This window comes from Undibacterium sp. Di27W, assembly GCF_049340345.1.
Classification (GTDB): domain Bacteria; phylum Pseudomonadota; class Gammaproteobacteria; order Burkholderiales; family Burkholderiaceae_D; genus Undibacterium.
Genome location: NZ_JBMPOS010000008.1, coordinates 114,490 through 171,277, shown reverse-complemented (window position 1 = coordinate 171,277; position 56,788 = coordinate 114,490). Strand labels below are relative to the sequence as shown.

Genomic DNA, 56,788 nt, shown 5'->3' with positions numbered 1-56,788 from the left:
GACAAGTGCCGCTGGCGGCAAACGCACCTTCATTGGCTAAGGCAGTCAAACCTGCATGGCGGTGTTCTTGCCAGCTCTGGCCGCCATCCTTAGTCGATAAGATCTGGAACTGGCCATCGACAGGGTCGCCAAACAGCATGCCCTGTTTGCTATTGGAAAAGGAAATCGCATCCCAGAAACCAGTTTTGGCTTCATTGGTTTTCAGTAACTGCCAACTGGTACCGCCATCGCTGGTTTGGTACAGGCGTGACAAAGCGCCAGGACCGGCACTCATGATGATGGCATGCTGTGCATCAAAAGCATGGATGTCACGAAAATCCAGGCCTTCGGCACCTGCCACCTGCATGCTTTGCCAATGTTCGCCATCCACGGTGCGCAAGACTGTGGCCCTGGCGCCGCTGGCCCAGGCAACCTGGCTATTGACGACTGACAAGCCACGCAACTCAACTTCAGTGCCACTGGTTTGTGCTATCCAGGCATCTGCGGCAGATACTGAGTGCATGGTGCTGAACAAGATTGCGAAAGCGATGGCGGCGAGTTTCATGGGCTGATGAACTGGAAATAATCGTGGCGCTATTAAACCTCTTTATTTGTGTGCCAGCAAGCGCAAAAAATTCGCATTCATGGTGTTCAGCGTGTCTTGCAATAAAGACCGTAAGCCTGAAGACATATGGCCAGAACCAGGCTCAGCCTGTTCTTCTAAATGCCGCATGCGGCGCAAGGTGGCCAGTGCCGCGGCGCTGATGCCATCGTCTGCTTGCAGGGCAGCACGCTCACCCTTGAGTCTTGTCATCTCGCGCAATTGTGCAACTTCAATTTGTTCCTGGCGCAGTTTGACTCGGCTGCTGATAGCCCGTTTCAATAAATGCTCATCGGCATTCAACCTGGCATCGACATCGGTATGGCTGGTGAACTTGACGATGATGGCGACCAGTTCTATCGTCAAAAACCATAGCAGCCACCAGATGAATTGCAAACGCCTGTGCATATCGTTTTGCAGCATGTCCCAGGTGGCGGCAAAGTCGGCAGCAAAACCGGCATGCGATGCCGCCTGTATATGTTCAGCCTGGGCTTTTTCCAGCACCTGTGCATCTATCCTGGCCTTGCTGGCGATGGCATTTGCCTGGTGACGTTCTTCTGCCAGCTGCGCTTTCTCGGCCTGTTTTTCTTTGCGCCAGGCGATCAGGGTAGTATTGATTTCCTGCTCTTGACGCTGGCATCTGGCTTTGGCTGCATTGATGCGGTTTTGTGCTGCGTTGATTTTTTGTTCCAGCAAGACAGCTTCGGCAGGCAAGGCTACCGCCATGGCTTTGTGCCAGTTAGCGATTTGAATATTGCTGTGGCGCTCTTCGGTTTTTGCCTGTTCACGCAGGAGCTGTAATTGCTGGCGCATTTCTGCCATTTGTGGTGGTTCGCTCAGCAACTTGTCTTCTGCCTTTTGCAGCTTATCGTCGAATGCCGCTACCTCCTGCTGCAAGCTGGGCAAGCCAGTTGCCTGTTGCGCGCTTTGCAGGTTTTGTATCAGGCGGCTGCGTTCCAGCTCGCCGGTCTTGACGGTGATCTCGGCGCGGTTGCTGTCGACATAAAATGGGTAGACCATGGTGATCGCCGACAATAGCGCCAGCAGGCTGCGCCAGAACAAGCCCATGCACTTTGCCCGCCAGCTGGCATCGGATTGTATGGACATGATCATCTGCCTTTCCAGACACCACTGGAACAGCGCCCACAGGCTGCCCGCAATCATGGCACCGGTGCTGCTGACATTCACCATGGTAGCCAGCATATGGGCCATGCCATAGCCTGCAAACAGGGCAAAGAAAATCACCAGTGCACCTATGCCAAAATACTTGTGGCGGCCACGTGCATACAGGTAATTGCCCTCACTATCCTGGGCATCCAGCACCTTCAGGCTGACCGCCGCTGACAGGGCCAGCAATGACTTACTGGCATGCACTATGGCGCACAACATGGTGTATGCCAGGGCATGCATCCATGTCTGACTATTCTGACTATTGAGAGAGCGCATGCTTACATATTCCTGAACAAGACCATGAAGGGCTGACTGACGCTCAGCGTCTCTGGCCTGGTCTTGAGTTTGACCAGACCTCTGCCACTGTCATCACGACTGATGGCAGCAATCGCCCGCATATTGACGATGGTCGATCTGTGTATTTGCTTGAACATGCTGTTATCCAATACTTGCAATAAATCGCGTATGGGTTTGCGCAACAGTGATTCACCTTCCGCTGTCATGACCACGGTGTATTTGCTGTCCGCCTGGAAGTAGGCAATATCATCGACCATGATGAGCCGGGTTTCATTCCCTACACTGGCCGTGATCCAGACCAGCGGTGCTGGTTTGGGCACATCGGCCGGACCACCGCTGAGCTGGCGTACCAGGGCGCTGACGGCCTGTATATCCACCGCACCAGTCAGTGCCCGCATTTGCAGGCGTTTGACAGTAGCCCGCAACCTGTCCTGGGTGATAGGTTTCAACAGGTAGTCGACCGCGCCTTTTTCAAAGGCATCAATGGCATACTGGTTATAGGCAGTCACAAACACGATCTGGCTATGCGGGCTGACTTCAGTCATGGCAGCGGCCACTTCCAGGCCGCTTAAACCTGGCATGCGGATATCAAGAAACACTACATCCGGCTGGTGCGCGGCGATGGCTTCCAGTGCGCTGCCACCATCATCGCAGGCAGCGGCAATGTCCAGCTCTGGCCAGGCCAGGCTCAGTTGCTGCAGCAAGGCTTCGCGCAACAGGCTTTCGTCTTCAGCAATGACACATTTAGGCATGTTGTTCTCCCCTGGCTTTGATGACAGGGACAGTGATAGTGGCGGCAACGCCGCTGGGAAAATTACCCACCAGGACAAAACTCGCGGCATTACCATGCGCCAGGCGCAAGCGTTCACGGACATTTTTCAAACCTATGCCGGTGCCACCAATTCCTGTCCCCAGGCCATTGCCGTCATCGGCCACAGTGACGGCGACATTGTTTTCATGCTGTCTGGCGATGATCCATATGGTGCCGCCGCCGGTCTTGGGTTCCAGTCCATGCTTGATGGCGTTTTCCACCAGGGTTTGCAACATCATCATGGGAAAGGGCAGGGCTTTCAATTCTGCCGGCACTTGTATTTGTATATTCAGGCGCGCACCCATACGTATCTTCATGATGTCCAGATAGGCGATCGATCTTTCTAGTTCTTCCCCTATGCTGGAGGCGGTATCTTCCGTACGCGGCAGGGAATGGCGTAAATAAGTAATCAGATTGCCCAGCATTTGATCCGCCGCTGCCGGGTCAGCCCGCGTCAATAATTGCGCGCTGGCCAGAGTGTTGTACAAAAAATGGGGCTCTACCTGGGCATGGAGCAAATTCAGTTTGGCCACCGTCAATTCTTTTTCCGTGACTGACTGCGCAGTGCTGGCTTTTTCACTGCGCCTGCGCTCCGCGATGCGGCGAGTGATGGCGCGGCTGATGGCTTCGGCGTTTTCCAGGTTGGTGCCATTATCGACGAGGAATAAATCCGTCCAGGCCGGGCGCTCAGGTTCACAAATCAGGGTCAGGCTGCCGACGCCGTCACCAGGTGTGATGGTGGCCAGGATTTGATTACGCTTGGTCGTCAAAAAATCCAGCAGTTTTAATTCATCGATAAAATTCGCCTGGTAAGGGTCTATGCGCTTGATCTTGGCGCGTATTTGCAGGCTGTCTCTGGCACTCTCGGTATCTTCTGCACCTGGCAATTCGCGGATGGCGGCATCCACCAGTTCAAAGGCTTCATTGGCTTCCAGCGGGATTTCTATCTGACGGCGCTGGCGGTTGGCCAGGGTCGTGGCGTTGACCTTGCTGGCAATCAGGCGCACCCGGCGCACATGGGAAAAGCTGATACCCATGACCAGGGCGACCATACTGAGAGGGGCGAGGACAAAGACATCCGGTATATGGCCTCTAAAAATCCCGTTGACCAAAAATATCGTGGTGAACAGGATCACCAGGCCCCAGCCAAAACTGGCACGGATGATAAACCACAGCGTCGTGAACATGATTGTTTCCTTCTTATTTGCGATTGCTGCCAAGAATAATTGTCTGCGCGACTTTCGTCTCGCCTTTTCCGACGAAAACAAAGAAAAACGGATGAATTCTTGAAATCGGGGAGTAAAAGCCAGTTAATAGCCCGCGCAATTTAATATCGGCAAAAGCGGCACTTGGTGCGACAATACTGTTTTGATGCAATTTTGAACATAGGAGTAAATATGGACATAGATCCCATGGAAACCGTAGAGCAATTGACAGAACAGCAGGAAGAGAACAAGCAAAACAAGGCCAATAATCAACTCAATATCTGGGTTGCCATCACGGTGGCTTTGCTGGCGACCTTCATGGGTATCTGCAAGGTCAAGGATGACAATATCGTCCAGGCCATGCAGCAATCGCAAGCTAACAAGATAGATCACTGGGCGTTTTACCAGGCCAGGAATATGCGCGAAGAACTGGCCAAATCAACAGAATTGCAATTGCGCCTGGCCTCTAAAAATGTGCCAGCCGACCAGAAGGCCGAGTACCAGACCGCCATAGACAGTTATGTCAAGCTGGGTAAGGAGCAGCACGAGAAAAAAGAAGAGCTGAAAAAACAGGCTGAGCAAGATCAGGTCGATTATGACAATGCCAATTACAAGGACGACCAGTTTGACTTATCAGATGCCTTGCTGGCGATTGCGATTTCCCTGCTGGCAGTCACGGCACTGACCAGGCAGCGCTGGCTGTATTTCGTGACGCTGATACCTACCGGCTTTGGCGTGCTCATGGGTCTGGCGGGATTAATGGGCTGGCATATTCATCCTACGGCACTGGTGATGTTGTTGTCGTGAAATAGCAGGCAAGAGACGAGTGCTGAGAAAGTGACGTAGAGATAAGTCATTTGAAAAGTTGAAAATATGTTATCTTCTTCTCTATTCATGGATGGGTGTTTCCCGCATTCTGTTTGTCATACTAATGCTGCGATTCACATCGAAACGTCACCAAAGTACAGGACTTGATATGCCTATTGCACTCAATTTCATCAATCGATCAGATGATGCAAATAATTCTGAAATCGTCATCTTCCAGAAAAATGTGGCAACAAATTTTGATGAGTTGCCCGTTGCCTGGATGGTCATCAAGTACTGCGGGAAAGGTGATAATCATCCTTTCAGTTTTCCCAGGGGCATGATGGTTGGCGCAAGTGATGCCTATGGCAACTACATGCCGCAGTTAGAGATAAGTAATGGCCAGCTCGTTGAGATGCGCTTGACAACTTCCGGTGATAGATTGGTTCATGCTGGCTATAGCACCAGCAACAAGCAGGCGCAAGTCCTGAATAGCATGCCGAAAGGCGCTATCAATGCCTACATTTATAAAAGTGGAAAATTGCTGGCGATGAAAACCCACCTCGCACCACAGCAAAAAGCCGAGTTCGAATTCACACCAACTATCTGGATAGGTGTTGTTTCACAGGTTGTGCAAGGTGAGGTCATGAATTCGGCGATTATTTCCAACATCAATACAGAATTGTCACTGCTAGGGGTAGCCAGTGCGGATATCGTCATGACAGGCGGTGGCCCGGGTGTGCAGTCCACGCCTTTTCAATTTACCTTGGAAAATGTCGTCATGGACTGAGCTTATGCTCAGGTTTTCCCAGCGTCTGACTTTGCTGCCATTCTCAATTCCAGTGCTTTTTGAAATTCTTGCAGGCTGCCACTGCGGCCGTGCACACCTACCAGTTGTTGTACTTGTAGCTGCTGTTGTCTGATCAGGCTGTCCAGTTCCAGGCCTACATCAAATAGCGGAGGGATAGGTCCAATTTCTGGCAGATAAAACAAGTCGCCCTGGAACAGGGTCTGGCTATTTTTATCATAAGCCACCAGCATGTCTGAGGCATGGCTGCTGACCATAGGGTAGATGCGTATGCTACGCCCGCCCAGATCAAGCTCGCGCTGTTCCGTGACCTCAACAACCTTGCTGGCTACAGGCTGCCCCAATTGACGCTCTACTGCCAGTTTGCCATCTTTACCTGTCAGTATCTGTACGCCTTCCTGTGCGTAGGAAGGGGTGCCGCCTATATGGTCGCGATGGGTGTGTGACAAGACGATATAGGCCAGCTTGCGACCGGGTGCAGTCTGTTCTATGAGCGCCTTGACCTTGGCAGCTTCTGTAGTGTTGATCGGTGCGTCATAGATTGCCACACTGTGGCTGCCTACGGAAAAGCCGGTGTGATAACCGGATTCACTGCCATCGACTCTATACGTGCCGGGGGCAATCTGGGTGGCGCGCAATGTGCCTTTGTCTTGCTTTTCTATATAACCTGCTGGCAAGTCAAAACTATGGGCATCAACATGCTCGGTAACTTGTGCATTGATGGTCCATTGCAATACCACTTTATCGCCATTTTTCATGGTGATTTTTTGCGGCTGCCTGAGATCATGGATGCTGCTGTAGTCAGCGTATTCATAAGTCGATGTTGCCGTTTTTGCGCTCTGCACCTGGCCACTGCTGCGTTCTATGATCATGCTGGCTGGCCGGCCAGCGACATCGTTGAAACTGACTTGCTCGTATTTGCCACTGCTGTCACCAGGCAGGGCGGCAGATTGAGAATTGCTGGCTTGTTGCTGCAAGAAAGCCGGGACCAGGAAGAGGAAATCAGCATAGGCTTTCCTTGCTTCTGCGGCATTGTTTCTTTCAATTTCCACACCTTGCCGCCATTGCAGCAAATCAACCACAGCCATGCCATCCTTGTTACCCGTAGACAGGAAATGAAAGCGGATATTGCCTGGCCAGAGAGAGTCACTGATGGCACGGAATTGTCCATCTTTTTGCAAGATCAATTGCTGCTTGAGCTTGATTTCCTGCGTAGCAGATTGTGGCGTGGCAGCTTGATGCGACGCCAGACGCGTACCCTGCATATCCAGTATGGCGGCAGTGAGTGGGTTGACAGTTTGTGCCTGTGTATTCTGGCAGGCGAGTAAACAGCTGATACCCGCTGCTGGTAACAACAAGCGCAAAGTAGCTAAGGCAGGCATCATGGGTTCTCTTTCACATCGCATAAGGTGATATGCATGCCATTTGGCCGCATGCCACTTTCGGCAGGAAGAAAGTGAAAAAGTTCCCAAAAAAAAGCTAAGTTTCTTGTCTGGCCTATGGCGATTTATGAGTCAGTGGAAAAAGAAAAATACGCACTGTTTAATGCCATATTGAAGCGGCTGGCAAGCAACTGATAAGCAACTGATACGCAACTGATTCACCAGGATTGAATGGCCACACCAACTCTTCTTTCCTAAGGATGAGTTGATGTAGTCAGTCCAGTATTTAGTGTTCAGCGTTCATTGTTGCCATTCTTTTTGGGATTGCGTGGATCCTCTTTGTCCCTGGCTTTTTCTGCCGGGGCCGGAGCAGGAGCTGGCCTGGGCGCGGGGGCTGCTGATGGCATAGGCATTGGCGCTGGCATGGCGCGTGGTGCCGGGGCAGGTGTTGGTGCAGCAACTGGCATGGGCATAGGGGCCGGTCTGCTTTCCATACGGGCTGGCTGTGGCGCTGGTTGATAAACCGGTTGCGGCATGGGTTGCGCCTGTGGTGCAGGCTGGATCAGCGGTACCTGGGGCACTGGTCTTTCTGCCGCATTCACGGTCGGTCTGCGCTCTATTGCTCTGTCATTGCCGCGTTCGATATTACGCTCAGGCTGTCTCTCGCGCATTTCTGGCTGGCCATTATTATTCCAGTTATTCACAGGCCGGGCTGATCTGTCGAAATTCTCGACGGGCCGGTTCTGGTTCGTGTTTGCGGGCGCCATGATGGCATTATTGACTGGCGTATTGCCCGTCGGTGTATGCAATTGCTGGTTGACAGGTGGATTGGCAACCGGCGCGACATTGATGGTGTTGGCAGGCTGATTCTGTATGGGACGCTGGGTATTGACATTCACCGGTGCATTCCCGTTATTTGGCATGCCATTGCCATAAGAGCGTGGCTGGTTATTGCCCGCCTCATTGTTCCAGGTATTGCCTGGCCTGGCTGATCTGTCGTTATTTTCTATCCTCTCCGCTGGGCGAATCTGGTTTGGTGCAGGAGTGATGCCATTGACGGGGTTATGCACAGGCGCATTGACTGCAGGCGCAATATTGATCCCTGCAGAATTGCCATTCTGTGGCGTAAGGTTGGCCGGTGTCCGGGGTGTGTACACATTACTACCCTGGTTACTGCCATTGGGAGTAATGGGAGTATTCGGTGTATTGGTGAACGAATTGGAATTTTGCAAACCCGCGCCTATATTATTCTGGCGCATGCCGGGCGCTGTATTCGCATTCACTTCTGCCGGACGTGATATTGGCCTGCCTTCGTTGACATTGCTGATCACAGCGGGTCGCTGGTCGCCACGGGCAGCTGGCATGTCCAGGTTTCTTTGGCGGTATTGATCAGCTTCGCCCCCGTTGCGTGGGCGGGTTTCGCCGAAGCGATTATTGTTGCCCGGCGTGAGATTCGGCGCTTCCGTGGCAACCAGGGAGTTTTGCTTGATAGGCGTAAACAACCTGCTGCTTGATACAGGCATGACATGCTCGCCACGCACAAAGGTGGTGGTTGGCACAACGGTGACTGCATGCTGTATGCCCTGATTCACATAACGCCCGCTGACCAGGGTGTTATTCACGACCAGGCTTTGATTCAAACGCTGTATATACTGGGTATTGTGGGTATAACCAGGCCTGTAGACTTCGCCAGGCCCGAGCGGGAACCAGGCTACCGAGGCCTGGTTTTGATGGCCACCCGGCTTGGCAAGATAGCTGCCGCCGACAAAGGCTACCAGGGCAGGTGCATATACTGGCCTGATATGATGCTGGCGCGGACCGGGCACCCAGGCCCAGCGTGTGCCCACATAGGCCCAGCGGCCATAATGGTAAGGGGCAAAGCCCCAGGGCGCACGATCTACCCAGGTCCAGCCCCAGGGGGCGACCCAGACCCAGTTGCCATCGCGGTAAGGTGCCCAACTGGCGCTGACCTGGCGCGGATACCATACTGCACCATAGTCGGTGGTGGTTTCCCATGCGCCATATTGATCCAGTTGTTCATAGCCTATGACTTCACGCGAAACATAGCGTACGGTTTCCACATTTTCTTCCGCACGGTCACGGTCTGCCGCCCACAAATCAAAAGTATCAAGAGGCGAGACATTGCCTATGGACATGTGTTGCAGGTTACTACCTGAGAAGCGGGTTTGCTCACCTTGCCTGATGGTGATGGTATCGCGCTCGCCATGGGCTATCGCAGTACCGCGCCGTACTTGCACGGTCGTGGTATTGTCGTCATTGACATTGATCCTGTATTCGCCAGGTTCTTGCAGCGAGAACACCAGGTTGGGTGTGCGTATGTCAAAATTTTCTCTATTGCTGAGAGCGCGCACGCGTATCACGATACTGCCCTGGTTCAAGTCTATCTGGGTATTGTCATCGTCAAGCAGGCTAAAGCTCAAGAGTGTGTTTTCCTGCATGCGCAAGGCATTCGGGCCTACATGCAATTCTGCCTTGCCGGCAAAGGGGACTTGCAGGCTGTCGCCTGTAGAGATGGGGCGGTTCGCTGTCAGCGTGCCCCAGTTGTTCGTGCCTGCATCAGCAAAACCAATATTGCCATAGGCATAACTGACCCTGGCGACGCGGCCTGGTGGCTCATCCTGGGCATGTACAGGTGCCAGCACAAACAGGCTGGCCACTGCCAATGCGGCAATTTTTAACAGGGGAGCACGGCGGGCTCTGGCGAGCAGGTGTAGCGTATCTGAGGCAGGCATGGATTTTTTCCCCGGCATGGGTCAATAAAAGTGACTAGTTCTAGCCTTAACGCGCGAGCCACCCATTTGGATGGCAGGAAATGTCACAATTTTTGTATTTTTTTGTAGCAAGCTTACTGCTTGTGTTGTCCTGGTCCTTCATATTCATCGCATTCTGCCGGATGAACTATCCTGTTCAAGTTCACCCAACCATCGTATAGATGCCAGCTCTGCCGCGCTTTGCACGGAAAATTCCCGAGCTTGCTCCATGAGCCAGTCATGTACACACAGTACCGCAGGGATATTCATACCCTGTTTGGTGGAAAGTAAATAGTAGTGATTGTGGCTGCGCACACCGCTATCAAACAGCCTTTGCAAATCGCCGGATTTAATGCGGGCGCTGACATGGCTATGGCGCTCAAAGGCAATGCCATGTCCATGCTCGACTGCTTGCAAGACCAGGTTACTGTCATCAAAGCTTGTACTACGCAGTGTCTGTTGTGCATGCAGACCCAGGGCCTTGAAGTACACCGACCAGGATGAACCTGCACCTATGGTATTGGCATGTACCAGCAAGGGCAGATTCAATAAATCGGCCGTAGCGCCTAGCTGCAGTCTGGCGATGCAATCCGGTGAAGCGACCGGGTAATAATATTCATCCAGGAATTTGTTGCTTTGCACGTTCGGCCAGCTACCCTTGCCAAAACGCAGTGCCAGGTCGACGCCGTTTTCTCCCAGTTCAGCCAGTTCTATACCGGCCTGTATCTGCAGCGAAATCTCAGGGTGTAGCAAATAAAAATCATGCAATCTGGGTAGTAGCCAGTAAGCGGCAAACGCTGGCAGGCTGGCTATCCTCACCACCTGGCGTGGGCTGCGGTGATGCTGGCCGATGCGGTCTATGGCTGTGCCCAGTTGATCCAGCGAGAGTGTCACTGCTGCATGCAATTCCCGCCCGGCATCGGTCAGCCTGACGCCATTCTGGCGCTCGAATAGCTCCAGCCCCAGTTGCTCTTCCAGTGAGCGTATGCGATGGCTGACCGCACTGTGCGTGAGGCTGAGCTCTTGCCCGGCCAGCCGAAAATTCTGCAGGCGGCCTGCTGCTTCAAAAACACGTAAATCATTCAAACCTGGAATTTTTCGCATGGCAATATTTATCTGACTAAATTTTCTCTATACCCTGGCGCATATTTGTCGCTAGTCAGTATGATGCGGCTAAAAGATACTGCGGACTTCTTAACAAGGAGTTCGCATGACAAATCAACATATCAGCAAGGCCAGTTTTTCAGCGCAACAAATACGGGTGAGTTTTTTTGCCAGTATCATGTTATTGAGTCTGTTCTTGAAACCAGCATTTGCTGCTGAAGCGCCAGCTTATCCGCTGGCAGCCGATGTCAGCAGCATCGATGGCATTATGCACGCCTATTATGATGTTGTCTCAGGCCCGGCCAATACGCCACGCAATGTAGCCAGGGATCTTTCACTGCATCATCCCAGGGCACAAATCTTCCCCTTATTACATGATAAGAATGATAAACCCAGCCTGCTGGCTTTTTCCATACAAGAATTCCATGCCTGGAGCAAGCCTGTCTACGATGCTGGTTTTTATGAGCGTGAAATAAAGCGCGAAGTAAAAAGCTTTGGCAACTCCATCCATATCTGGAGCACGTATGAAACACGGCAAACCCCAGATGGGGCAGTGACGAGTCGCGGCATCAATAATATCCAGCTGTATTTCGATGGCCAGCGTTACTGGATATTGTCAGAAACCTGGGATAGTGAAAGCCCGCACAATCCCTTGCCCTTGCCAGCAACAGCAGCAGGAGCCAGCAAATGAAGATAGACCATATTTCCCTGCTGGTAAGTTCACTGGAAATCTGCATGCCCTACTATGAATGCCTGTTGCCGCAACTGGGCTTTGTCGAGAGCAAACCCCAGGTCTGGACCGATGGTAAGGGTTTCTTTTTCCAGTTCATGCAGGCCCATCCTGATACCCGCCCTTATGAACGTTATGGTGCAGGCATGAACCACCTGGGTTTTGGTGCGACATCGGCAGAGCAGGTCATGCAGATACGCCAGACCATGAAAGAGGCAGGATTTGAAGTGCCGGATATGAAAAACCTGGGTGGCTCACTGGCCTTGTTCATGAAGGATGTTGACGGTATACGTTTTGAAATCACTTACTATGCGCCAGGGGCAGAGGTGGTCGGCTAGCGCTGATGCATGGTGCTGATACTTGGCGCTGATACTGGTAGGAGCGACTTCAGTCGCGAACAGCAAATGCCGCAAGCTCACATAACGTATGGCCTGCGTAAAAAATGTTCGCGGCTAAAGCCGCTCCTGCAAGTCAGCATGGGCAAGGCTGGCCAGCCAACGCCTACCAAGCTGGACTAGTTCGGCATTGAATGCTGGCAAAAGAGAGAAATGTCCCCAGTCGATTTCTGCATAAGTTTTTTTACCCGCCAGGCGCTGGTAGCAATCCAGCGTCAGTTGCGGCTTGACCATCTTGTCACGTTGCTGGTTGATGACCAGCACCGGCAGCTCGCTATTTTCTTCCAGTGCTATGGCAAAAGGGGTATTGAGCATGCTGGCAAAATAGCGGGCCGTGACTGTGCGTAAAGTCAAAGGATCAGCTTGCCATTTGGCATAGAAACCCAGGGCCAAATCACGTTCATCCATCATGTTGTCAAAGCGCGCCAGCGGGCGATAGGGCAGGCGCAGGCGCGGTGCGATTTTTGCCAGCAAGCCACTCATGGCTCTGCATGCCCTGGCCAGACCGGGGATGTTTGCTAAACCTGCAAAGCGGGTAAACGCCAGCCCGGTGGCCGGGTCACCGAAGTCATACAGGTTCAGGCAGACGGCAGCAACCGGCGGTTGGCCCAATTTAACCAGCGCAGCGGCGGCGGCATAAGTCAGGCCACCACCTATGCTGCCGCCGCACAGATACAAGGGGCCGCTGAATTCCTGCCTGGCCCAGGTGGCCACATCGACGATGTTTTGCACTGCCTCTGCTACCGTAAAATCGCCCATGGCACCGCCAGAGCGGCCCTGGCCTTTTTGGTCGGGTACGATGACGGTATAGCCTTGCTCATAAAATGCCAGTGCCAGTCCAACGAATAAACCACCATAACCGCCACCGCCATGATTGAGTACCAGCACCGGGGCTGCCGGGTTTGCCTGCTGGTACAAGTCTATATGCAATTCCACCCCTGTGGAGAGCAGATGGCGGGTTTGCACGACGGCCAGCACCCGTGCCAGCAGGGCTGGTTCGTGGTAGCAATGCCAGTAAGTTTGCTCAGAGCGTGCTTGCTTCATCTTCATATTGGAGTCCGGTAATCGTGCTGGACTATAATATGAATAATCATTCATATTGTCTATTCGCATTCTGGAGCCTGCTTTTACCATGAGCAAATCGCGTAGTCAGCCTATAACCCAGCCTTTAAAACAGCCCTTGCAGCAAAGATCCAGGATGACCGTGCAAGCCATCATGGAAGCTGCTATTCATATTTTCGATGAGTATGGTTATGCCGCTGGCACCACTTCCCGCATTGCCAGCCGGGCCGGGGTCTCGATAGGGTCACTCTACCAATACTTCCTCAGCAAAGATGCGATCCTGACGGCCCTGGCAGAGCAGCATCTGGCCGAGGGCCTGGCCCTTGCCATACGCATGCTGGAAACCCTGCGCAGCAGTCAGCAGTCACTTCCTGCCACCCTGAATGACATCGTCGACCATATGCTGGCGCTGCATGAACACAATCCCGGCCTGCATAGATTGCTGTATGAAGAAGGCTTGCTACCGGCAGATTTGCGACAAACCGCCAGGCAGGCAGAACAATTCCTGATCGCTGAAGTAGCACGCTGCCTGAGCCTGCGCAGCGATGTGGCAGCCCATGCAGACCGCCAGATGCAGGCTTATTTCGTGGTGCACACGATAGAACACTTCACCCACAGGCTGGTGATAGACCAGGCTACGGCGGAGTTTCAGTTAAGAGGGAAAGAAGAACTGGTTGGTATGCTGCAGAGGTATTTGCAGGTATAGATTTGGAAATAACTTCGTAGGTTGAGGGGACTTCGTAGGTTGGGCTACGTTTCATCAGCCCAACACTGGGCCTTTGCAAACGTATACGTTATTTAAAGCCGAGTGTTGGGCTAGTAAACCGCAGCCCAACCTACAAAACTGCAAACGTATACGTTATTTAAACGCCGAGTGTTGGGTGACACCCTGTAGCCTAGCGAGGCCCGGCCCAACCTACAAATGTGCAACTACATCATCACATTAATAATAGCATTACCGATACCCAGGATAGCCGCACCAGAGATCAAACCGGCGCTGATGGCTTCGCAGCCCTCTACCCAGAAAGTATGTCCCTTCGTGCCTTTTTCAGCATTTCTCTTACCCATGTACCAGAATATCAAGGCACCTATCCACATGGCGAAGCAGGACTCAGGTGGCAAGACCACACCCAGGCCTATGGAAACCGCAGACAGCGGCAGGCGGCCACGGGTGATGATATTGCCGATTTCAATAAAGGCTGCGCACAGGCCAGCTACCGCCATGGCAATGATGGCTGAAGTCGGCAAACCGCTGACACCTTTGGCGATGATCTCAGCTACACCCTTCCATTGCAAGGCGCTAGGGAAGGCAAACTGGTCGCTGACTATCGTTGCTGGGCTGCGCAGACCTTCAGCATCGGGCGGCAGGAACAGCAGGAAGAACAGCGGAACGCAAGCCAGTGTGCCAGAGAAAATGCCGATAATATGGCCGATCACCTGATGCCTTGGTTTGCCGCCGAGCATATAGCCAGGCTTGATATCCGACAGCAGTGAAGAGGCATTAAAGGCGATGTCTGCAGTCATACCGGCAGGCAGCAAATTGGTGGCCGGATTGCTGCGGTCGATTGCTCCCATGCTGAATTGCGTGATCTTGGCCAGCGCACCTATCGGTGCCCAGGAAGTCAGGGCCATGGCATTGATACAAATCACGGTCAGGACGAAAATCAGCGGGAAGGAAATCAAGGCCATGATGTAAGACACACCAAACAAGACATTGATCAACCAGGCTGCGATACCGCAGAGGATAGGTACACCAACAAACGATATCCACAAAGGTACTTCTACCTCTTTCAACGGATCAGGGCCGGTATCTTTTTCCTTGTTGCCTTTGCCGCTCAGGGATTTGAAGGCTGCCTTGAACAATTCAGGCTTGGCCAGCAAGCCGACCATGGCACCGACCACCATCATGGTCACCGCCCACCACAGACCCCATTGATTGACGATCTCGGTGCGCGAGATTGGTACTACCGTGCCATTTGGCAAGGTGCGCGAGACGATTTCGCCTCTTTGTATGATCCAAGGAGCAAGCAGAACAAAATTGATGAAGGCACCCAGCATGACGCTGCTGGCAACCCGTATGCCCATCAGTCCGCCTACCCCCATCATGGCAACGTCGAGATTCAGACGCAAGCCGAGCTGGCGTATATCGGTGCCCAGGATATTCGGTATTGCCCAATGCAGCTTGGTAGCCGCCGTATAGTAATAAGTATCCAGACGTTCAGGCAGGCTCCAGGCTTCTGTCATGCCGGTCCATTTATCCATGCGCAAAATCTTGAACTGTATCAGGCGCATCCAGCCATCGCTGACGATGAGCTGGTAAAAACCGGAAAACAGGCTGGTATAGCCAAGCAGCTTGGCCTTGTAGAGGCCGGCACCGGCACCATCGGTATACAGCGAATCAAGCACCACGCCGCAGGCACGGCCTTCAGGGAAAGGAAGCTGGTCTTCATTGACAAAGCGGCGCTTGAGGGGAAAGGCCACCAGCACGCCGATTAAAGCCACGACGCAGATCCAGATGATCATTTGCCACCAGGGGATGATTTTCCCTGTAATCAGCATATAGGCTGCCAGGCTGGAAATCAGCGGGTTGACCATGTAGCCAGCCGCTGTAGCGATGGACTGGGTACAATTGTTTTCCAGTATGCTGTAATCGGCAGTCAAACCCAGGCTATGCAGGATGCGGAAAATCGCAAACGACAAAATCACCGACGTCAGACCCACACCGATACCGATACCGGTCTTGGCACCGATATACAGGGCAGTGGCGGCCAGTATGCCACCCAGCAAGAAACCAGTCAGGGCAGAGCGCAGGGTCAACTGTGCCATATCCTTGCGGTAGACATTGTCAAACCACCATTGATCCTTTTGTCTTCGTGTCCAGGTGCGTATCTGTTCATCATCCAACTGCTGCAGAGCCATGTATCCTCCATTTTTTATGTGAGGACTTGCGCAAAACCACCCCGACTGCGCAGCAAAGACTGGCAGTAACAATTTTGCGTAAGTCCTGATTGTGATTGGCTGCCTTGTGGGCTGCGTATCTATCCTCAGTGTTACGCCATGGCTCATTTTTTATATGCATGAGCTCAGGCGGTAGCGCAATATAGTGTTAGCTGGAGGTCATGTCAATTTTTGTGCACTGCGCTGTGAAAATAGACGTGAATTTGAACAGTTACCCTCTGTCCAATAGCAGTAAAATGCTGGCAACAAAATGTCTTATTAAATATATGCGGAGAACGCTGATGGCATCGATCATGACACTCAATCAAGTAGCAGAAGCTTATGTAAAACTGGTCCTGGCAACAGGCCAGCATGATCCCGGCTATGTCGATGCCTATTATGGCCCGCCAAAATGGCAGGCGGCGTCGCAGAAACTGCCTCTGCCCGACTTGTTGCAGCAAGCGGAAGAGTTGACGAAACAGGCACAGTCCCTGCCACCAGCGGAGGCTGGGCAAGAGCTGCGCCAGGATTTTTTGCGCCTGCATGTCGCTGCCGTGCGCACTTACGTCGCCTATCTGGCAGGCCATAAACTGTCTTTCGATGAAGAGTCTGTGGCTTTATACGATGCCCGTTCACCTGACCTGAGTCCTGCAGACTTTGACCCCATCCTGCTTGAACTGAGCCAGCTCTTACCCGGTGAAGGCGACTTGAATACCCGTTTGAGTGCCTACGCCAAGCAATTTGAAATCCCGCAAGACAAGCTTGATGTCGTCTTCAAAGCCGCCATCCATGAATCGCGCGCCCGCACCAGGAAATACATCAACCTGCCGGAAGAAGAAAATTTCGAGATTGAATATGTCAAAGACCAGGTCTGGAGCGCTTACAACTGGTACAAGGGTAATAGCTATAGCCTGATACAGGTGAATACCGATTTCCCCATGTTCATCAGCCGCGCCATCGACCTGGCCAGCCATGAGGGCTATCCTGGTCACCATGTCTTCAATCTGCTCATAGAAAAACACCTGGTCAATGAAAATGCCTGGGTAGAATACAGCGTCTACCCCCTGTACTCACCCATGTCCTTCCTGGCCGAGGGCAGTGCCAACTACGGCATAGAAGTCGCGTTTCCGCATGCCGAGCGCCTGGCTTTTGAAAAAGAAGTATTGTTCCCGCTGGCAGGCATAGACCCGGCCAAGGTAGAACATTATTACCAGTTGCAGGCAATCCTGCAAAAGCTGACTTATGCCGGCAATATGGTCGCCAAGCTGTATCTCGATGGTGATATCGACACCGAAGCCGCCGTCGCCATGCTGATGAAATACGCCTTGTCTGACGAAGCCAGATCGCGGCAACGCCTGCGCTTCATGGAAAAACATCGCTCCTACGTCATCAACTACAACCTTGGCCAGGATATGACCAAGGCCTATGTAGAAAAACTGGCCAAGCCGGGCGATGAACAAAGCCGCTGGCAAGTCTTTGCCGAGTTGTTGTCCAAGCCCAGGACTGCTTCGATGATGAGGGTCTAAGACTCTGCGAGGTTAGCTATTTGACGGGCCTTGTCGACATCCGGGCTGCGGTAAGCCTTCTCCGGTATGCTAGCCAGGGTCGATGTATGCACTTGCTGATTATCGAGCCCATAGAATTTTTGGAAGCTCATGATCAGCGGTTTCCATTTGTCCGGGTCTATGCGGTCAGGATTCCCATCCAGCAGTAGTGATGCATCGACATGCAGGCGTTGTATGCGCAACTCGAAGGTCAGTATGCCACCCTTGAGCATGGCTTCATCTTCGGCTATGCCATGCATGGCAGCGACTGTGCATTCCTGCTGCACCAGGCATTCCTGTACCCGTGCTGCCTGCACGGTTTCTGAGGCTTGCGGCGTCAAGCCTGCCAGTTCAAATTTATTTCTCTCCAGCCGGTAGCCACGCGCTGCCTTCCAGGGCGACATCGCATCCGAGCCTGTCGTCAACGCCAGTTTGTTGACCGCGGCTACTTCATTTACAGATGCGAGGTTGAGTACGCACTGGCCATTTCTTTTCAGGTTACGCGCAGTTTGTGAGCTGGACCCTACACCGATGACGGCGCGCCAGCCCAGCCAGAAAATGGACGAGATAGGGGCCAGGTTAAAACTGCCATCTTCATTGACAGTGCTGACCAGGATGACGGGAGTGCCGAAATACAGTATGGCGGATTCGCTGCTGATGTGCATGGTGTCCTCGCATGTTGTTTGTTGTTTGATGGAGGGAGTATGCGGGGTGTTTTTTGTTTGGGCTGGCTGGAAACGGACGGAGGATTTCGACTTGAATGGCAAGCCTATCCTGCATGGATAGCTTATGAATCATCGACAATATAATTAACGTCATTCCACCGGGCTGGCGCTCCAGCGGCGTTCGTGGTGTGTCGTGCAGTTTATTAATGTCAGAATCGTGTGATTTTGTGAGTCGATTTAAAATAGCTGCATTCGTTAATTTGCGATTGCAGGTTTTGGGGACGTAGGTTGGGCTATGCTTTATCAGCCCAACACTCGGCCTACGATCAACGTATTCTTAAAAAACGAAGCGATATTTCTGAGTTCGTTTTTAACTACCTGCGCACGTGATTTTAGATTGCCGGCCGGTGGTAGACCGGCAGCTACCCACCTTTTTGTCTCGCCAAAAAAGGTGGGCCAAAAAGGCGACCCAGGCATCGATTCCACTGCGCCGCTTGCAAGCGGCTTAGATGTTGTCAGCGCAAAGCATGCTTTGCGAAACCCTGCCAACATCCCCCTGAAGGGGGTTCCCGTTTATGCAGTACAAAAAATGGGAAGGCCCGAAACTCGCTTCGGCCTTGCCCTTAGGAACATGCGCTTGCAAGCGCATGCCGTTACGCAGGCGCGCAGCAGTGCTGCACGAACCCCCTGCTACACCTCAAACAGCGGTCCTTCTCTCTCCATTTTCTGTACTGCACAAACGGCGTCGACACATGGGAACTGCGGAAAATCAAAAGCAACTTCAAACCCAACAACAACGTCAATACGACAAGTAGCACTCTTGCTATCGGATAAAGTAAATCAAGTAGCCCCTGCCACCGGCATCAAAGCCCTTAAAGGTATAGGCGCAGACATAATGATGGAAGTACGCGTCTCGCCATAATGATTAATATTCCCCACAAAGCTTTCCAGATGCCGCAAGTCCCTGGTCGCAACGCGTAGCAAAAAAGAATCCTGTCCCGTCACATGCAGGCATTCCAGCACTTCTGGCAAGGATTTGAGATGGTCGATGAGGCTGGCTTTTTGTGGTTGAGGCACGGTGATGCCGATAACAGCCTGGACTTGCAGGCCTATGGATTCGGCATGTACCTCAGCGCGGTAGCCTTTGATGACACCGGCTTCTTCCAGGCGCTTGACTCTCTCGGACGTGGCAGGCAGGGACAGGCCGGTTTCGTCGGCCAGTGCCTTCAATGAGATGCGGGCGTCGCGTTGCAGGGCGGCCAGGATTTTCCAGGCTTTGGTGTCGATATCCATGATATTTAAGTTCCAGTGCGGATACGCAAGAATAGTGAAGGCAATGTAGCAGTTTTACCTGAATTATTCCATGTTAATGGGCTTTGCAAATCTTCATAATGGATGTTCCTTATGTGATAACCAGAGGCAAAGATGGAAGCAAGTTTATTTTTTAAAGCCATGCTGATAGGGCTGTCGATTGCTGCGCCAGTTGGTCCCATAGGTTTGCTATGCATACAGCGCACTTTGGCGCAGGGCATGCGCACCGGCTTTGTCAGTGGCATGGGGGCAGCTTGCGCGGATGCAGTGTACGGTGCGCTAGGGGCATTTGGCATGGTGGCGGTGACTGATTATTTTGTCTCGCTGAGTACGCCACTGGCCATAGGTGGCGCCTTGTTCCTGGGCTGGATGGGTGTGAAACTGCTGCTGGCAAGCAGTGATGCAGGAAAGGCAGCGAGTGTCACTGGACAAAGTACAGGCAAGGCTTTCTTCTCGGTATTTGCCCTGACCCTGGCCAACCCCATGACCATCATCTCTTTTATTGCCGTCTTTGCCAGCATAGCCGGGCCTAAAGTGCTGGGTCATGCGGCGGCAGGGTTGATGGTGCTGGGGGTGTTCCTGGGATCCGCGATCTGGTGGCTGATGCTCAGTGCGGGTGTGGCCTTGCTGAGCAGGCAAGTGGGGACGGGTTTGTTGACTGTCATCAATCGCGTCGGTGGTCTTCTGCTGCTGGGTTTCGCGCTCTGGCAGCTATGGCAACTTATGTGGTCATTCACTTAAGCCAGGCACAAGAAATTGTTGCTGAATGGCACTTTCGGTTAGAATTCTGCCTTCACTACATTAATATATTAAGCATCATGCGCACATTTCCTCGTCTCTTGCTAGCCCTGCTGACTGCCAGCGCGCTGGGCTTGAACAGCCCAGTTTTTGCCGATACAGCAGCGCCTGTGCCTGCCAGTTTCGCCCAGGATTTTGAAATCTTCTGGCAATATGTCGATGAAAATTATGCCTATTTTGATGCCAGGAAAACCGACTGGAAAACCGTGCATGAAAAATATGGTCAGCAAGTCAAATCCATCACCAGCAAACGTGATTTTGTCGCCATGATGGAAGCGGTAGTCGCGGAGCTATACGACTCCCACGCCCACCTGGCCACCAGCCTGCCGCATTCGCCGCGCCTGGTGCCGACAGGCACCGACCTGTGGGCAGAATGGCAGGGGCAGGATGCCATTATCACCGATGTCAGGGCAAATTCAGCGGCAGAGCGTGCGGGTTTGCGGGTGGGCATGAAGGTACTAGAAGTGCACGGTCAGCTGGTGGCACAGGCTGTTACCCAGTTTGGCCCGCCCAGTTTGAAAACTGCAGACCCGGTAGCGCGTGACTGGGCTTTGCGCGTGGCACTCGCAGGCCCTCGCAACCAGGCTGTGAAAATCAAGGTCACCAGTACGCAAGGTCAGGGTCAGGCGCAGGGGCAGGTACAGGAAATGACTTTCACCCCTGGCGTAGAACGCCCGGCCACGCCATTATCGAGTCGCAACCTGGATGAGATAGGCTATATCCGCATCAATAACAGCCTCGGCGATAGCGCACTGATTGCCGCCTTTGATGAAGCCCTGGGCAAGCTGGAAAACAGCAAGGCACTGATACTCGATTTGCGTGACACACCCAGCGGCGGCAATACCTTCGTGGCACGCGGCATGATGGGCCGTCTGATCAGCCAGGACCAGGCTTATCAAAAGCATGAGCTGGTGTCAGAGATGCGCGAATCCGGCATCAAGCGCAGCTGGGTAGAATACGTCAGCCCGCGTGGTAAATTCATCTACAAACAACCCATCGTTGTGCTGGCCGGTCACTGGACTGGCAGCATGGGCGAGGGCATGACGATTGCTCTCGATGGCATGCAAAGAGCCACCATCGTCGGTACCCGCATGGCCGGCTTGCTGGGTGCCCTGGGTGAAGTCAGCTTGCCGCATGCAGGCTTCATCGTTCGCATACCGAATGAAAAATTATTCCACCTCAATGGCACACCGCGTGAAAGCTTCGTTCCCGGAATTGCTATCGATACAGCCAAGCAAGAGCCAGGCAAGGACGCGGCTTTGGATGTCGCTGTGGATTTGTTGCGCAGGCAATTGGCAAAGGACAGTAAGTGATTTAAATAAATAAGGCAAGCCCGCGCCTGCCTTATTTATGATTACGCCGCTACTGGCCAGCTTGTATGCGCCAGCATATCGCCAAAAGTAATTTTTGGTGGCTGCGCCAATAGTGTTTCCATGCACTGCAAAGCGGCCTTGAGTGGTGCTGATTGCAGGTGTGTATCGCAGGCTGCCTGATCTCGGTACAACTCATACACCATAAAAATATCTGGCTGTGCCTGCTGCTGATGCAATGCATAGAAAATATTGCCAGGCTCTTCCTGAGTGGATATCACTAATTTTTCCAGTACGCTTTTTACTTCATCGCGCGCCGTGCTATGGGCTTGCAGTTCGGCCAATAATAACAGCATGTTTTGCTCCATTTAATAAGGGAGCTTCAGTGTGCTTTAGTGGCCTTGGCTGGTATTGTAAAAATGCGTCTTGTTGCGCGCCAGCTTCAAATATGGGGCCGGGCTGCTACCAGTAAATTTCTTGAACTCATGAATGAAATGCGCCTGATCATAATAGCCATGGTCCAGCGCAACCGAGGCAAGATGCATCTGCTCATTCAGCATCAGGCTGCGTACCGTATGCTGGAAGCGGCTGCTGCATTTCACACTGTTTGCGGTTTGCCCGCTGGCCGCCAAAAAACGGCGTTCAAACTGTCGCCTGCCTATGCAAAAATGCGCAGCCAGGCTGGCTATGCTGAGGTGTGCGTATTGCCGATACAGTAGTGGCATGGCTAGTTCTATCAAGGCATCGGGCGCTTCTGGCTGCAACTGCCTGAGCAAGAAGGCTTGAATCAACTCCAGCCTCTCCGGCAGTGAGCTGGCATACGATAATTGCTGGCATAAGCTGCGTGCTGGCTGGCCCCAGATATCTTCGACCGAGACGATCTGATCCGCCACTTCTTTCATAGGGATGGGGCTAAAACGCGGCAGCATGCCTATCTTGAAACGCACGGCGATAAAACCCAGATCAGCAGAGGCAGACAGGCTCACAGACTGTTGACGCAAGCATAGTAAATGCGCCTGGGCGAATGCCTGTTCTAGGGTATGGTCTTGCTGGCGAAAGTGGAAGGGACTGCGATAGTGGAAATACAGTTCTGCCCCTGTCCCTGGCAATAGTTGTGGCAGGGCGATGTGCTCGCCTGCTTCGCTTTCCCATCCCCAGTATCTGTCTATATAAGGGCGCAATTGCGGGCAGGCCAGATGCTGGAATTTTTTCATGGCTGAGGCTATACCAACTTGGCTATACGTTTAATACGGAGGTTCTGACATAGACCCCGATGACGTATCAAAAAGTAATGATAGCAGAGTGGAGCCGCCCGCGTGGGAGAGCAAGCGTCAGGGCAGCATGTTTTGCGCCTCATGCGCGTCTACATATTTGCGGTAGATTTTGAGTAAAGTGCCATCTTGTTGTATTGCCTTAATCAGCATGCCCCATTCATGTGCTTCGGCCTGGCTAAAGCGGGCTTTACTGAGGGCCAGATTGCCTACGGCCTGCAAATTACCGCTATCCCAATCCACGACGCGTACGGTGTTCGGGCTGATTTTACTATCGATGTAAAACTGGAAGGCACCCTGATAAGAGGTGACTGCGGCCACTTCGCCCTTGATCAGGGCATTGATCAAATGCGCTTCATCGACATAGAATTTGATTCTGTCTGCCTGGGTCCAGGCAGTGATCAGCGGGTCATAAAATGCACTATGCATAAAGCCTCTGATAGCACCAAATTTAAGCGTGCTGGCTGCCTGGAATTGTGCCAGGGTCTGCATGGTAGCAGGTGCTGCCGGGCCTAGCAGGATGATGTGATGGCTGCGCACATAAGGGAAAAGCCAGAGATATTCTTCGCGCTCAGGCGTGCTCAGGGTTGCCGTCATCATGTCGATGCGGCCGGCCTTTATCTCTACCAGACTGCGCGCGCGCGCCTGCATTTTTGCATCGAAAGTGCAACCGCTGCGTTTGCTGAGTTCATCAACCAGATCACGGTCTATACCGTTGCCTGCGGCTATGCCACGTTCAGATTTAAAATAAATCCCGAGTTCTATGAAGTCCAGCTTGACAGGATTGGGCGGACATTTTGGGGCGGCTGTCGCTACATTGCAGGCAAGGCAAAATGGCAGCAGGCAGGCAGGGAAGTAGCGATTCAACATTGGTCACCATCGAGAATACCTGCCAAGGCTGACAATGTGGGAGCTTGCAGGTGTGCATCAGTGAATTTCCAGCATACCACTTGCATGGGAAAAAGAGCATTTTGAAATGTCAAGATTTGAAAAAAATGGATTGAAAAATACAGTTCCTGGCGCTTGTGCAAGGACACTGCTCAACAATCCATGGGGGAATACAAATGCTGGTGTGAACATGTTTATTATTGTCTAAAAAATATCTTGATAACAAGTTAAGAGAACAGTCATATGCTGCTATGCTCATGGCTAATCATTGATACATGAAAGAAGTTGAATGAGTAAATTGTTTTCAGCTGCCTGCGAAAGAAACAGCGCACCCATATTGGAAGTCATCCAGCCCCTGTTAAACGATGCCCAAACCCTGCTGGAGATAGGTAGTGGCACTGGCCAGCATGCCGTGACTTTTGCACGGCCATTGGCCCATCTGCAATGGCAAACCAGCGACAGGCAGGAATATCATCCCAGCATCATCGCCTGGATGGCAGAGGCCGCTTTGCCCAATCTGCTAGCGCCTGTGGAGTTAAACATAGGCATCAGCCCCTGGCCGCAAACACAGTTTGATGCTGTGTACACTGCCAACACCTGTCACATCATGGCATGGGAAGAAGTGGTGCTCATGTTTGCTGGCGTCGCCACCTTGCTCAAGGCCGGCGGCTTGTTTCTCATCTATGGTCCCTTCAATTATGCCGGTAAATTTACCAGTGCCAGCAACCAGCATTTTGATGCATCGCTCAAGCAGCAAGCCGCTCATATGGGCATACGCGATATAGAAAACATGTTGATCCTGGCAGACCAGCATGGCATGCGCCTGCAAGATGATATCGCCATGCCTGCCAATAATCGCTTGCTGGTTCTGACTAAAACCACCTAGATCAGACTAACTTATTGGCACTTCATATTTTCTCCATAATCCTGCGCCAAGATTACTCATTGCTTTTAATAAGCGCGTGACGCGCTGTTGGCGTAAAGAGGAAAAATATGAAGAAGCCCATCTTGATCGCCACGCTGGTGGCTGGCCTGAGCACGATTTTGCTTGCCTGTGGTGGCGGTTCGTCTGGTACGGCCAGCACTACTGCCACTACTGTCACTGCCGGCACTACGGGAACAAGCACAACGACGAGTACAGGAAGTACCACCAGCAATACAGGTACCACCAGCAATACAGGTACAGCCAGCACTGCCAGTACAGCCATTGATGCCACCAGGCTGCCCTTAGGTGATGGCAAATTCAGCCGTACTACACCTGCCGTGGGTTATGTCTATGCCTGCTATACCGCTGGTTCAGGCGGCGCCAGCAGCAAGGGGCCATGGTTCAATGCCGACGGCATGACCTGGAATGCCCTGGGCAAGATCAGCGTGCAAGGCGCAGTCAGTTGGACCTCCAGCTTTCTGGTGAGCCTGGGCGCTAGCCTGGGCATCACAGGCAATGGCTTGCCGCCAAATCCCACAGGCACTTTCCCTATCGCCAGCACCGATCCGGCTTATGCCTTTGACCGCAATCCAAACAGCATCAACCAGGCCAATATCGCCTGGGGCTTGCCCGCCAATCCCGTAGTCGCCGCCCAGCCTGGCTGCACCAGCCTGGGTGCCATCGGCGTCTTGCTCGATGGCGTGCGCCTCTACAATGCCGACGACGGCGGCTACCGCGACGCCGTCGCCTGGGAAATCCAGGACGCCTGCCAGGGCCACCCAGAACGCTCAGGCCAATACCATCACCACAACATCAGCTCCTGCCTGACACAAAAAGACACCCCGGGCCAGCACTCACCCCTGGTAGGCTACATCGCCGACGGTTTCGGCATCTATGGCAACCAGGGCGAAAACGGCAAAGCCCTGACTAATGCCGACCTCGACGAATGCCACGGCCACACCCATGCAGTAGAACGTAACGGTACGACAGTGACGCAATACCATTATCACCAGACCAAGGAATTTCCTTACACCATAGGCTGCTATAAGGGGACGCCGGTGACTGTGCATTAGGGTTTTTGCGTTATTAAAATCAAGACCAAAAGGCTCACCACCGAGGCACAGAGGAAGGAAAGACTGCTTGCAAGCAGTCTTCGTTACGCAGGCGAACGGCATGCCGTTCGAATTTCCCGCTACACCACAGAGGGAAATGAAGAAGTCTTGAGAGTTTTCTCTTATGAAAATATGGAGAGTGCTTGTATTGACGCTGGTTTTGAATTTGGGGTTGTTCTTGCTGTTGCTGTTGCTGTTGACTTGTGCAGTTCCCATGTGTCGACGCCGTTTGTGCAATACAGAAAATGGAAAAAGAAGGACCGCTGTCTGAGCGAAGCGAGTTTCGGGCCTTCCCATTTTTTGTATTGCACAAACGGGAACCCCCTTTAGGGGGCGACGACGCCTGGGTCGCCTTCTTTTGCATTCTTTTCTTGGCGAGACAAGAAAAGAATGTAGCTGTCGGGCTACCCCCGACCTGCAATCGTAAATGACGTGTATCCGTATATTGAAAATCAGACGGAAAATATTTGATATACCACCATGACCATCATAAAAAACCTGCTCCTGAGCTTACTGATCTTAGTCACCACCACCCTCAGCCTGGGCTGGCTGACAGGTGCATTCGCAGGCCCACAAAACGCACTCAACAATGACAGACTGCCCTATTACTACCAGCAAAACCTGCAAGCACATTGGGACACCTGGGCTTCCTGGCAACGCATAGCCAGGTTCAGCCTGGTCAACCAGCATGGGCAAGAGGTCGATCAAACATTACTCCATCACCAGCCCAGCTTCATCGGCTTCTTTTATGCAGGCTGCGTCACCCTGTGCCCCATCTCGCTGGAAGTGCTGCGCGAACTGCAAACACAAACAGGCAGGAAAAAACTGATGTCACCGCAATTCATCATGCTCACCGTGACACCGGAACAAGATGATGCCAGCACCATGGCCGCCTATGCCAAAAAACTGAAACTGCCAAATGACTGGACCCTGCTCACAGGCAGCAGCCAGCAAATGCAAAAACTGACTGCCAGCCTGATGACCGACATCAATCTCCGCACCAGCAATGGCGAACCCCTGCACGGCCAGCGCGCCTTCCTGCTCGATGCCCGGGCCCGCATACGCGGTATCTATGATGCCTCGTCCATGCTGGAAATGCGCCGCATGATCAGGGATTATGAAAGCTTGTTGCAAGACCAGTAGGGTGCGTTATAACGCACCATGGGCAAGACCAAAAATCTCAGCACAAAGAAAAAAGGAATCAAGTTCTCATACCCTGGCCTGGCAGGCATGATTTTCTTGCGTTATCATCCTGCCATGAAAAAATTATCTTTGCTATCGACAGCCCTGTTTATTTGCCTGAATCTCAGTCTGAACCTCAGTCTGAATATCAGCCTGAATCTGGCATCTGCCCATGCAAGTTCAGCGCAGGCCAAAGCAGACGATGCGCTGGCGCTGTGCCGCCTGCCTGAAATGGGTGTCAGAAGTGATGTGGGCCTGGGCTTTCCCCGTATAGGAACACGCTTGCGTACTCTTGGCGATGTCAAGGTCACCGTGCTATTCGTCGATTTTAGCGACGTCCCTGCTACGCAAACACCGCAGCAAGTGATGTCCATCATCTCGCCGCAGGCAGAGAAATATTATGAAGCAGTTTCTTATGGCAAGCTAAGGCTGCATTTTGTATCGAGTTACCAATGGCTGCGCATGGGGAAAAGCTCGGTAGATTATCATTTTGGCCGTGGCGCCCCGTTCGAAACCCAGCGCAGCTACATGCAAGAAGCCGTCACGCGAGCTGGTAAATCGATAGATTACAGCCAGACCGATGCACTGCTGGTGATCGCCAATCCGGCGGTCAAGGCCATAGACTGGGGCCCGGCATTTTCTGCTTCGCCAGGTTTTGGCATACGGGCAGGTGGGCGTGAAATATTGAACGGCGCGACTTCAGGCAGTGACCTGACGATATTGGGATGGGCATGGTTCGCTCATGAATTTGGCCATGTCATGTCCCTGGTTGATCTGGCTGGGCCATTAGCCAGCACGCAAGAATGGCATACCTATGTCGGCGACTTTAGCGTCATGGGTAATCCGGCTGGCAAGGCACATGAATTACTGGGCTGGGAAAGATGGCAACTCGGCTGGCTAGCCGATCAACAAGTGCAATGCGTCAGTGGCACAACACTGCAAACCAGGCTGACACCCATAGAGCGCCGTGATGATAGCGACACCAGCAGCAAGATCATTATCGTCCCCACAGGCAAAAACACCGCCATCATCATAGAAAGCCGCCGCGCTGAAGGCTATGACAGCGGCATTCCTCAGTCTGGCCCACTGGTCTATACCATAGACACCCGTCTCAGCTCACACGACGGTGCAATTCGCCTGCAACCCGTTGACGACAAAGACACACAGCACCTGCAGGCACCCATGAAACCCGGCCAGACCATGCGCATAGGGAAAACCAGCATCAGTTTTCTGGGTAGTGATGCAAGTGGTGATCTGGTGCGGGTGGAGACAGGTAATGGCAGATGATGAAAGATTGCGCTGCATGTTGGAAATGCTTCAGCTAAGCTGTTAATTGAAGTATTTTCCAAAAGTAGGGTGCGCCATTCGCAGCTTTTTTACTATTTTCTACTCATTCCTGAAAGGTGGTGCGCGTGGCGCCTCCTACTGTAAGTCGCAAAGATTAATTTAAAAACCATCTTAGTGAAAATAATTAACTAACTTAGTTGAATTAAATAACTAAGTGAGCTATCCTTGTATTCAAGCAGGCAAACACGCGCCTGAAAATACCGGGGAAGCCAGCATGTTCAATATCAAATTCATTAAATTCCAGCCAACTACCTATGTACTGCAATTCAAGAATGGCCAGGTCAGGCGCGAAGGTGCAGGGCTGGCCTTCTTTTACTATGCACCCACGACGTCCATGCTGGCCATCCCCATGGCGAGTGAAGATACGCCGTTTATCTTTGAAGAAAAGTCTGCAGATTTCCAGACCGTGACGGTGCAGGGCCAGGTCACTTACCGCATCAGTGAACCGCAAAAAATCAGCAGCTTGCTGAATTTCTCGATCAACCCGGTGAGCCAGCAATACATCTCTGATGATCCGCAAAAACTCTCGCAGCGCATAGTTAATCTGGTCAAGGTGTTGACGCGCAAAGGCTTGCAAAGTCTGGCCCTGCGCGATGCGCTGAAGGCGGCAGATACACTGGGTGGCGCGGTCACCATGGCTGTGCGGGACAGCAAAGAATTGCAAGCCCTGGGTGTGGAATTGCTGGGCCTGAGTTTTTTGGCCTTGAAGCCCACGCCAGAAGCTGCCAAGGCGCTGGAAGCCCAGGCGCGTGAACAAATCCTCAAATGTGCCGATGATGCGATTTATGAGCGTCGCAATGCAGCCGTAGAGCAGGAGCGTCGCATACGCGAAAATGAATTGAATACCGAGATTGCTGTCGAAAGCAAAAAACGGCAAATACGTGAAACCCAGATGGAAGCTGAAAAAAGCATACAGCAAAAAGAAAGCGAATTGAAACTCGCCCAGATGCAAGCCAAAATTGCCGAAGAAAACCAGCAAACCACCTATATCAAACTGGCGACAGAAAACGCCAGGTCCGAGGCTGATAGCCGCGCCTATGCCGCCCAGACCCTGATGCATGCTTACAGCGGTGTCGACCCCAAAGTCTTGCAGGCACTGGCCATGGGCAATATGCAATCTGGCCAGTTGATTGCCCTGGCCTTTCAGGAACTGGCCGAAAAAGCAGGGACCATAGGCCAGTTGAATATCACGCCTGATCTCTTGCGTGAACTCATGCACCAGCCAGCATAAAGGAAGAGAGAATTTCCATGCATGCGAACCGGGCTGCTGAACGCCAGACAGAAAACAAAATCATCCTGGTCACCCGCAAGACCAGACTGGAAGAACTCATCGTAAAATATAATACCGTGGGACAGGCCAGGTTTTATATAGAACATCTGGGTGCTGATTTTTCCAGTTATCAGGCCGAGCATGACAATTACCAGGCTTGTGTCAAAGCGGCAGAAACCAGCTTGCTACGACTGGGGCGTTTGCAAATAGTGGACCGTGGCTTTGTACCCAATATGATCTTTGGTGAACACGATATCGTCATCGCCCTGGGGCCGGATGGCCTGGTCGTCAATACCATGAAATACCTGGATGGCCAGCGTCTGATCGGTGTGAATCCTGATGCCCGGCGTTGGGACGGTGTGCTGCTAGCTTTTGAAGTCAGCGACCTGCCCAGTCTGGTGCCCGAGGTATTAAACCGCCGTCGCCCTGTGCGTGAAGTCACCATGGCCGTGGCCAGACTTAATAATGGCCAGACCATGCTGGGCGTGAATGACATCTTTATCGGTCCCAGAAGCCATATATCGGCCCACTACACTATACAAAGCGATGGACAGCAAGAACGGCAATCATCGAGCGGCATCATCGTCTCCACCGGCCTGGGTTCTACAGGCTGGATGAAAAGCGTACTCGCCGGTGCCAGCGCCATCTGCCAGCCACTGGCTGACGATCTGCCGTATGAACTACCCTTAATCCCCATGCCAGCCAGCAGCAGCTGGGATGCCAGGGAATTGCAGTTTGCCGTACGCGAACCTTTCCCCAGCAAGACTTCATCCACCAATCTCGTGCATGGGCTCATACGTGATCACGCCAGCCTGCAAATCACCTCGCTGATGCCAGAACACGGTGTCATCTTCAGTGATGGCATAGAGGCGGATTACCTGGAGTTCAATGCGGGCTTGACAGCCGAGATAGGGGTGGCGGACAGGCGTGGGTATTTGGTGATGTAGATTGCAGCATTCAGACCAGGACAGGTGAAGACAAATGAAAGCAGGTGAAGGAATGTATCCCAAATCACCTCTTTTGTATAAAATAAAACTAAGATAGTTGTAAATAGTAACTAAGTAAGTTATCATGATTTCATCGCACTATCCAAATCCAGGGATAAGTAGCTCAAACAGCAAGGATCACACATGAGTATCAGCTTACAACAACGCTATCTCGGCACACTGGCAGGTCTGGCCTGTGGTGATGCTGTTGGTACGACTGTAGAATTCTCTGCGCGTGGCAGTTTCACGCCTGTCACCGACATGGTGGGGCGCGGGCCGTTTGGCTTGCAAGCAGGTGAATGGACCGACGACACCTCTATGGCCCTGTGTCTGGCGGAAAGCCTGCTCAGTAAAGATGGCTTCGATGCCAAAGACCAGATGGGACGTTATCTGAATTGGTGGAAATGGGGTTACCTGAGTTCTACCGGTCTTTGTTTTGACATCGGGAATACCGTGCGTGCTGCCTTGTCGCGTTATGCCAGCAGCGGTGAGCCGTATTGTGGACTGGATGATCCCCGCACCGCAGGCAATGGCTCGCTGATGCGCCTGGCACCAGTGGCCATGTTTGCGTATCCTGATATTGCTGCCGCCGTTCATTACGCGGCAGAAAGCTCACGCACCACGCATGCCGCGCCCGAAGCCATACAATGCTGCCAGTTGCTGGCGGCTTTATTGTGCCGTCTGTTTGCCGGTTGCAGCAAGGCAGATTTGTTTGGCTCTCTGCCATTTACACCAACTGAGCCCAAAGTGCTGGCCATCAGCCAGACCAGCTTCATGTCCAAAAGCAGGGATGAGATAATTGGCAGTGGCTATTCAGTGGCATCGCTGGAAGCTTCATTATGGTGCTTCATGCATACCGATAACTTCAAAGATGCCATTCTCATGGCCACCAACCTGGGGGATGATGCGGACACTACCGCCGCCATCACTGGCCAGCTTGCTGGTGCTTATTACGGCATAGCGGGTATTCCCGCCGAATGGTTGCAACGCCTGGCCATGCGTGAAGATATCCTGCGCATGGCAGGGGACTTGTATACGCGCTTTGGTAGCAGGCAATTGGCGGAGAGTTGAAAACATGAAAGAAATTACAGGAGATTTACTGGTGCTGGCCTTGCAAGGCCAGTTTGATGTCATCGTTCACGGCTGTAATTGTTTTTGCACCATGGGCGCTGGTATTGCCAAGACCATCAAAAAGCAATTTCCTGAGGCCTATGAAGCAGACCAGGGAACCCTGCCCGCCGACCATACCAAGCTGGGCAGCTACAGCCAGGCCAGCATAGTCAAAGGTGACACGCGCCTCGTTATTGTCAATGCTTATACCCAGTATGACTGGCGTGGCAAGGGCGTGAAAGTAGACTATGCAGCCATACGCAAGGTGTTTGCCAGCCTGCGGCATGAATTTGCAGGCTTGCGCCTCGCTTATCCCTTGCTTGGCGCAGGGTTGGCCAGAGGTGACTGGGACCAGATTGCCGCTATCATCGATGCAGAATTGGCAGGAATGGATCATACGCTGGTGCGTATGAATACGTCAGTCATCAAATCTGCTTAGGTGATTTTTCTTTCTACCAGTAGGAGCGGCTTCAGCCGCGAATTTTTGCTGCCTAGACTCTGCAAGATAGCCTGGGTAGTGTTTGCACCTGTTCGCGGCTAAAGCCGCTCCTACAGAGAATTTTGTAGCAAACTGAAAATGCCGGATTGCATTCAGGCAGACTATTGCATTCACAGCTAAAATGAGAGCATTGTTTCAAGATTTTATATCATAAAGTTCTACTCTCATCCCAGGAGCTGTTGCAAATGAAAACCAAGTATTCCGGCGCGCAGCGCAATGAGCGCGATACCTTTGGCGAAATTGCCGTCCCCGCAGATGCATTGTGGGGTGCGCAGACCCAGCGGTCCTTGCATCACTTTGCCATTTCCACAGAAACCATGCCGCCAGAACTGGTGCTGGCGCTGGCGCGCGTCAAGCGCAGTTGTGCCCAGGTGAATAGTGATCTGGGGCTGCTGGATGGCAAGGTGGCAGGGGCGATTGCCCAGGCGGTGGAAGAAGTATTGGCGGGCACGCATGCAGCAGAATTTCCACTATCGGTATGGCAAACCGGCTCGGGCACGCAGAGCAATATGAATATGAATGAAGTGCTGGCCAACCGCGCCTCAGAATTTTTGGGTGGTACGCGCGGCATGAGCCGGGTCGTGCATCCAAATGATCATGTGAATATGGGGCAATCATCGAATGATGTCTTCCCCACGGCCATGCATGTGGCTGCAGCGACGGCTGTCATTGAACAAGTTTTGCCATCCCTGAAAAAACTGCGCACTACCCTTGATGCCAAGGCCAAAGAATTTGCCGACATCATCAAGATAGGCCGTACCCATTTGCAAGATGCCACACCGCTGACCCTGGGCCAGGAAATTTCAGGCTGGGTGGCACAACTTGACTATGCCGAAAAAGCCTTGCGCCACACTCTGCCAGCCTTGCAGGAACTGGCGATAGGTGGCACGGCTGTTGGCACTGGTCTCAATACCCATGCTGATTTTGGTGACCTGGTTGCCGCCAACCTGACGCTGGATACCGGCATTGCCTTTAGCGCAGCCCCCAATCGTTTTGCGGCACTGGCTGGCCATGATGCCATGGTCAGCAGCCATGGCGCACTCAAGGCCCTGGCGACTGCCTTGATGAAAATCGCCAATGACATACGCTGGCTGGCATCCGGCCCGCGTTCTGGCCTGGGTGAATTGCAGATACCAGAAAATGAACCTGGTTCTTCCATCATGCCCGGTAAGGTCAACCCTACCCAGTGCGAAGCCATGACCATGCTGTGTTGCCAGGTGCTGGGCAATGATGTGGCACTCAGCATAGGTGGCGCATCCGGCAATTTTGAATTGAATGTTTTTAAACCCCTCATCGTCCATAACTTCCTGCAAAGCTGCCGTCTGCTGGCCGATGGCATGGCCAGCCTGGATGAACATTGCGCCCAGGGCATGCAAGCCAACCGCGCACGCATCAAGGAATTGCTCGATAATTCCCTGATGCTGGTGACCGCACTTAACCCCTATATCGGTTATGACCGCGCCGCTGCGATTGCCAAGCATGCGCATAGTAAAGGCACGACCCTGCGCGAAGCGGCACTGGCACTGGGCTATGTCACGGCCGAGGAATTTGATGGCTGGGTCAGGCCTGAGGACATGGTCTGATCGACTATCCATAACGCCGGTAGGGTGCGCCGTGCGCACCATGCTTTGCAATGTCTTATTAAAACGGTGCGCATGGCGCACCCTACTAACTTGTACTTAATTATCACCTGGAGTTATTTATGTCTGACGCACTCATGCTGGTCATCCTTATCCAAACCAAACCCGGCCAGCGTAGCGAGCAAATCGCTGCCTATACCAGGCTGGCACCCTTGGTGCGCGCTGAGGCTGGTTGCCTGCAATATGATATGCACCCTGTCGATGGTGATGAAGATAAATTTGTGCTGGTTGAAAAATGGACTTCCAAAGCCGCCCTGGACGCGCACGATGCCATGCCTTACATGATAGAAGCCGATGCACTCAGCCCGAGTTTTCGTACAGGGCCTGCTACCGTTTTATTTTTGGGACCAGTGATCGCCTGATTGAAGTAGGGTGCGTTATAACGCACCATTAAGTATCAACCCATATGGCGCGGGGGCTGCGCTCTATTCACCATACATCATGAAAAAAAATTGCGTAAAAATCGTTGCTTATAGCCTGTTATCCCTGGCCATGGCTGGCTGCGTCAGTCCGCATCCAGACGCACCTATGATTCAAACTGCGAATAGCAGTTACCACCCCGTCATCCTGATTTCCATCGATGGTTTCAAGCCAGAATACCTGGGGCGTGGCGTGACCCCTGCCCTGAATGCATTGGCTGCTGAAGGTGCCCGCGCCGAGAATATGCGGCCTTCTTTTCCATCGATTACTTTTCCCAATCACTATACTTTGGTGACTGGCTTGCGCCCCGATCATCATGGCATCGTCGCCAACACCATGGATGACCAGAACATTGCAGGCGTGCGCTTCAAGATGAGTAATAAAAGCGCCGTGCTCGACAGGCGCTGGTGGGATCAGGCTGAGCCTGTCTGGGTCACGGCAGAAAAAAATAAAATCAAGACCGGCATCATGTTCTGGCCAGGTTCAGAAGCGGCTATTCATGGTGTGCGTCCCTCGGAATACAGTGCCTTCGATGAAACAGTAACACCAGTGGCAAGGGTAGATACGGTATTGCACTGGATGGACAAGCATGCTGACAGCCGTCCAGGATTCTTGACGATTTATTTTGATCAGGTCGATCATGCCGGTCATGACTTTGGCCCTGACACCAAAGAGGTGACAGATGCCGCGGCCACGGTTGACGCTGCCATCGCCCGCCTGACCGAAGGTTTGCGTGCGCGCCGGATTGCGGCCAATATCGTCATCGTATCCGACCATGGCATGGCGGCGACCAGTTCAGAGCGCACCATCTTGCTGGACCAACTGGCTTCGCCAGCCAGTTATGATGTCGTGGTCTACGGCAGCTATGCAGGCATAGAGCCCAAGGCCGGACAAGAAGAGAATGTGGCTAAAGCGCTATTGAAAGCCCATGAGCACATGCAGTGCTGGAAAAAAGAAGACATCCCGGCCCGCTACCAATACGGCAAAAACCCACGTGTACCGCGCTTTGTTTGCCTGGCCGATGTTGGCTGGCTGGTCGTGCCGGATGCCAGGGCTGCGGGCAAAGCCAACAAGGGCGCACATGGTTACGATAATCTGTCGCAGGAAATGCAGGCCCTGTTCATTGCCCAAGGTCCGGCCTTCAAGAAAGCGACGGTCTTGCCAGCGTTTGATAATGTGGACGTGTATTCACTCTTGATGAAACTGACAGGCCTGCCTGCCCAGCCTTCAGATGGCACGATTGATGCTATTCAACCGGCATTGGTGCAGTGATTGCTGCCAGTAGGGGACATTGAGATCAAGACCAAAAATCTCACCACAGAGACACAGAGGCGCACAGAGGAAGACATCTGAAAGGATGTACATGCAGGGGGGGCGCATGGCGCACCCTACTGATAGTGACAGATATCAAGCTGCCACGGTCGCCTGGCCCGCGGCAAACTCCCGCAAGCCTTCACCTGCCAGGCGGTAGCGTATCCATTCATCCTGCGGTTTGGCACCGATGGACTGGTAAAACTGTATCGCCGGTTCATTCCAGTCCAGCACACTCCATTCCAGCCTGCCACAACCTGTTTCTACGGCTACCTGCGCCAGATGTCGCAATAGCGCCTTGCCTGCACCACTACCGCGATGGCTGGGCGAGATATACAAGTCTTCCAGATACATGCCCTTGCGCCCCAGCCAGGTGGAATAGCTGAGGAAGTAAATCGCATAACCAACCGGCTCGCCATCAATTGCACAGATCAGGCCACGGGCCGGGCTGTCGGTAGCAAACAGGCTTTGCCTGATATCTTCGATGCTGGCGATGACTTGATGTTCGGCCCTTTCATAAATCGCCAGCTCAGTGATATAGGCATGGATCAGGGCTGCATCTGCAGGCAGGGCGGGGCGGATGGTAATGTCCATGTAATTCTCATTGTTAGTCCCTCCCATTCAAGGGGAGGGTGTGGATGCGGTTCGGACAAATTGCCCTACCTAAAAAATGTATTGAAAACCAACATGTCAAGGCTGCACAATGATGGCTGCTACCTGATTGCAGCGACCTCGCATTTGCCGCACTCATTTACCACACTCATTTGCCTCAATCATTGCGACACCCATTTTCAGTACTCATTGCCATATCCTAGCAAGCCAGCCTACAATGCTGCAAGTGCAATTACTTCACACTATCATGCAGAACATGCATCTTGACCTGCGCAAGCTGGATCTTAATCTCTTGCTGGTATTTCATGCACTGTATCAACAACGCTCAGTCACGGCTGCCGCGCATGAGCTGGCACTGAGCCCGTCTGCGCTCAGTCATGCTCTGGCCAGGTTGCGCCAGTCGCTGGGCGATGAGTTGTTTGTGCGGCTGGATAACCAGATGCAACCGACGCTACGGGCTGAGCAAATTGCCAGCACGGTCAGCACAGCGTTGACGCAATTATCGGCTGGTTTGAACCTGAACCAGCGTTTCGATCCCACCAGCAGCCAGCGCAATTTCGTCATCTCGGCCAGCGACTATACGGCCTTTGCCATCTTGCCGCGCCTGATCTGCAGGCTGCAGCAAGTCGCTCCGCAAATCACGCTGCGCATCATCAATACCAACCAAAAACTGGCACTCGATGAACTGGCGGCAGGCCATATCGATTTTGCCCTGGGCTATGATGAAGAACGCCTACCTTTACCAGTGGGCCTGGAAGAATTTGACTGGTTGCAAGATGACTATGTCGCCATCGCCAGCCAGCAACATCCATTGATCAAGCGCAAGCTGACACTCAAGACTTATCTGCAAGCCCGCCATGTCGTCGTCACCCCCTGGAATGAGAGCCGCGGGGTTATCGATTACGTACTTGATGGCATGGCCCTGCAAAGACAGGTGGCCGTGCAATTGCCCAATGTGCTGGTCGCCCCCTTCATCATCGCCAGCAGTGAACTCATCATGACCCTGCCACGCCATGCAGCCGTGACGCTGGCAGAGGCGGCAGGCATAGCCATTTACCCTGCACCTTTTGCCATACCGCCCTACACCCTGAAGGTATATAGCCATAGCAAATATGCGCGCAGCGATGCGCATTTGTGGTTGCGCAGATTGATGATGGAGGTGGCGGGGCAGGTCGTTACTTAGTGCTCGTGGATTGAGAATTTGTAGGGTGCGTTGCAACGCACCGTCCAGTCATGCGCAAGTGAGATTGGCTTTCAGTGCTTTTAGCTCAAGTAAAATTTCTTCAGTTCCGGCGATACTACGAGCTAGCATCCAGTCGGGTGCTGACTTAGCTTTCAATTCTTTGAGCTCAGGTAAACGCTCTTCACATGTCTGGATATTGGTGTCGAGTATCAGGATTAATGTTTTTTAATATAGAGAACCCCACGAACACTGCTTACAAAAAAGCCCCGTAGGCATCCAGCTGAAAAGAAATTTCTAAATCGCACATCCTGCGCAAGGTTTTCCAGTCCAGTACCATTCCCGCTGTTCCCTCAAAAAACCATCCTATAAAAAAATGCATCTCACCACCGGACGAGGTCATGTCAACGATCTCTTTTCTTTTCGACTCTAGCAGGTCAAGCGTATTATTGATGGCAGCTTCCAAAGAAGCGCCTTCATCAAGCTCAAATCTGCACGTACAAAAAGATTGTTTATGTATCCCGCCCAATAATCTACCATCTTCCGTTTTCCTTACTTCTCCAGCCAAATGGCATTTCCATGGTACCAGTTCAATCAGGTCGCAAAGTGCCTGTAAATCGATTTCTGGATGTGTCATCCTTAAAGAAAGTGCAAATTCCCTCTGCTTCTGTTGCGTCGTCATTAAATTCATGCCTGTGTTTTCTTGCTGAACTAGCTCACCTGCCAAATAGGACCTCTAGTGCACACTCCCATGCGGCCACATATCCGCCTACTGTCTGCGACACACTCACATCTGCAGCAGCCAGCTTCACTGCCTGCTGGCTGTCTTTAGCTTGCAAAGCCGGTTGTGCTTCTGCCAGAGCCATCAGCAACTCTCCCGTAAGCTTATCCAGCGCCGGGCGTATGTGTGTTTTGAGATCAGGCGGATTACTAAACGGTGCTTGCGACTTGCTTGTCCATTCCTTGAACAAGGCCGTTTGTATCATCTTGCCTGCAATAATCTGCGCAGAAAAAAAATCCTGCGCCAGCTTGGGGTCCAGACCATATTGCGGTGCCTGCTGCGCCAGCGCATCCAGTATCTGTTGTTCGCGCACGGGGTCATCGATGGCGGCTTTGGTATTCCATTTATACATGGCGACATCTTGCGCCAGGTCCAGGCGTTGCTGCATCAGACTCAGCAGGCGTAGTAGTCTGGGGTCACTGGCGTTCTGGGCATGGGCGCAGGGTGACAAGGCAGTGCATACCAGGGCAATGTAGAACAAACATGATAAAAAAGTTTTTTGGGCAGTGCGCTGTGCTACTGCAGTAAGAGAATGATGTGCCATCTATGATTGCCAAGCTGTTTTCGAAATGAATACTGCACATTGTAATGCCAGCAGATTTTTTTTAGCGATCAAAGCGGGTCTGTTTTATCCAGATGGGGCAGTATTGCTTTATCCTGTCAGCATCGCAGATCTTGTATTCAAGGTGCAGGCACGAGATCAGCGTCTTCAAAAAAAGATGCCTGCGATAACACTGGCCTCGCTGTATCTACTTATATTTTTTTTCAGTTTTCTTGAAAGACAAATAATTCAGCAAGGGCAGGATGGCAAATAATGCGAAGAACAATTGAATTGCCATGTATAGAACTGATGTTACTCCATCCATTTTTGATGGAAATGCAATTGCCGTAATCAGTATCAACATGACCGATATACTGATGTAGTCCAGCCATACTGCAAATGGGGCAAGCTGTTTAGTCAATTCTTTGACGGGTGAAAGGACAATGATCTTTCTTCCGAACCGGGTGCGCCAAAATAAATAAGCTATCTGGAAAAATGGAGCATAAGCTAGAAATTCTTGCAGATTTTCGGTTTCTTCAATGTTACCAAAGAGCGCGGCCCCATACGCGGTGCTCAAGATGAAGTTTAATCCAATATAAAATGGTAGTAAGCGACGGTATCTCTGCCATTCAATTACCCTTATTTCAGATTTCCATTTTTCTCCTATCAAGGGATACAAAATATTTATTCCTGAACCGTGCTTACCCGAGAGTAGTAACATTCTGCATCCTTTATGTCACGCATTTGTGGTGACAGTGAGTAGATATTTGCTAAATGGATGGCATCTAAAATAGCCTGCTTGCCAGCTAAGTAAAAACTCTTGCATTTCTTAGGAGTGGCTTCAGCCGCGAACATTGTGCCGTGTCGGCCATTCGCGGCTGAAGCCGCTCCTACAGAGGACAGTGAGTCACTGCCTTACCAGCATAACTAAGCCGCTCTGCTTTACATGGACAATACTGGTATCTCTTTTTTAGGCAAGCGCCGTATGCGCAAGTAAATACGCAGGCTGGTGTATGAAAAATACAGGCAGGCTGGTATGTAGATGCAGCAGATAACCAGATAAACCAGTGGATGGTGATCCCATAGTCGCAGAGTAGGCATGGGATAGATAGCAATCGGAAATACCATCATATTCCAGATGCACAACATCACCAGCAGCCGCTGATATTTGCTTCTTTTGGAGCGCGAGTCAGTATAGATTTCTGGCACTTTGTCTGCGATGATGGGCTTGCGCCAATATTGCCAGCCAGACGATGCCAGCACATGTTCCCAGCCTGCATCGATAATCAATTGCTGATAGTTGTTGTCTGGCTCCAGCGTTTTCAAGAAGTTCCAGTTCATATTGGAGATATAGTCAAGACGATAGGCGACCTGGGCAGGCTGGCCCTGGATAAAGCTGTAGACGCCAAAGGCACTGCGCTCTTTCAAGTGTAAACCCTGGCTGGCCATGTCCTGCAGCCACAGTTGTTCTTGTTCATCTTCCCATGACCAGAAGCATTTAAATTTTTTTATCAGTTGGCCGTTCATTTTTTCTCCGCTGGCTGCTCAATTTAAAACCGTGTTTCACACATGACCTGGCCTTACTCTAAGTGCGCAATTGCCTGATGCGTAAATAGACGCGCACAGTGGAATAGGCGGCATGCAAAGCCGCGGGCAAGGCGATGCCAAAGACGGCGATATAGGCCAACCAGCCATGTCCCCAGTTCTGTAGAGTATCCATGGGATTGCCGATCACGAAAAACAAGAGAAAATCCCAGAAACACAAACCCAGCAAGAGTCGCTTGTACTTCATTTGTTTTGATGCCGCATCGGTATAGATTTCAGGTATTTGCCCCTGCTTGACGGGCATGCGCCAGTATTGCCAGCCTGATGTTTCGAATACATGTTCCCAGCCAGCATCGATGAGCAACTGCTGATAACTGTCATCTGGCTCCACAACATCTGGGACATTCCATTTCGTGACAGGCACATAATCCAGGCGATAAGCCAACTGCGCGGGCTGGCCCTGGATAAAGCTGTAGATGCCAAGCATATTGCGTTTTTTAAAATGCCAACCCTGGCTGGCCATGTCCTGCAGCCATAGTTGTTCTTGTTCATCTTCCCAGGCCCAGAAGCATTTGAATTTTTTGATCAATGTCTCGCTCATGTTGCTCCTCCGGTTTTTAATTTGGGCAGTGCGAACTGCGCGTTACGGAACATGATTTCCAGGCGACGTATATGCTCGGTTAGCACCATCCTGCCTTTGTCGCTGAGTTCATAGTATTTGCGCCGCTCTTCTTCCTTGACCTTGTTGATCAAGCCTTGCTTTTCCAGGGTCGCAAATGCGCCATACAGGGTGCCAGGACCAATCACGACATTGCCTTCGCTGATATCTTCCACTTTTTGCATGATGGCGTAACCATGCAAGGGCTCGGTCAATACCACCAGTACATAGAAAGTGGCTTCTGACAGTGGCAGATACTTTGAGTAATTGATTTCTTCCATCTGCATCCCTGTTCCTGTTTTCTGTAATGCTATATATCGATAAGCGTTATATCGAGTCTCGATACAGCGTTCATCGATATATTATCAGGCAGATTGCAGATGTCAATAAAATTATTCACCTGCTGCATACGCGCTGCTGCAGCGAAAAATTGCAGGCCTGATTGCTAAACCGAGCCTGGTATTTTGTGTAGAAGTCATGAACGGAAAGCAAAAAGGCCGATTGAGTCTTAGCTCAATCGGCCTTTTATTGCGCGCCATGCTTTCTTTATAGCAGGTCTGCTTGTTTAGTCACGCTTGCTTACCGATGCCAGGTAAATACCTTGCAAATACCTTATAACCTCAGGCCTGCCCCGCAGGCAGCTTCCAAAACCTGACTGCCAGTGCCGCCAGTGCCGTGACTGTCGCCATGCTGGTGACACCTATCCAGCCCCATTGCGCCAGCAGTGCGCTGCCCAGGGTAGCACCGGCTGCCATGCCGATGAACATGCCGACAAATAAGACTGCATTGAGGCGGCTACGCGCTCCATTGTCTATGCCATAGACGATGGTTTGATGGGCAATCAAAGTGCTTTGTACACCCAGATCAAACCCCACCGTACCTATGCCCAGCAACCACAATTGCGCCGTAGGCGGGAACCAGGGGCTGAGGTTCATGATGGCAAAAGATACTGCCGTCAAGCCAGCGCCCAGCTTGGTCACCAGTTCTGGCCCGCGTTTATCGGCCAGATGGCCAGCCAGTGGGGCTGCCAGTGCGCCGACTGCACCAGCCAGGCCAAAGGCACCGGCAGCAGCACTGCCCATGTGAAAAGGTTCAGCATGCAACATCACTGCAAGAGTAGACCAAAAGCCGCTAAAACCCATTGCCAGCAAGCCTTGTGCCAAAGCAGCGCGACGCAGTTTGCCATGGCGGCGTACCAGATCCAGCAGTGACGCCAGCAAGGCGCGGTAACTCATGGTCGTGGTTGGCACAAAATGCGGCAAGCCATGCCAGATCGCTACCGCAATCAGTGCAATACCCAGTGCTGCCAGTACAAACATGCTGCGCCAGCCAAATTGCTCGGCCACAAAGCCACTGACCACGCGCGACATCAGGATGCCCATCAGCAAGCCCGTCATGACCGTGCCCACCACTTTGCCGCGGCGTGATTCATGTGCCAGCGTGGCAGCAGCTGGGACGATGTCTTGCGCCATGGTGGCCGTCAAACCTATTGCCAGGCTGGCCATCAGCAAGATGCCCAGGCTGTGTGAAGAGGCCATCGCCAGCAGGGCAACCACCAGCAAACCCGCCTTGATGAGAATGATATTGCGCCTGTCATGCCGGTCGCCCAGCGGGGCCAGCAGCAAGATGCCCAGCGCATAACCGAGTTGCGTCAGGGTCGGCACATAGCCTATCTGGAGATTACTGACACCGATATCCTTAGCCAGTATGCCCAGCATGGGTTGGCTGTAATACAGTGAAGCCACCGACAAACCGGCCCCGGTAGCCAGTAGCAATACCAGCGGTGCCGAAGGTTGTTGATGGATAGCCGTGGCCTTGGCGGTGTTCATGCCAGCTTGCAAAGCCGCATTTTGGTCATGCGATTGGTGAATGGAAGACATGCTGTGATCCCTGTTATCTGATAGAACTCAGTCTACTGGGGCGCCAAATTAAACGGTAGTAGCAGGTAGTGCAGATTTGTTATACATTAAACGTATGACCAAAGCCAAACTTAAACATCCCGACCAGACTGCCACTGCATCCCTGATGACAGGTGCTGGTGACCGCATAGAGTTGATGCAAACCTTTGTGCGCATCGTTGAGGCGGGCAATCTGTCGGCTGCCGCTGCCCAGTTGGGCACGACCCAGCCCACCGTCAGTCGCCGCCTGCAATCGCTGGAACAATTTTTAGGGGTGCGGCTATTGAACCGCTCCACCCACAGCATGCGTCTGACGGCCGATGGCGAGCGTTGTTATGAACATGCCAGGAACTTGCTGGCAAACTGGGCCAGCTTTGAATCAGACTTGCGTGGCGTGACCGAAGAACCAGAAGGTCTGTTGCGTGTCGTCGCCCCTCATGCGTTTGGTCAGCAACGCCTGGTCAAACCGCTGGCTGACTATCTCAGACTATATCCGCGTGTGAATGTAGAGTGGATGTTGCATGACGAGACTTTGCTGCAGGACTTTATCTCTGAGGGCATAGACTGCGCCATCCAGATAGGCGAGCTGACGGACAGCAACCTGGTTGCCATCAAACTGGCTGAAGTCCCGCGCATCGTCGTTGCTGCACCATCGATACTGGCGGGCCGGCCCATGCCTCAGCAAGCCCTGGACCTGGCGGATTTTCCCTGGCTATCCCTGCGAACTTTTTACCGCAACGAAGTATTCTTGCATCACTTGCACACTGGCGAAATCCAGCGCCTGGCATTTACCCCGCGCATGAGTACCGACAACCTCTACGCCCTGCGCACCGCCACGCTGGAAGGCCTGGGCGTCGGCATCGGATCAACCTGGATACTGACCGACGATATCGCCGCAGGACGACTGGTGCAACTGGTGCCGCAATGGCAAGCCAAGCCCCTGCCTGTGAACCTGGTCTATCCCTATGCACGTTTTTATCCGGCACGCCTGCGCAGGTTTATAGAAGTGATACGGGCAGCGGTGCCGACGACCTTGCATGGCTAGCATGATTGACGTTTAGAAAGTCGCAGGCTTGCTTGTTCAGTTGTCCATCATTTTTTAAGCTCTGCACACTGGTGCAAGCAAATCTGCCATACAATTAAGTCATTCAATTTTTGCATTTTTTCGTTGTCTCTCTCACCTGAAGGATGCTCCATGACTCATGCTCTTGTTGCGCTGCCACCTGGTCTGTTTCGTGCCAACTCTTTGCGCCCACATGCACCGCGCCCGGCGCTGGGGTTCAAGACCGGTATCAGCCAGGCCCTGCCTTATCCCGGCTCAGGAGAAAACCAGGTGATAGCCGTTGCGGCTGATGGCAGTGTCTGGACTCTGACGCGTGACAGTGTCTCGCAATTCAGCAATAGCACCGGAGGCATAGTCAAGATTTGCGACTATGCTTTATATAATCAAAGCACCTTTGGTTTTCCCCAGCATCTGGCACCGGTGAATTTCAAACGGGCTTTTTTCATCCGCAGCAAAGACAATAATCCCGTCGTCATGGAATATCACAAGGATGTGATTGTCGACCCCGGTTCAGTCAAGGCCCTGCCAGTGTTGCCTGAGAGCGATTTTCCCAACATCATCACCGCCACCGCTGATGGCAATATGTGGGTGCGAGGGCGCAGTGGTCACGTATGGCAATACCTGAATAGCGCCTGGCACAAAATCGCCACTCCGGCAGGCATGGTGATACAGCAAATCAGTGCCGGTGCAGCTGATTTTTTACTGGCCCTGGTCAAGCAAAATGGTCAGGACATCATCATGCGTCTGCAAAATGCTGCCTGGGTCAAGCATGATGATCTGCCCCACAATGGCATACGCTGGATAGGCGCATGTGAAGACGGAGAATACTGGTGCACCTCTGCCGCCATGATGGAGGATGGTGACTTGCATTTGATACGCAATGCCGTCAAGGTGCAGAGCTTTAAGATACTGAAAGGCACAGTTGGCCTGACGGCGGCCACCCATCGTTCCTGTTATTTCTGCTCCATCACTGAGGGTATTTTCAAGCGTGCCACACTGGGTATCATAGACCAGCCAGCGCAAGAATGGCCCACCATGACAGCAGTGCAAAAAGAAATTTATGGCAGCATGTCCAGTGAGCTGGGTATTGCTGATGTAGGCGGCATACGTTCGCAATACACCAACATCAATGCAGCCTTCTCCATCTGGGCGGGCAAGCTCGAAAAAATCACCCGTCCCGTCAAGTTTACCGAGGCTGACTGGAATGAGGTCAAAAACCAGTTGCTCGATGAACTCGAATACGTGCAAAGCGTCACCACCCTGTCCACCAATGTGGCCCTGCTCAATGGCATCATGGGCCAGATTTATACCAACACCTATAACCAGGTCGTGAAAATGATGGGCTTGCCCGAGCACAGCACCGACCAGCCCAAGACGGCAGTAGAAATGGTGCTCGATAAATTGCTGAACAAGCTGGAAGGCGCACTCATCAGCAAGGCCAAAGCCGTGATAGGTGCAGAAGCCGTTGATATCTCGGTGGCCTGCTTCAAGTTTGCCAATGACCAGATGGCCAAAGAACATCATTTGCCAGATGGCTCTGTGCCATTGATCATCGCCTGTTCCGAGCTGGCAGGCACTCTCAGCACCCTGGTAGTGAAAAGCGAAAAAGCCCGCGGCGATTACCAGACTGCCATCCTGCAAGACTGGGGCAAACTCAGCGGCTGCGGTGAAGCCATACGCAGCGGCATCTGGTTCTGGGCGCCCGGCACCACCTATGACAAAGTCAAGGATGCAGGCAAGGCCATCGCCCTGAATTTTTACCAGACCCTGATGCCAGTCAAATGGAAAATTGTTCTCTGCGAAGGCATACAGTCGGTACAACTGCGTACTGATCCCTTCATGCACAAAGTACCGCGTTATTCACTGATGTGCAAAATGCTGGGTACGCAGGTTGACAGAATCTACTGGTGGTATGCCTGCATGGAAGTTGGTGCCCCCGTCAAACAACAAAGCGAAGGTCCTTTCCCTGACCAAAGATTACTGGAAACTATCTTTGCACTGGATACCACACCATTGGATTTTTTCTCAGGCGCAAGTGGCTGGAAATTACCAACCGCAGAAGTCTCCGGCTACCGCCCACCAGAAGGTGGGGCGCAATGGCAGGCTTACCAGAATTTGCCTACGCCGTTTTAGGCTGGCTGCTTTTTGTGCAAGCTGTGTTGCGCGCATCTTGCACAGTGAACTTCCCGGAAATTCGCTCATCATCCTGTTAGCAGTTTTTGTGATGCCTGCATGTCAAACAGCTTGTTTGACATGCAGGGCGTGCAGGGGGCTTTCAGCAAAACACGATGGCTGTCTTGTGTGCCAGGCTCAGACGAGCGCATTCAAATAAGAGTATCCAGGATTCCAGTTCGCGATAACAAGTGGTTTCCTGCATTGCTTCTGCGCAGATACGGGCGGCTTCGGTATCTGACAATTGCCCGTTGCTGAGCTGAATGCCGAGTGCAGGTGCCACCAGTACCAATTCTTCCATCAGACGGTAAGATGAACCCAGCATTCCGCCTGGCAGGCCAGTATTCTCATTGTCGGCGAACAAGACTTCTTCAAAGTCTACAGGTACATAATAGCCTTCTGCATCTGAATGGCAGATCAAATGACTGCTCATGTAGTCATATTCCGCTTGCAGCACTTCATCCTGGCTTGGGTCTTCTCCTTTCGGCAAGGATGTTGCCAGCCATGCCGGGTCTGCCCTGCGGTGGGCGTAAGCACGACGCAAATAGTGGATATAGGAATAGGGAAAGCCATCAAGCTCAGAGCGTGAATCCAGCTGTGGAAGCGAGCGTGGCTCTACGTGCGCAGGCAAGCCTGCTGCATTCAATACTTCATTGATGGCTGCCCAGCCTGGGTCCAGCCCTTCATCACGATCTGCATCATGATTGTCCCGTCCCGACAATACGCCTACACTGATACCCAAACCCATTCTTCTCTCCCCGAGATATGCTGCATACGGTGCAGGTGTACACAGCGTCAAAAAATGTGATGGTATCGTTTCAAGTGGAGGGATGCAAATTAGATTGAGTAAGCCTGTTGCGCACCCCAGGTGTTAGCCAGCTTTCGCCCCTGCCCAAGGCACTCAGTTATAATCCAGAGCGGGAACGATGGTGTAATGGAAGCACACCTCAACCAAGAGGAGATGGCGCCGGTTCAATCCCGGCTCGTTCCCTATCCATTCAGATGGCAGGGTGCGTTATAGCGCACCCTTGTATGCACCAGATTTCACTCGCGTCAAAGACACTCCGCTATACTTCATACCGGGAACGGTGATGTAATGGAAGCATGGCTCCACAGCAAGGGAGAAAGCGTTGGTTCAAACCCAACTCGTTCCCAGTCAATTTCATAGCTTGTGATTCTCCTGGAAATCATCATCGAAATATTCAGCTTTCCAGATTACTCCGCTATAATCCGCGCTGGGAGCGATAGTGTAATGGAAGCACATCTGCATTGCATGCAGAAGGCGTTGGTTCAAACCCAGCTTGCTCCCTACAATTCAAGATGAAGGCCTTATGTCTTCATGTGCATGGCCCGTAAATTTTGACCTATGTAACCTGCACAGCTATAATCGTCGCCGGGAACGGTAGCGTAATGGAAGCGCGTCAACATATGCATGAGGGAGGTGTTGGTTCAAGCCCAACCCGTTCCCACCACTCAGCGCGCACCCTGCGTGTACACATGGACAGACGAGGATATCCGCGGTGGCATTTACCGATGAAGAACTGAACATCGCCTTGAAGGTGCTGCAGGTGATTGCAGATGAGCCTTCGCAGATGGATGATCATCCACGCTTCAAGACCCTGATTGCCAAGATACAAAAAGGCGCCAAGCGCGGACACAGGCAGACACGTGCTGTCGCAGCCAAAGAACAATTGCGTAATGCACGCATGCAAACCGGGCTGGTGCGCTCGCAACAAAATGCAGCCATGCTCTTGATTCCAGGTGATGCAAGTGGTGGAGTGCTATGGTCACAACGCTGCTATGTCTGCAAGCAGGGCTTTCAGCAACTGCATCATTTCTACCATTCCCTATGCCCGCTTTGTGCCGAGAAAAACTGGAATAAACGTCAGCAGCGCGCCGACTTGCGCGGGCGCTATGCACTGGTCACCGGTGGGCGCATCAAGATAGGTTTCGAGACTGCCTTGCGTTTTTTGCGAGATGGCGCTCATGTCATCGTGACGACCCGTTTTCCACAAGATGCAGAACGGCGCTTTCTGGAATTGCCAGACTCTGGCGACTGGGCAGAGCGCCTGAGCATCAAGGCGCTGGACCTGCGCTGCATTCCTGATGTAGAAGAGTTCGCCAGCAAACTGAACCAGGAATTGCCCCACCTCGACATACTCGTCAACAATGCGGCGCAAACCATCAAACGGCCACGCGAGTTTTATGCGGCCCTGATGGCTGCCGAACCAACGCCCTGGTTGCTGGAAGCGAAGACGCATTATCTGGGACAATTACCCAGCTATGCAGATTATTTTCCGCAACAGGAGATCGATATCTACGGCCAGGCACTGGACAAGCGGCCCAGCAATTCATGGTCGCAGCAACTGCATGAAGTGTCCACCATGGAGCTGCTGGAAGTGCAACTGGTGAATGCCGTTGCACCATTTTTATTGACCGCCCGCCTCAAACCGGCAATGCTGCGTTCGCCACATCTGCGCCGCTTTGTGATCCAGGCTTCTGCCATGGAAGGGCAATTCAATCGCAGTGGCAAAACAGAATTTCATCCTCACACCAATATGGCCAAGGCTGCGCTCAATATGATGGTGCGCACCAGCGCCCAGGAATGGGCGCGTGACGGCATCTATATGAATGCTGTGGATACCGGCTGGATCACGGATGAAAAACCTTATCCGCAAGCCATGCACGTGCGGCAAACGCAGGATTTTTATACGCCACTGGATATCATTGATGGCATGGCACGCCTGGTAGACCCGATCGTGCGTGGTATCAATGAAGCAGAGACGCCACTGTTTGGCCATTTTCTTAAAGACTACGAAGCTTATGCCTGGTGACTCATCACAACTTGCAGTCATGGAAGAACACAGCGTCAAGTGTCCTGTGCATCGCGTCAGCATCATCCCATGCGATGCGGCTGAGCTTGACCCTTTGCTCAGGCATCTCAGAGCCGATCTCAGTGTCAACCTTACCGCGCAAGGCAATCAGCAATTTCCGCGTGGGACCCTGACAGTTGATGGCCGCCTCGATCTATGCAAGCAAAGCCTGGGTACTGATCACTGCCTGAGCATCACCAAAGCATTAGAACACAATACCCAGGTACGCAGCCTCATGCTGGGGACGGACGCCATAGGTGATGCCGGAGCCGCTGCGGTGGCCGGGCTGGCCAGTGTCAATCCTCATCTTGAAGTGCTTTATCTGGGCTGCAATAACATAGGGCCTGCAGGTGCGCTGGCGCTGGGCAATACCCTGGCGGCTAGCGCGCCAAACATTACTGGTCTATGGTTGAAGCGTAATCCGCTGGGCTCTGAAGGTGCAGCGAATATCGCCCACATGCTGCGCAGCAATCAGCAGTTGCGCGTGCTGGACCTGGTCAACACTGATTTGCGTGCATCAGGCGTGCAAGCCATCGTTGATGCCCTGTGCAGCGATAATCACAGCCTGCAAAGCCTTTACCTGAGCGGCAATGGCCTGGAAGTATCCAGCGCGGCTGATCTGGCACACCTGCTGCGCGAAGCACCGCATATCAAGGCGCTGTACCTGAGCGTCAATCGCCTGGGAGATGAAGGCGCTTTATTACTGGCAGGAGCCTTGCGCGACAACCACACATTGCATACCCTGGAACTAGCGAGCAATGGCATCAGCCAGCAAGGAGCCAGCGCCCTGTTGGACGCCGCCATCTATTCATCATTGCAAAGCCTCAATCTTGGTTATGCACCCTCTACCAGGGTGCTAGGTGCACAAGCCAATTGCATGGGCGATGACGGTGCTGTGCAAGTCGCACACCTGATCGGCGCATCTGCCACATTGCGCAAACTTAATGTGACACGCAATAGCATCAGCAGGCATGGCCATACGGTATTGTTTGATGCCGCGCTGCGCAGCATGCAATTGACTCAACTGAGTACCGATCGTCGCTTGCCTGATGAACTGAGCGAACATTTGCAGCGTAATCTATCCCTTTGCGGAGAAGTTGTTTCGCAGGACCAGGCCATGATCAGGAGTGTTTATCGCTAAATGGGTTCTGAGTAAATATTGGGGCGTCCAGATATTCTGTAGGGGCGGCTTTAGTCGCGAAATCTGCTATAGCTCAATATGACTGATACGGTAAAATTTTTGCGGCTGAAGCCGCTCCTGCAGAGGATAAGTGCTGCATTGCTCAGCATGTTCCCTCAGATCAGCGACATGGAATATCTTCGTAATTGAAAGGAAGAATATGCTACCAAGTAAATACACCTGCAGCAGTTGTAATGAAAGCTTACTCTTTCCCTTTAGAGATGCTTTTTACTATCTTGGCCCTGAGCTCGCAGGTCAACAGATTGATAGTGAGCATCTGCTGCCTATACCGACGCGTCCGGCCTGGTGCAAGACATGTGCACAGCTATGCATGGCTGAAAATATTGCGAATTTGCGCGACTTTGAAAACGCTTATGGCGCAGCGCGTAGCGGTAAATTCATTGAATATCCGCTGAACACTGAGCACCTTGAAGCTGACATCGCGATGAAAGAAGTCGCAAGCTATCTGCGCTGGAGAATGTCGCGTTTGCGTGCAGCAAGGGCGCTTTGCTGCGGTGGTAATAACTACCAGTTCATGGATGTAGCGCAACCCATGTTCAAGCATGCAGAATGTGATTTTGGCTATATGCAGCCTGAATATCTCTATCCTGGTTCATACAATGGACCAGGTCCTGGCGTGTATGACCCCGCAAATTTTCGGTTCTATGACCCGGAAGGGGAATTGATTGGGCAACTGACATGGCGCAAGCGCGGCGATAATAAATGGGAGACTGAAAAATTGAGTTACCCTGATGTTTCAGATGAATAAGGTGTACATTATCTGGGCTAATCGTCCTTGCGTTAGCGTACAGATTAAAGATGAATGTATACTTCAGAACCAACAATTGCTACTCTAAAAATAAGTTCTTTTATGTTCAGCTTTCTTCAATCAACTATCTACGTCCAGATTTCTCCCGAGCGTCTGAGCGTACGGGATGTAAAGTCTGGCCAGACCATTTCAGAAATAGCTGAAATAGCGATCAGCGCGCCACCAAATCAGAAAATAATAGGCATAGGTGCAGAGGCGCGTTCTGCTGCGGCAGCGCAGAATGCCGCCATCGTAGTTAATCCTTTTGCTCATCCGCGCTCTCTGGTTTCTGACTTTACCGTGGCACAGCAGCTTATCAAGGCATTCTTGTCCCGTCTGGTGGGTGGATCAACTTTCAAGATGTCGCCCGTTCTCATCATGCATCCCCAGGGCAGCCCTGCAGGAGGTTTTACCCAGGTTGAGAACCGCGCATTCCGTGAGCTTGGCTTCGGTGTTGGCGCTGCAAAAGTCATACTTTGGCAAGGTGCCGACCTGACAGATCAAGAGATATTGTCAGGACAGTTTTCTTCACGTGGCAGAGTATGTGACTGAGTTATTTCCAGATTGCGTAGGTGCGATTTAGCGCAGAAAATCACCGGCATCTTGATCGTTCCGATTCATCACTTTGAATGATTATGGCCGAATGTCAGTCGGAACCTGCATATATTGACGATGCATCTTCTTACAGAAAGCCAGCTTGTCTTGATTTTGTAAAAGTCGCCTGGCCTATGTCCATAAAGTATCAATTAGAAAATTTCACTTCAGACTATAGTCTGTTTCATCAGAATAACTGTCTAAATTAATAGTCACATCGACTTCTTTTCCCTCACCATTACTCAAGACAAATCTGAATGAATCTTTTGTATTTGGTTTTCCAGGTGTGTAGCTATATTGATCTCCAGTAGCATGAATACCCAGCACACCATTTTTTGGTATTTTGATAGTTTTGATTATCAAGCAGCCAGGCCCCCATGTTCCTAATTTTCCACCATTGTCAAAGTCAAGATAAGCACAGGCTTGAGATGCTGGATAAAAATAATTAGGATTGACATAGCGAAATCCATTGCGGGTTCTATAGGTAACAGCTTTCCCGCTACCGTCACGTGAGCTGATGCCAGCAGAAGTCTTAAAATCTGTGGGAACTCTAAATGATAAAGAAGGAATCCCTAGTGGCCCGACGCTGAGATAGGTGTAGCCTGGTTCAATATGCTGATTTTTTAATCTTGCCAACTCGTCTAAGTTTTTTTGAGATCGGATTTTGTCATTGATAGGCGAATTTTTTTCTGAAACGATGAGTGCTGGTGGTGTTTGCATGGATAAAATCATGATCAATGACGCCTGTGCCTGAGGTAAATCCATGTTCACGGCATATCCTTCACAATGCTAGTTAATAAAAGTTCGTCTGGCTTCGTCGCTGGAATTGGCATATCAGATATGCACACTGGCGAGAGTGACTATCGTGTCATCGTCCAGGCTGTCGAAATATTCATCGCTCATGTAATCCAGGAGCACGCCATCATGGATCACCATGCTATGGGGCACGTTACTGAAATAGTGGAACATCTCCAGATAGTCGTTTCGTGAATACAGGAGTTTATCTATACTTTCATGACTGCGTGGATTGCCAAAAACATGGGCGATGCTCTGCTCTTGCAGGGAAAATTTTCTCAATTGATCATCATGGACCCAAGGCATGTTTAACATGGCTTTGACGGCTGCCTGGCCCATCCATAGTCTGAGGGCTTCAGATTCAGAATAGCGGCCACCATGGGCTATTTTATATTTTGTCGAGATAATTTCGAATGGTGTCCAGACCTGTGATCCACAAGCAGCGGCGGCATCACACCAGCGCTGATTAGCAACTGTACGCACTGCCTTGCGTACTTCCTGATAATCAAGTGCGCCTTTGCGGGCGCAGCCTGCATAGCCTTCTATGGCATGCTTGGGGGTGTAGCCATCGCTTACCATGCCATGCCTCCCCGGCTTCAGTTTTAATTCAGGAATAGTATAGTTGAACCACCATATAAAACCATCAGGCACAGTACGATTGATAATTTCGATAACCTGGCCTGCGCTGTCCACCCGCGCCCAACCCTGCCTGTGCATGCTCTCAATATCAGGCTTGCAGCCATTTTCCAGAAGGCGGTAGGAGTGCTCCATGGTCCACTCAGCAAAACTGCCCTTTTCCGTTCCTGCCCGGTTAGCATACCTTGCCTTCATTTCATCCAGAACATTGAGTTCTACTATATGCCTGCTATTTGCATCGATATATTCTAATTCCTTGTATTTTTCTAACTGATCCTGAAAATTGTCACCCAGAACCAAAATATAGATATTTGCCATGAGGGTTTTGCTTTGAAATTCAATGAGCTATTTTAAAAAACAAATTATATCGCCAGGGCTGGCCTTTTCATCTACATAAGATCTCGTCGGTAAATATACATATGGCACAAGATGGTTGATATGAAATTTATTTTGTTACAATCCCTGCTTCCCTATTTTCTTAGGCTTGTTTGCATGATCAACAGGCCTGGTTCTGACGCCCTTTTTTTTCCACATGATGAAACTTCAAAACACAGCAGCCCTTACTCTCGCACTTCTCTTATCTGCTTGCGGCGGTGGTAGTGGTGGCAGTTCTACCAATACTGCAGCTACTAGCGGAACTGGCAATAGTGCAGGGCCAGATACGCAACAAGCTTGCACCAACAAGTTTGGCCGCACCTGGACCGAAGTCGATGCCGTTAAACAAAAAATACCGAGCTTTGACAGAGTCATTTACGGTAATGGTCTTTTTTTGGGGACTGGCTATGCTAAGACAGCCTTGAGCAGGGATGGCGAAAACTGGACTGACGTTTCATCCTCCCTTATTTCAGGACGCTATTTACCTACATATGCCATGGGGAAATTCTTCATGGTGGGACGGACAGACGTGCTAACAACTCAAGGGATAATACCTCAAATGGCGGTGACCAGCTCATCAGATGGTATTCATTGGGAGCACACCATTCTTGCTGATGCGTCCAAACCATCTTCATCAGCAGTACCCATCTTTGAACCATGGGGTTTTTCCTACGGTAATGGCAGGTTTGTTGCTGTGGGTAGTGACGGTAAAATTATATGGAGCGCCGATGGAAAGAATTGGAAACCAGCAGCAAATGTCGCCGACTTTAAAGTCTATGGATTTGGCTGGAGTGCATATGTCAACGGGAAATTCTATGCTGGTGGTTCGACTCCAGACGTTGTTTATGTCAGTAGTGATGGCAATAACTGGCAAATGCAAAAAATCATCACGGATGCAGATACTACTCGGCCTATAGGTCTAACGGGCATGCAGTATGTTAACGGTCAGTATATTGCTTCAGATTCTGCTGGCAGCCTGATGTACAGTAAGGACAGCATTACCTGGAAAACCATCTTCAAGGGACGTCATTCAGACAACGTTAACGGCAATGCTATCGTGACTGGTGCGGGTCAATTAATGGTGGCCGACATTGCATCCTCCTTTACCAATGACGGCGACTATATCTTGTACAGTTGTGATGGCATGAACTGGGAAAAAACAAAAGTCCCCAATGGTACTTTCACTTACTCTATAGCCATAGGGGATGATGCTGCGGTGATAACTACAGGGCCGAAGCATTACTTTTCCAAGTATTAAACTGTATAAAATTTGAGCAAATACCAAACTGGCTTTGTGTTTGATATAAAACCTGACACGATCAATACCATGCGAATTCGCCACCTGACAGATTCTGAAAATGATAAAACCTGGAGCAGCTTTTGTGAGGGGGCGAATGTTCATGTAAGCAGCGGTGCGAAAGGTAAAGAAAAAGAAAGCGACAAATCACAAGATACGCCTACGGCTGCCCTTGCGTGGGCAGAGAAAGAAGAATGGTCCAGGATCAAGAAAGGTTTTGTACTGGATCAGCTAGATGCACAGGCAGGTGAGCCACGCATGCACCGCCTGCGCAGCAAGGCATACACAGGCGCCTTGCCAATTGCGGATATAGCAGGGCAAATGCTATGCAATAGTTTTGACGACACCCGACCTGGTGACCGCCTGTATTTACTTGATGCCTCGGGACAGCAAACTGCTTTGCCAGACCTGCCCCTGCAACGCCTGGCCTGGAAGGCGATTTATTTACCGACCTTGCAGCGCTTGCTGATCAAGGCTGACCACCAGGTTTTGTCATGGGCAAAAGGCGATACAGCCTACACGGTCTTGAGTGCGCCCAACCAGCACCCGGTCAGCTGTCTTGATGCACAAGGCAGCCTTGCCGTCTGGTATGCCGAACCCCATCTGGTGGTGACGGACCTGCATTCAGGCCAGCAGCTTTTGAAACTTCCCTTGCCCTATGAGTTGTATGGTGGCCATACTTCGCAAATGGAAGCAGCCTTGTCGCCCGATGGCGCCACCCTGGCCTATTGCGCCTGCGCAGGTGAGATAGTCTTGCTGGAGATCGCTACAGGTGCAGTGCGTGCCACTATCGCAGGTGACTTCAAGATGATCAAGCTGCTCAAATACTCGGCCGATGGCGGCTACCTGATCGCAGAAACCGCTTACGGTAATAACAGCCATCTGTGCTTTGACATGCAAAGCATGGCTTTGCGACCAGGCTGGCCAGCGTCCAGCTTTGATGGCAGGACCACGCTAGCCTTGTCCCCTGACGGCAAACTCTGCGCCATTGCCAACGGTAACAAGATGCAGATTTATGACTTCATCACGCTGGAATGCACATTAAGCTTCAGGATAGAACATGTTGTCAAGCGCTGTAGCATAGGATGGGTAGGGCAATACCTGGGCGTACAAACCGACTATGGCTGCGCGAGTTTGTATGCGCTGGGCTAGTAATTGAGGACCTTGACCGCTGTTGCAAACCCCTGCCTGCGAGCGTCGTTTTTCAGTAGCGTGGCGCGGTAGTTTTGCAATGGATATTGTCAGCGCCTCCTTATTGCCCCTATACTCGCTGACACCATTTCCCATTCTTCTACTGAGAGGAAGTCGCAGATGATCAGCCGTCGCAGATTTACCTTGTCCTTGTCCGCATTTGCTCTCTCACCACTCAGCGCAGCAGTGCAGGCAGCTTCCAGAAAACCTGCTGTGTCCTTGCGCCCGCCGCTGGCGCGGGAAGAGCTGATCACCGACACTTTGTGGGGCAAGGCCATTGCCGACCCTTATCGCTGGATGGAGCAAAAACCCGATAGCGCAGAATTCATCACTTACCTGCAAGCCCAGAGTACCTTTGCGCGGCAGAAGCTGGACAAGTTGCCAGGCCGGCGCACCATAGAGGCATCGCTGCAACGCTATAGCGCAGCCACGACAGACGTACAATTGCGCCAGGTCACCAGCACGCAGCTTATTTTTGCGCGCCGTGCCCCGGGGCAACAGGTGCCCAAGGTGTATGCCCGTCCGCATGCGGGTGGGGTAGAGCGCCTGTTGATCGACCCCGAAGCTGGCAAAAAAACTGACGCCCAAGCCGAGGCACCCAAACGTGTCACTGGTGTGCTGATGTCGCCTGACAACAAGCACCTGGCCTACACTATCGATAGCGGTGGGGATGAGATACGTGAATTGCATGTACTGAGCCTGGAGAGCGGCAAGGATCAACTGATCACCAAATTGAATGGCTTGCCGACCAGTTGGTTAGCTGATTCCAGTGGTTTGTTTTATTCACGCCTGCGTGAAGGCGCAGTCAAGGGCAAAGTCGATTTTTCATTTGATACTGCAAGCTGGTTGCACAGAATAGATAAAGACCCGGCGCAAGACAGTTTGGCCCTGCGCTGGAATGATGGCCCTGTCATGGGCCAGACTGAGCGCGAAATGCCCCTGGT

At 52.0% G+C, this 56,788-nt stretch carries 54 protein-coding genes and 4 tRNA genes (2 of these 58 running past the window's edge); 33 read left to right on the top strand and 25 right to left on the bottom strand.

Features of this window, described 5'->3' with window-relative positions; translation table 11 throughout:
- The 4 genes in view from ACO0LF_RS17390 to ACO0LF_RS17375 are tightly spaced (at most 42 nt apart) and all read right to left on the bottom strand, a layout consistent with a single transcriptional unit that may run on beyond the window.
- Positions 1-544 carry the 5' portion of a WD40/YVTN/BNR-like repeat-containing protein gene (locus ACO0LF_RS17390; RefSeq protein ID WP_423016183.1) on the bottom strand. Its footprint begins 491 nt before the window's first position, so 544 of the gene's 1,035 nt are visible here — the first part of the coding sequence; its start codon is at positions 542-544; its stop codon lies beyond the left edge, outside the window.
- Positions 545-586: 42 nt separating this feature from the next.
- Positions 587-2,026, bottom strand: a complete 1,440-nt coding sequence (locus tag ACO0LF_RS17385) for a DUF4407 domain-containing protein (protein ID WP_423016182.1) — start codon at positions 2,024-2,026, stop codon at positions 587-589.
- A gap of 2 nt (positions 2,027-2,028) precedes the next feature.
- Positions 2,029-2,799, bottom strand: coding sequence for a LytR/AlgR family response regulator transcription factor (locus tag ACO0LF_RS17380; RefSeq protein ID WP_423016181.1), 771 nt, complete (start codon positions 2,797-2,799; stop codon positions 2,029-2,031).
- Positions 2,792-4,045: a sensor histidine kinase gene (locus ACO0LF_RS17375; protein WP_423016180.1), complete on the bottom strand. Its 1,254-nt coding sequence runs from the start codon at positions 4,043-4,045 to the stop codon at positions 2,792-2,794. The genes ACO0LF_RS17380 and ACO0LF_RS17375 overlap by 8 nt, the downstream gene beginning before the upstream one ends.
- A gap of 210 nt (positions 4,046-4,255) precedes the next feature.
- Here ACO0LF_RS17375 and ACO0LF_RS17370 point away from each other — a divergent pair, with 210 nt between their 5' ends.
- Both ACO0LF_RS17370 and ACO0LF_RS17365 read left to right on the top strand, forming a co-directional pair.
- Entirely contained in the window at positions 4,256-4,870 is a 615-nt protein-coding gene (locus ACO0LF_RS17370) for a DUF4337 domain-containing protein (protein ID WP_423016178.1), read from the top strand.
- 169 nt (positions 4,871-5,039) lie between these two features.
- Entirely contained in the window at positions 5,040-5,657 is a 618-nt protein-coding gene (locus ACO0LF_RS17365; RefSeq protein WP_423016176.1) for a hypothetical protein, read from the top strand.
- Positions 5,658-5,665: 8 nt separating this feature from the next.
- Here the strand turns inward: ACO0LF_RS17365 and ACO0LF_RS17360 are convergent, their stop codons facing one another.
- The 3 genes from ACO0LF_RS17360 to ACO0LF_RS17350 all read right to left on the bottom strand — a co-directional run bounded on the left by ACO0LF_RS17360 (position 5,666) and on the right by ACO0LF_RS17350 (position 10,932).
- On the bottom strand, positions 5,666-7,060 hold the full coding sequence (locus ACO0LF_RS17360; RefSeq protein ID WP_423016174.1) for an MBL fold metallo-hydrolase: 1,395 nt from the start codon (positions 7,058-7,060) through the stop codon (positions 5,666-5,668).
- A 290-nt stretch (positions 7,061-7,350) separates the two neighbouring features.
- Entirely contained in the window at positions 7,351-9,810 is a 2,460-nt protein-coding gene (locus ACO0LF_RS17355; protein ID WP_423016172.1) for a DUF6600 domain-containing protein, read from the bottom strand.
- Positions 9,811-9,954: 144 nt separating this feature from the next.
- Positions 9,955-10,932, bottom strand: a complete 978-nt coding sequence (locus ACO0LF_RS17350; protein WP_423016170.1) for a LysR substrate-binding domain-containing protein — start codon at positions 10,930-10,932, stop codon at positions 9,955-9,957.
- A gap of 106 nt (positions 10,933-11,038) precedes the next feature.
- On the opposite strand from ACO0LF_RS17350, the gene ACO0LF_RS17345 reads away from it, so the two are divergent.
- Complete coding sequence (locus tag ACO0LF_RS17345; RefSeq protein WP_423016168.1) at positions 11,039-11,623, top strand: hypothetical protein; 585 nt, start codon at positions 11,039-11,041, stop codon at positions 11,621-11,623.
- On the top strand, positions 11,620-12,000 hold the full coding sequence (locus ACO0LF_RS17340) for a VOC family protein (protein WP_423016166.1): 381 nt from the start codon (positions 11,620-11,622) through the stop codon (positions 11,998-12,000). The genes ACO0LF_RS17345 and ACO0LF_RS17340 overlap by 4 nt, the downstream gene beginning before the upstream one ends.
- A 114-nt stretch (positions 12,001-12,114) precedes the next feature.
- Here the strand turns inward: ACO0LF_RS17340 and ACO0LF_RS17335 are convergent, their stop codons facing one another.
- Positions 12,115-13,107, bottom strand: coding sequence for an alpha/beta fold hydrolase (locus tag ACO0LF_RS17335; RefSeq protein WP_423016164.1), 993 nt, complete (start codon positions 13,105-13,107; stop codon positions 12,115-12,117).
- 82 nt (positions 13,108-13,189) lie between these two features.
- Between ACO0LF_RS17335 and ACO0LF_RS17330 the strand changes: the two genes are divergently transcribed.
- Positions 13,190-13,825 carry a TetR/AcrR family transcriptional regulator gene (locus ACO0LF_RS17330; protein ID WP_423016162.1) on the top strand — a complete coding sequence of 212 codons (636 nt, stop codon included), beginning with the start codon at positions 13,190-13,192 and terminating at the stop codon, positions 13,823-13,825.
- Positions 13,826-14,049: 224 nt separating this feature from the next.
- Here the strand turns inward: ACO0LF_RS17330 and ACO0LF_RS17325 are convergent, their stop codons facing one another.
- Positions 14,050-16,038: an OPT family oligopeptide transporter gene (locus ACO0LF_RS17325; protein WP_423016160.1), complete on the bottom strand. Its 1,989-nt coding sequence runs from the start codon at positions 16,036-16,038 to the stop codon at positions 14,050-14,052.
- A gap of 332 nt (positions 16,039-16,370) precedes the next feature.
- Here ACO0LF_RS17325 and ACO0LF_RS17320 point away from each other — a divergent pair, with 332 nt between their 5' ends.
- A complete protein-coding gene (locus tag ACO0LF_RS17320) occupies positions 16,371-17,582 on the top strand; it encodes a hypothetical protein (protein WP_423016158.1) in 1,212 nt (403 codons plus the stop codon).
- Here the strand turns inward: ACO0LF_RS17320 and ACO0LF_RS17315 are convergent.
- Both ACO0LF_RS17315 and ACO0LF_RS17310 read right to left on the bottom strand, forming a co-directional pair.
- Entirely contained in the window at positions 17,579-18,265 is a 687-nt protein-coding gene (locus ACO0LF_RS17315) for a flavin reductase family protein (protein WP_423016156.1), read from the bottom strand. The genes ACO0LF_RS17320 and ACO0LF_RS17315 overlap by 4 nt on opposite strands.
- A gap of 840 nt (positions 18,266-19,105) precedes the next feature.
- The gene (locus ACO0LF_RS17310) at positions 19,106-19,558 is read right to left on the bottom strand and encodes an Lrp/AsnC family transcriptional regulator (RefSeq protein ID WP_423016154.1); all 453 of its coding nucleotides are present in this window, start codon (positions 19,556-19,558) and stop codon (positions 19,106-19,108) included.
- A 132-nt stretch (positions 19,559-19,690) separates the two neighbouring features.
- On the opposite strand from ACO0LF_RS17310, the gene ACO0LF_RS17305 reads away from it, so the two are divergent.
- Both ACO0LF_RS17305 and ACO0LF_RS17300 read left to right on the top strand, forming a co-directional pair.
- Positions 19,691-20,317, top strand: a complete 627-nt coding sequence (locus ACO0LF_RS17305) for a LysE/ArgO family amino acid transporter (RefSeq protein ID WP_423016152.1) — start codon at positions 19,691-19,693, stop codon at positions 20,315-20,317.
- A gap of 77 nt (positions 20,318-20,394) precedes the next feature.
- Positions 20,395-21,687, top strand: coding sequence for a S41 family peptidase (locus tag ACO0LF_RS17300; protein ID WP_423016150.1), 1,293 nt, complete (start codon positions 20,395-20,397; stop codon positions 21,685-21,687).
- 41 nt (positions 21,688-21,728) lie between these two features.
- On the opposite strand, the gene ACO0LF_RS17295 is transcribed toward ACO0LF_RS17300, so the two are convergent.
- The 3 genes from ACO0LF_RS17295 to ACO0LF_RS17285 form a co-directional block, all read right to left on the bottom strand.
- Positions 21,729-22,040, bottom strand: a complete 312-nt coding sequence (locus ACO0LF_RS17295) for a putative quinol monooxygenase (RefSeq protein WP_423016148.1) — start codon at positions 22,038-22,040, stop codon at positions 21,729-21,731.
- 36 nt (positions 22,041-22,076) lie between these two features.
- On the bottom strand, positions 22,077-22,898 hold the full coding sequence (locus ACO0LF_RS17290; RefSeq protein WP_423016146.1) for a helix-turn-helix domain-containing protein: 822 nt from the start codon (positions 22,896-22,898) through the stop codon (positions 22,077-22,079).
- Between the two features lie 117 nt (positions 22,899-23,015).
- Positions 23,016-23,825 (bottom strand): substrate-binding periplasmic protein, encoded by an 810-nt coding sequence (locus ACO0LF_RS17285; RefSeq protein WP_423016144.1) that lies wholly within the window; start codon positions 23,823-23,825, stop codon positions 23,016-23,018.
- Positions 23,826-24,132: 307 nt separating this feature from the next.
- On the opposite strand from ACO0LF_RS17285, the gene ACO0LF_RS17280 reads away from it, so the two are divergent.
- The 11 genes from ACO0LF_RS17280 to ACO0LF_RS17230 all read left to right on the top strand — a co-directional run bounded on the left by ACO0LF_RS17280 (position 24,133) and on the right by ACO0LF_RS17230 (position 35,606).
- Positions 24,133-24,729 (top strand): DUF938 domain-containing protein, encoded by a 597-nt coding sequence (locus tag ACO0LF_RS17280; RefSeq protein ID WP_423016142.1) that lies wholly within the window; start codon positions 24,133-24,135, stop codon positions 24,727-24,729.
- 107 nt (positions 24,730-24,836) lie between these two features.
- The gene (locus ACO0LF_RS17275) at positions 24,837-25,841 is read left to right on the top strand and encodes a YHYH protein (protein WP_423016140.1); all 1,005 of its coding nucleotides are present in this window, start codon (positions 24,837-24,839) and stop codon (positions 25,839-25,841) included.
- A 519-nt stretch (positions 25,842-26,360) separates the two neighbouring features.
- On the top strand, positions 26,361-27,023 hold the full coding sequence (locus ACO0LF_RS17270; RefSeq protein ID WP_423016138.1) for an SCO family protein: 663 nt from the start codon (positions 26,361-26,363) through the stop codon (positions 27,021-27,023).
- Between the two features lie 18 nt (positions 27,024-27,041).
- On the top strand, positions 27,042-28,349 hold the full coding sequence (locus ACO0LF_RS17265) for a hypothetical protein (RefSeq protein WP_423016136.1): 1,308 nt from the start codon (positions 27,042-27,044) through the stop codon (positions 28,347-28,349).
- 274 nt (positions 28,350-28,623) lie between these two features.
- A complete protein-coding gene (locus tag ACO0LF_RS17260) occupies positions 28,624-29,640 on the top strand; it encodes an SPFH domain-containing protein (RefSeq protein ID WP_423016134.1) in 1,017 nt (338 codons plus the stop codon).
- Positions 29,641-29,657: 17 nt separating this feature from the next.
- Positions 29,658-30,626, top strand: a complete 969-nt coding sequence (locus ACO0LF_RS17255; protein WP_423016132.1) for a sugar kinase — start codon at positions 29,658-29,660, stop codon at positions 30,624-30,626.
- 183 nt (positions 30,627-30,809) lie between these two features.
- Positions 30,810-31,736 (top strand): ADP-ribosylglycohydrolase family protein, encoded by a 927-nt coding sequence (locus ACO0LF_RS17250; protein WP_423016130.1) that lies wholly within the window; start codon positions 30,810-30,812, stop codon positions 31,734-31,736.
- A 4-nt stretch (positions 31,737-31,740) separates the two neighbouring features.
- A complete protein-coding gene (locus ACO0LF_RS17245) occupies positions 31,741-32,214 on the top strand; it encodes a macro domain-containing protein (protein ID WP_423016128.1) in 474 nt (157 codons plus the stop codon).
- Positions 32,215-32,459: 245 nt separating this feature from the next.
- Entirely contained in the window at positions 32,460-33,857 is a 1,398-nt protein-coding gene (fumC, locus tag ACO0LF_RS17240) for a class II fumarate hydratase (protein ID WP_423016126.1), read from the top strand.
- Between the two features lie 119 nt (positions 33,858-33,976).
- Complete coding sequence (locus ACO0LF_RS17235; protein WP_423016124.1) at positions 33,977-34,276, top strand: putative quinol monooxygenase; 300 nt, start codon at positions 33,977-33,979, stop codon at positions 34,274-34,276.
- Between the two features lie 79 nt (positions 34,277-34,355).
- The gene (locus tag ACO0LF_RS17230) at positions 34,356-35,606 is read left to right on the top strand and encodes an ectonucleotide pyrophosphatase/phosphodiesterase (protein WP_423016122.1); all 1,251 of its coding nucleotides are present in this window, start codon (positions 34,356-34,358) and stop codon (positions 35,604-35,606) included.
- 135 nt (positions 35,607-35,741) lie between these two features.
- Here ACO0LF_RS17230 and ACO0LF_RS17225 read toward each other — a convergent pair whose 3' ends face one another.
- Entirely contained in the window at positions 35,742-36,239 is a 498-nt protein-coding gene (locus ACO0LF_RS17225; RefSeq protein ID WP_423016120.1) for a GNAT family N-acetyltransferase, read from the bottom strand.
- Between the two features lie 274 nt (positions 36,240-36,513).
- Here ACO0LF_RS17225 and ACO0LF_RS17220 point away from each other — a divergent pair, with 274 nt between their 5' ends.
- Complete coding sequence (locus ACO0LF_RS17220) at positions 36,514-37,440, top strand: LysR family transcriptional regulator (RefSeq protein ID WP_423016399.1); 927 nt, start codon at positions 36,514-36,516, stop codon at positions 37,438-37,440.
- A 253-nt stretch (positions 37,441-37,693) separates the two neighbouring features.
- Here the strand turns inward: ACO0LF_RS17220 and ACO0LF_RS17215 are convergent, their stop codons facing one another.
- From ACO0LF_RS17215 to ACO0LF_RS17185, 7 genes are all read right to left on the bottom strand, one after another.
- Positions 37,694-38,128, bottom strand: a complete 435-nt coding sequence (locus ACO0LF_RS17215; RefSeq protein WP_423016118.1) for a DUF4279 domain-containing protein — start codon at positions 38,126-38,128, stop codon at positions 37,694-37,696.
- A 25-nt stretch (positions 38,129-38,153) separates the two neighbouring features.
- The gene (aroQ, locus tag ACO0LF_RS17210; RefSeq protein ID WP_423016116.1) at positions 38,154-38,762 is read right to left on the bottom strand and encodes a gamma subclass chorismate mutase AroQ; all 609 of its coding nucleotides are present in this window, start codon (positions 38,760-38,762) and stop codon (positions 38,154-38,156) included.
- Between the two features lie 205 nt (positions 38,763-38,967).
- Positions 38,968-39,480, bottom strand: coding sequence for a hypothetical protein (locus tag ACO0LF_RS17205; protein WP_423016114.1), 513 nt, complete (start codon positions 39,478-39,480; stop codon positions 38,968-38,970).
- Between the two features lie 221 nt (positions 39,481-39,701).
- Positions 39,702-40,286, bottom strand: coding sequence for a DUF2812 domain-containing protein (locus ACO0LF_RS17200; protein ID WP_423016112.1), 585 nt, complete (start codon positions 40,284-40,286; stop codon positions 39,702-39,704).
- Between the two features lie 58 nt (positions 40,287-40,344).
- The gene (locus tag ACO0LF_RS17195; RefSeq protein WP_423016110.1) at positions 40,345-40,905 is read right to left on the bottom strand and encodes a DUF2812 domain-containing protein; all 561 of its coding nucleotides are present in this window, start codon (positions 40,903-40,905) and stop codon (positions 40,345-40,347) included.
- The gene (locus ACO0LF_RS17190; RefSeq protein WP_423016108.1) at positions 40,902-41,249 is read right to left on the bottom strand and encodes a PadR family transcriptional regulator; all 348 of its coding nucleotides are present in this window, start codon (positions 41,247-41,249) and stop codon (positions 40,902-40,904) included. Before ACO0LF_RS17190 ends, ACO0LF_RS17195 begins: the two co-directional genes overlap by 4 nt.
- Positions 41,250-41,582: 333 nt before the next feature.
- Complete coding sequence (locus tag ACO0LF_RS17185) at positions 41,583-42,842, bottom strand: MFS transporter (RefSeq protein WP_423016106.1); 1,260 nt, start codon at positions 42,840-42,842, stop codon at positions 41,583-41,585.
- A 94-nt stretch (positions 42,843-42,936) separates the two neighbouring features.
- On the opposite strand from ACO0LF_RS17185, the gene ACO0LF_RS17180 reads away from it, so the two are divergent.
- Positions 42,937-43,905, top strand: a complete 969-nt coding sequence (locus tag ACO0LF_RS17180) for a LysR family transcriptional regulator (protein WP_423016104.1) — start codon at positions 42,937-42,939, stop codon at positions 43,903-43,905.
- Positions 43,906-44,055: 150 nt separating this feature from the next.
- Complete coding sequence (locus tag ACO0LF_RS17175) at positions 44,056-46,056, top strand: hypothetical protein (protein ID WP_423016102.1); 2,001 nt, start codon at positions 44,056-44,058, stop codon at positions 46,054-46,056.
- A 142-nt stretch (positions 46,057-46,198) separates the two neighbouring features.
- Here the strand turns inward: ACO0LF_RS17175 and ACO0LF_RS17170 are convergent, their stop codons facing one another.
- Positions 46,199-46,843, bottom strand: a complete 645-nt coding sequence (locus ACO0LF_RS17170; protein WP_423016100.1) for a hypothetical protein — start codon at positions 46,841-46,843, stop codon at positions 46,199-46,201.
- 172 nt (positions 46,844-47,015) lie between these two features.
- Here ACO0LF_RS17170 and ACO0LF_RS17165 point away from each other — a divergent pair.
- The 8 genes from ACO0LF_RS17165 to ACO0LF_RS17130 all read left to right on the top strand — a co-directional run bounded on the left by ACO0LF_RS17165 (position 47,016) and on the right by ACO0LF_RS17130 (position 51,508).
- Positions 47,016-47,086: transfer RNA gene (locus tag ACO0LF_RS17165), tRNA-Leu, on the top strand.
- Positions 47,087-47,177: 91 nt separating this feature from the next.
- Positions 47,178-47,249, top strand: a tRNA-Ala gene (locus ACO0LF_RS17160).
- A gap of 84 nt (positions 47,250-47,333) precedes the next feature.
- Positions 47,334-47,404 (top strand) — tRNA-Ala (locus tag ACO0LF_RS17155).
- Positions 47,405-47,491: 87 nt separating this feature from the next.
- Positions 47,492-47,563 (top strand) — tRNA-OTHER (locus tag ACO0LF_RS17150).
- 52 nt (positions 47,564-47,615) lie between these two features.
- Entirely contained in the window at positions 47,616-48,929 is a 1,314-nt protein-coding gene (locus tag ACO0LF_RS17145) for an SDR family NAD(P)-dependent oxidoreductase (protein WP_423016098.1), read from the top strand.
- Between the two features lie 19 nt (positions 48,930-48,948).
- A complete protein-coding gene (locus ACO0LF_RS17140) occupies positions 48,949-50,109 on the top strand; it encodes a hypothetical protein (protein ID WP_423016096.1) in 1,161 nt (386 codons plus the stop codon).
- Positions 50,110-50,479: 370 nt separating this feature from the next.
- On the top strand, positions 50,480-50,917 hold the full coding sequence (locus tag ACO0LF_RS17135) for a hypothetical protein (RefSeq protein ID WP_423016094.1): 438 nt from the start codon (positions 50,480-50,482) through the stop codon (positions 50,915-50,917).
- A 102-nt stretch (positions 50,918-51,019) separates the two neighbouring features.
- Entirely contained in the window at positions 51,020-51,508 is a 489-nt protein-coding gene (locus tag ACO0LF_RS17130; protein WP_423016092.1) for a rod shape-determining protein, read from the top strand.
- 204 nt (positions 51,509-51,712) lie between these two features.
- Here ACO0LF_RS17130 and ACO0LF_RS17125 read toward each other — a convergent pair whose 3' ends face one another.
- Together ACO0LF_RS17125 and ACO0LF_RS17120 are read right to left on the bottom strand one after the other, a co-directional pair.
- Positions 51,713-52,321 (bottom strand): hypothetical protein, encoded by a 609-nt coding sequence (locus ACO0LF_RS17125; RefSeq protein ID WP_423016090.1) that lies wholly within the window; start codon positions 52,319-52,321, stop codon positions 51,713-51,715.
- A gap of 63 nt (positions 52,322-52,384) precedes the next feature.
- Positions 52,385-53,299, bottom strand: a complete 915-nt coding sequence (locus tag ACO0LF_RS17120; RefSeq protein ID WP_423016088.1) for a hypothetical protein — start codon at positions 53,297-53,299, stop codon at positions 52,385-52,387.
- A 214-nt stretch (positions 53,300-53,513) separates the two neighbouring features.
- Between ACO0LF_RS17120 and ACO0LF_RS17115 the strand changes: the two genes are divergently transcribed.
- The 3 genes from ACO0LF_RS17115 to ACO0LF_RS17105 form a co-directional block, all read left to right on the top strand.
- Positions 53,514-54,614, top strand: a complete 1,101-nt coding sequence (locus ACO0LF_RS17115; protein WP_423016086.1) for a hypothetical protein — start codon at positions 53,514-53,516, stop codon at positions 54,612-54,614.
- 69 nt (positions 54,615-54,683) lie between these two features.
- A complete protein-coding gene (locus tag ACO0LF_RS17110; protein WP_423016084.1) occupies positions 54,684-55,805 on the top strand; it encodes a WD40 repeat domain-containing protein in 1,122 nt (373 codons plus the stop codon).
- A gap of 159 nt (positions 55,806-55,964) precedes the next feature.
- A protein-coding gene (locus tag ACO0LF_RS17105; RefSeq protein WP_423016082.1) for a prolyl oligopeptidase family serine peptidase crosses the window boundary here: on the top strand, positions 55,965-56,788 show its 5' portion. 1,351 nt of this gene lie beyond the right edge of the window; 824 of the gene's 2,175 nt are visible here — the first part of the coding sequence; its start codon is at positions 55,965-55,967; its stop codon lies off the right edge, out of view.

Bases quoted from the DNA above. Each gene is read 5' to 3' on its own strand.
- ACO0LF_RS17385 (WP_423016182.1), bottom strand. From the start codon at position 2,026: ATGCGCTCTCTCAATAGTCAGAATAGTCAGACATGGATGCATGCCCTG.
- ACO0LF_RS17380 (WP_423016181.1), bottom strand. From the start codon at position 2,799: ATGCCTAAATGTGTCATTGCTGAAGACGAAAGCCTGTTGCGCGAAGCC.
- ACO0LF_RS17375 (WP_423016180.1), bottom strand. From the start codon at position 4,045: ATGTTCACGACGCTGTGGTTTATCATCCGTGCCAGTTTTGGCTGGGGC.
- ACO0LF_RS17370 (WP_423016178.1), top strand. From the start codon at position 4,256: ATGGACATAGATCCCATGGAAACCGTAGAGCAATTGACAGAACAGCAG.
- ACO0LF_RS17365 (WP_423016176.1), top strand. From the start codon at position 5,040: ATGCCTATTGCACTCAATTTCATCAATCGATCAGATGATGCAAATAAT.
- ACO0LF_RS17360 (WP_423016174.1), bottom strand. From the start codon at position 7,060: ATGATGCCTGCCTTAGCTACTTTGCGCTTGTTGTTACCAGCAGCGGGT.
- ACO0LF_RS17355 (WP_423016172.1), bottom strand. From the start codon at position 9,810: ATGCCTGCCTCAGATACGCTACACCTGCTCGCCAGAGCCCGCCGTGCT.
- ACO0LF_RS17350 (WP_423016170.1), bottom strand. From the start codon at position 10,932: ATGCGAAAAATTCCAGGTTTGAATGATTTACGTGTTTTTGAAGCAGCA.
- ACO0LF_RS17345 (WP_423016168.1), top strand. From the start codon at position 11,039: ATGACAAATCAACATATCAGCAAGGCCAGTTTTTCAGCGCAACAAATA.
- ACO0LF_RS17340 (WP_423016166.1), top strand. From the start codon at position 11,620: ATGAAGATAGACCATATTTCCCTGCTGGTAAGTTCACTGGAAATCTGC.
- ACO0LF_RS17335 (WP_423016164.1), bottom strand. From the start codon at position 13,107: ATGAAGATGAAGCAAGCACGCTCTGAGCAAACTTACTGGCATTGCTAC.
- ACO0LF_RS17330 (WP_423016162.1), top strand. From the start codon at position 13,190: ATGAGCAAATCGCGTAGTCAGCCTATAACCCAGCCTTTAAAACAGCCC.
- ACO0LF_RS17325 (WP_423016160.1), bottom strand. From the start codon at position 16,038: ATGGCTCTGCAGCAGTTGGATGATGAACAGATACGCACCTGGACACGA.
- ACO0LF_RS17320 (WP_423016158.1), top strand. From the start codon at position 16,371: ATGACACTCAATCAAGTAGCAGAAGCTTATGTAAAACTGGTCCTGGCA.
- ACO0LF_RS17315 (WP_423016156.1), bottom strand. From the start codon at position 18,265: ATGCACATCAGCAGCGAATCCGCCATACTGTATTTCGGCACTCCCGTC.
- ACO0LF_RS17310 (WP_423016154.1), bottom strand. From the start codon at position 19,558: ATGGATATCGACACCAAAGCCTGGAAAATCCTGGCCGCCCTGCAACGC.
- ACO0LF_RS17305 (WP_423016152.1), top strand. From the start codon at position 19,691: ATGGAAGCAAGTTTATTTTTTAAAGCCATGCTGATAGGGCTGTCGATT.
- ACO0LF_RS17300 (WP_423016150.1), top strand. From the start codon at position 20,395: ATGCGCACATTTCCTCGTCTCTTGCTAGCCCTGCTGACTGCCAGCGCG.
- ACO0LF_RS17295 (WP_423016148.1), bottom strand. From the start codon at position 22,040: ATGCTGTTATTATTGGCCGAACTGCAAGCCCATAGCACGGCGCGCGAT.
- ACO0LF_RS17290 (WP_423016146.1), bottom strand. From the start codon at position 22,898: ATGAAAAAATTCCAGCATCTGGCCTGCCCGCAATTGCGCCCTTATATA.
- ACO0LF_RS17285 (WP_423016144.1), bottom strand. From the start codon at position 23,825: ATGTTGAATCGCTACTTCCCTGCCTGCCTGCTGCCATTTTGCCTTGCC.
- ACO0LF_RS17280 (WP_423016142.1), top strand. From the start codon at position 24,133: ATGAGTAAATTGTTTTCAGCTGCCTGCGAAAGAAACAGCGCACCCATA.
- ACO0LF_RS17275 (WP_423016140.1), top strand. From the start codon at position 24,837: ATGAAGAAGCCCATCTTGATCGCCACGCTGGTGGCTGGCCTGAGCACG.
- ACO0LF_RS17270 (WP_423016138.1), top strand. From the start codon at position 26,361: ATGACCATCATAAAAAACCTGCTCCTGAGCTTACTGATCTTAGTCACC.
- ACO0LF_RS17265 (WP_423016136.1), top strand. From the start codon at position 27,042: ATGGGCAAGACCAAAAATCTCAGCACAAAGAAAAAAGGAATCAAGTTC.
- ACO0LF_RS17260 (WP_423016134.1), top strand. From the start codon at position 28,624: ATGTTCAATATCAAATTCATTAAATTCCAGCCAACTACCTATGTACTG.
- ACO0LF_RS17255 (WP_423016132.1), top strand. From the start codon at position 29,658: ATGCATGCGAACCGGGCTGCTGAACGCCAGACAGAAAACAAAATCATC.
- ACO0LF_RS17250 (WP_423016130.1), top strand. From the start codon at position 30,810: ATGAGTATCAGCTTACAACAACGCTATCTCGGCACACTGGCAGGTCTG.
- ACO0LF_RS17245 (WP_423016128.1), top strand. From the start codon at position 31,741: ATGAAAGAAATTACAGGAGATTTACTGGTGCTGGCCTTGCAAGGCCAG.
- fumC (WP_423016126.1), top strand. From the start codon at position 32,460: ATGAAAACCAAGTATTCCGGCGCGCAGCGCAATGAGCGCGATACCTTT.
- ACO0LF_RS17235 (WP_423016124.1), top strand. From the start codon at position 33,977: ATGTCTGACGCACTCATGCTGGTCATCCTTATCCAAACCAAACCCGGC.
- ACO0LF_RS17230 (WP_423016122.1), top strand. From the start codon at position 34,356: ATGAAAAAAAATTGCGTAAAAATCGTTGCTTATAGCCTGTTATCCCTG.
- ACO0LF_RS17225 (WP_423016120.1), bottom strand. From the start codon at position 36,239: ATGGACATTACCATCCGCCCCGCCCTGCCTGCAGATGCAGCCCTGATC.
- ACO0LF_RS17220 (WP_423016399.1), top strand. From the start codon at position 36,514: ATGCATCTTGACCTGCGCAAGCTGGATCTTAATCTCTTGCTGGTATTT.
- ACO0LF_RS17215 (WP_423016118.1), bottom strand. From the start codon at position 38,128: ATGAATTTAATGACGACGCAACAGAAGCAGAGGGAATTTGCACTTTCT.
- aroQ (WP_423016116.1), bottom strand. From the start codon at position 38,762: ATGGCACATCATTCTCTTACTGCAGTAGCACAGCGCACTGCCCAAAAA.
- ACO0LF_RS17205 (WP_423016114.1), bottom strand. From the start codon at position 39,480: ATGTTACTACTCTCGGGTAAGCACGGTTCAGGAATAAATATTTTGTAT.
- ACO0LF_RS17200 (WP_423016112.1), bottom strand. From the start codon at position 40,286: ATGAACGGCCAACTGATAAAAAAATTTAAATGCTTCTGGTCATGGGAA.
- ACO0LF_RS17195 (WP_423016110.1), bottom strand. From the start codon at position 40,905: ATGAGCGAGACATTGATCAAAAAATTCAAATGCTTCTGGGCCTGGGAA.
- ACO0LF_RS17190 (WP_423016108.1), bottom strand. From the start codon at position 41,249: ATGCAGATGGAAGAAATCAATTACTCAAAGTATCTGCCACTGTCAGAA.
- ACO0LF_RS17185 (WP_423016106.1), bottom strand. From the start codon at position 42,842: ATGTCTTCCATTCACCAATCGCATGACCAAAATGCGGCTTTGCAAGCT.
- ACO0LF_RS17180 (WP_423016104.1), top strand. From the start codon at position 42,937: ATGACCAAAGCCAAACTTAAACATCCCGACCAGACTGCCACTGCATCC.
- ACO0LF_RS17175 (WP_423016102.1), top strand. From the start codon at position 44,056: ATGACTCATGCTCTTGTTGCGCTGCCACCTGGTCTGTTTCGTGCCAAC.
- ACO0LF_RS17170 (WP_423016100.1), bottom strand. From the start codon at position 46,843: ATGGGTTTGGGTATCAGTGTAGGCGTATTGTCGGGACGGGACAATCAT.
- ACO0LF_RS17140 (WP_423016096.1), top strand. From the start codon at position 48,949: ATGGAAGAACACAGCGTCAAGTGTCCTGTGCATCGCGTCAGCATCATC.
- ACO0LF_RS17135 (WP_423016094.1), top strand. From the start codon at position 50,480: ATGGCTGAAAATATTGCGAATTTGCGCGACTTTGAAAACGCTTATGGC.
- ACO0LF_RS17130 (WP_423016092.1), top strand. From the start codon at position 51,020: ATGTTCAGCTTTCTTCAATCAACTATCTACGTCCAGATTTCTCCCGAG.
- ACO0LF_RS17120 (WP_423016088.1), bottom strand. From the start codon at position 53,299: ATGGCAAATATCTATATTTTGGTTCTGGGTGACAATTTTCAGGATCAG.
- ACO0LF_RS17115 (WP_423016086.1), top strand. From the start codon at position 53,514: ATGATGAAACTTCAAAACACAGCAGCCCTTACTCTCGCACTTCTCTTA.
- ACO0LF_RS17110 (WP_423016084.1), top strand. From the start codon at position 54,684: ATGCGAATTCGCCACCTGACAGATTCTGAAAATGATAAAACCTGGAGC.